Source organism: uncultured Albimonas sp. (assembly GCF_963977235.1).
Classification (GTDB): domain Bacteria; phylum Pseudomonadota; class Alphaproteobacteria; order Rhodobacterales; family Rhodobacteraceae; genus Albimonas.
Map to the genome: position 1 here is coordinate 1 of NZ_CAXBOD010000032.1, position 54,246 is coordinate 54,246.

Sequence of the window (54,246 nt, forward strand, 5' to 3'; positions counted from 1 at the left end):
TCGGGCGGGGCGTTGCGGCCGCGCAGCGGACGCGAGGGCCGCCCCGACCGTCCCGAAACGTCCCTGCACAGGGCGCGCGGGGCCAAACGGAAGGGGCGCGCCGGCCTCCCGACCGACGCGCCCCGGCGCTTCCTCCCGCCCCGCCGCCCGCTTCGGGACGACCGGGCCTTCCGTGCGCGCGCCGGCGCACGGGACTCCGAGGACGGCCCTACTCGGCCGCTTCGGGACGCCGACTGTCGCGGATCAGGGTCAGGATGTTCTTCGCGGCCTCGGGGATGTTGGTCCCCGGCCCGAAGATCGCCTTCACCCCCGCGCCCTTCAGGAACTCGTAGTCCTGCTGCGGAATCACGCCCCCGCAGATCACCAGGATGTCGCCCGCGCCCTTGGCTTTCAACGCCTCGATCAGCTTGGGCGCGAGCGTCCGGTGCCCCGCCGCCTGCGAGGACACGCCCACCACATGCACGTCGTTGTCGATCGCGTCGTCCGCGGCCTCCTCGGGCGTCTGGAACAGCGGCCCCACGTCGACGTCAAAGCCGATGTCGGCAAACGCCGTCGCGATCACCTTGGCGCCGCGGTCATGGCCATCCTGGCCCATCTTGACCACCAGCATCCGCGGGCGGCGGCCCTCCTCCTCGGCGAAGGCGGCGACGTCGTCCTGGATCGCCTTGAACCCCGCGTCGCCCTCGTAGGCGGCGCCGTAGACGCCCGACAGCGTCTTCACCTCGGCGCGATGCCGGCCAAACGTCTTCTCCATGGCGTCCGAGATCTCCCCGACCGTGGCGCGGGCCCGCGCCGCCTCGACCGCGGCGCCCAGCAGGTTGCCCTCGCCGGTCTCCGCCACCTTCGTCAGCGCCGCCAGCGCGGCGTCACAGGCCGCCTGGTCGCGGCTGCCGCGCACCGACTTCAGACGCGCCACCTGGCTCTTGAGCACCGCCTCGTTGTCGATGTCGAGAATGTCGAGATCGTCCTCCTTGGCGAGGCGGTACTTGTTCACTCCGATGATCACCTCGTCGCCGCGGTCGATGCCGGCCTGGCGCATCGCCGCCGATTCCTCGATCCGCAGCTTGGGCATGCCCGAGGCCACGGCCTTGGTCATGCCGCCCATCTCCTCGATCTCCTGGATCAGGGCCCAGGCCTTGTCCTTGAGCTCGGAGGTCAGGCTCTCGACGTAGTAGGAGCCCGCCAGCGGATCGACCACCTTGGTGACCCCGGTCTCCTCCTGCAGGATCAGCTGGGTGTTGCGGGCGATGCGCGCCGAGAACTCGGTCGGCAGCGCCACCGCCTCGTCGAGCGCGTTGGTGTGCAGCGACTGGGTGCCGCCCAGCGCCGCCGACATCGCCTCGTAGGCGGTGCGGATGACGTTGTTGTAGGGGTCCTGCTCGGCGAGGCTCACGCCCGAGGTCTGGCAGTGGGTGCGCAGCATCTTCGAGCCGGGCTTCTGCGCGCCGAAGTCCTCCATCACGCGGGCCCACAGCAGGCGGGCGGCGCGCAGCTTCGCGGCCTCCATGAAGAAGTTCATGCCGATGGCGAAGAAGAACGACAGGCGCCCCGCGAACTGGTCCACCGTCAGGCCCTTGGCCATGGCCGCGCGCACGTATTCCATGCCGTCGGCGATGGTGAAGGCCAGCTCCTGCACCAGGTTCGCGCCCGCCTCCTGCATGTGGTAGCCGGAGATCGAGATCGAGTTGAACTTCGGCATCTCGTTGGAGGTGTACTCGATGATGTCGGCAATGATCTTCATCGAGGGCTCGGGCGGATAGATGTAGGTGTTCCGCACCATGAACTCTTTGAGAATGTCGTTCTGAATGGTCCCCGAGAGCAGCTTGCGCTCGACCCCCTGCTCCTCGCCCGCCACGATGAAGCTCGCCAGGATCGGGATCACCGCCCCGTTCATGGTCATCGAGACCGAGACCTTCTCGAGCGGGATGCCGTCGAAGAGGATCTTCATGTCCTCGACCGAGTCGATGGCCACCCCCGCCTTGCCCACATCGCCGATCACCCGCGGGTGGTCGCTGTCGTAGCCGCGATGGGTGGCCAGATCGAAGGCGACCGAGACGCCCTGCTGCCCCGCCGCCAGCGCCTTGCGGTAGAAGTTGTTGGATTCTTCGGCGGTCGAGAAGCCCGCATACTGCCGGATCGTCCAGGGCCGCCCCGCGTACATCGTGGCCCTCGGCCCGCGCACGAACGGATACTGCCCGGGCACCGAGCCCAGGTGGTCGACCGAGGCCAGATCCGCCTCGGTATAGAGGGGCTTCACGTCGATCCCCTCGATCGTCTTCCAGACCAGGTCCTCGAGGCTCTTGCCCTTGAGTTCCTTCTCGGCCAGCGAGCGCCAGGCCTCCAGATCAGACTTGCTCATCCCGATGCTCCTTCCCGGCGCCCGCCGCGCCGTCCGTTGCCTTCCGCCGCGCCAGGCGCGGCCATCCCAACTCGCCGCGCCGAGGCGGCAAACTCGTTCCGCCGCGTCTGCGCGGCAAGACAGGCCCGCCGCGCCTGCGCGGCAAACCAGACCCGCCGCGCCTGCGCAGGCGTTCTTGCCTGCCGCGCATCGGCGACCCTCCGCGCCCGGGGCGCAGTCACACCGCCCCGGAACCGTCTGCCCGACCCGCCGGCGGCGGTCGCGCGACGCCGGCCCGCGGCCGCCGCTCCCGAGGCCGTGACCGGCGCGGCTGGCCGCGCCGGGGCGAACCCCCTATATCTCTCCTGACCCGGCCGCCTCGCAGCAGCCCTCCCGGACCGGAGCCGATGATCCTCAGACGACGTCTTCTCGCCGCCCTCGGGGCCCTTGCCCTGCTCCCGGCCGCACGCCTCGACGCCCAGACCGGCGAGGACCCGCTCGCCCCCTACCTGTGGACGGCGCGCCCGGTCGTGGTCTTCGCCAACAACGACCGCGACCCGCGCCTGCTCCGCCAGATCTCGGAATTCGAGCGTGTCGCCGCCGACCTCGAGGAACGCGACGTGGTGGTTATCGTCGACACCGAGCCCGGCCCCTCCCGGTACGAGACCACCGACCTGCGCCGCAAGTTCCGCCCCCACGATTTCAACGTCATCGTGGTCGGCAAGGACGGCGAGGTGAAGAAGCGCAGCCCCCAGCCGATGACCGGCGACAGCCTGGCGCGGCTGATCGACCGCCTGCCGATCCGCCAGCAGGAGCTCGGCCGCCGCTGAGGCCCCCGCCCGCAAGGCCGCGCCCCCGAGGGGGACGGTCGGGCGGGGCGAGAGGTCCGCGCAGCGGGCCGCGAGGGCCGCCCGACCGTCGCGATTCCGCCAGCCGTCTCGATCCGGCCAGCGGACCCGCGCCCGCCGCCCGCCGCGATCCCGCCCGCGGCGCCGCGCCCCGGGCCGCCCCCCGCGCGCAGCCGGGCCGGAGCGGCCGCAGCCGCCCCGTCCCGATCGCGCGTGGAAGCCCTGGCCCGGGTCATCGCCTCACTCGAACTCCATGATCACGTCGTCGACCGCCAGGCTGTCGCCGGCCTTGGCGTTGACCTTGGAGACCACGGCCCGCTTTTCGGCGCGCAGCACGTTCTCCATCTTCATCGCCTCGACCACGGCGAGCACCTGGCCCTCCTGGACCTCCTGCCCCTCCTCCACGTCGACCGAGACGATCAGGCCGGGCATCGGGCACAGCAGCATCTTCGAGGTGTCGGGCGGCGTCTTGACCGGCATCATCGCCGCCAGCACCGCCTGGCGCGGGGTCAGCACCTGCACCTTCAGATCGGCCCCGCGGTAGCGCACCCGCGCCCCGCCGAGCCCCAGGTTCACCTTCGCCGTCATCGGCTTGCCGTCGATCACCGCGCGCGCCAGCGTCTTGCCCGGGGTCCAGTCCGTCTCCACCCGGCTGGTCTCGCCGTCGATGGTCACGTCCCAGCCCCCGGCCACCTCGGCCACCACCGTGTCGAAGCTCTCGCCGCCGATCCGAACCACCCACTGCGGATCCACCCGCCGCGTGTGGTTGCGCATCGCGCCAGAGATCTGCGCCGCGCGCCCCTCGACGATCATGTTGAAGGCCGAGGCCGCCCCCGCCAGACGCTTGAGCGACTCAGGGCTCAGCGTCGCGCCCTCGAAGCCCTCGGGGTATTCCTCCTGGATGAAGGCGGTCGAGATGTCGCCCGAGACGAACCGCGGATGGTCCATCACCGCCGCGCAGAACGGCAGGTTGTGGCCGATCCCCTCGACCTCGAACCCGTCGAGCGCGTCGCGCATCACCTCGATCGCCTCCAGACGCGTCGGCGCCCAGGAGCACAGCTTGGCGATCATCGGGTCGTAGAACATCGAGATCTCGCCGCCCTCGAACACGCCCGTGTCGTTGCGCACGGCCATCGAGTTGGTGGCGACCTCCTCGGGCGGGTTATAGCGGGTCAGACGACCGATCGAGGGCAGGAAGTTGCGATAGGGATCCTCGGCGTAGAGCCGGCTCTCGATCGCCCAGCCGTTGATGCCGATGTCGGCCTGGGTCATCGAGAGCTTCTCGCCCCAGGCCACCTTGATCATCTGCTCGACGAGATCGATGCCGGTGATCAGTTCGGTGACGGGATGCTCCACCTGCAGGCGGGTGTTCATCTCGAGGAAGTAGAAGTTCCGATCCCCGTCGACGATGAACTCCACCGTGCCGGCCGAGCAGTAGTCGACCGCCTTGGCCAGCGCCACGGACTGCTCGCCCATGGCCTTGCGGGTCTCTTCATCGAGGAACGGCGAAGGCGCCTCCTCGATGACCTTCTGGTTGCGCCGCTGGATCGAGCATTCGCGCTCATTGAGATACAGGCAGTTGCCGTGCTTGTCGCCCAGCACCTGGATCTCGATGTGGCGGGGCTGGGTGACGAACTTCTCGATGAAGATCCGGTCGTCGCCGAAGCTCGACTTGGCCTCGTTCTTCGAGCTCTGGAACCCCTCGCGCGCCTCCTGGTCGGTCCAGGCGATGCGCATGCCCTTGCCGCCGCCGCCGGCGGAGGCCTTGATCATCACCGGATAGCCGATGTCGTTGGCAATCTTGACCGCCTCGTCGGCGTCCTCGATCAGGCCCATGTAGCCGGGGACGGTGTTCACCCCCGCCTCGGCGGCCAGCTTCTTGGAGGTGATCTTGTCGCCCATCGCCTCGATCGCGCCGGTGGGCGGGCCGATGAAGGCGACGCCGGCCTCGTCGAGCGCCTTGGCGAACTTCGGGTTCTCCGACAGGAAGCCATAGCCCGGATGCACCGCCTCGGCGCCGCTCTGCTTGATGGCGTCCAGGATCTTGTCCATCACGATATAGGACTCGGAGGCCGGCGCCGGTCCGATGTGGACCGCCTCGTCGGCCATGCGCACATGCAGCGCGGTCTTGTCGGCGTCCGAATAGACCGCCACGGTCTTGATGCCCATCTTGCGGGCCGTCTTGATCACCCGGCAGGCGATCTCGCCGCGGTTGGCGATCAGGATCTTCTTGAACATCGTCCCTCCCCGGTTGGGTTGGTCAGGCGGCGAAGGCCGGCCCGGAATGCACGACGGCCCGCCGCGCGGAGGCGCGGCGGGCCGAGGGGTGATGGATGCGGGCCGCGCGCGCGGCGCCCGTCAGGGCGTCGCGGCGGACCGGGATCGGGCGCGCGAGGCGGACGCGCAGGGCGTCCGGGGTCGCGCGCGAAGCGTCAGCGGCGCCGCTTCTTGCGGTTGTTGCCGTTGAGGTCGATGTCGTCGGAATCGGTGAGCGCGCCGGTCGCGGCGCCCGCCGCGCCGCCCACGATGGCGCCGGTCGCCCAGTCGCCGCCGGTGACGGCCGCGGCGCCTGCGCCCACGCCGGCGCCGATGGCGCCGCCCGACAGGGCCCGCTCGCCCGTCGACTGGCCGCAGCCTGCGGCCAGCAGCAGCGCGGCGAGGCCGGCGCCCAGGGCGATGCGCGGAGTGGTGAAACTGCTCGAGGACATGCCGTCCCTCCTTGTGCTCGGATCTTGGTCCGAAACTGCACACGAAGCTGGGCGGAAGTTCCGTCGGACGGGGGCGATTTCGGGGCCCACGTTCGCGTGATCGCGGCGGCGGAGCGCGAAGTCTGACAAAGATGAACCGGCGCGGAGCCAGGGCTCCCCGCCGGTCCGGTCGCCGCGCGGACCGCAGCCGCGCGGACTTCGCAAGGACGCGCGCGCCGCGAAAGGCGCGCGCAGCCCGTGGCCTCAGTCGAGGCGCAGGTCGTCGGCGTCGGTGAGGGCCCCGGTCGCGGCGCCCGCCGCGCCGCCCACGATGGCGCCGGTCGCTGCGCTGCCGCCGGTGACGGCGCCGGCCGCGGCGCCCACGCCCGCGCCGATCGCGCCGCCGGAGAGGGCGCGCTCGCCCGTCGAATTGCCGCAGGCGGCGAGGCCAAGGCCCATCGCCAGGACCGAGGCCGACAGAAGGCCGCGACGCAGGATGCTGTTAGAGTAGACCGACATTTCGCTTCTCCTCTCTCTCGCTGGTTGAGAGAAAGATGGGCGCGGCCTGTGGCGGAATCGGAGCGAAAACGGGCGACGTGTCGCCCCAGTCCTTCCACGATGCGGAAAGGCGTCCGAAGCGGCGGACAGGCCCGTGCGCGGGCCTCCGCGGCCGAGGTCAGTCCTTCTCGTGGGGCAGCACCGCCAGCACGCCCCAGGCGATGCCCACGAAGCCGAAGCTGGTTCCAAAGCCGATGGCGAGCAGGACGGTGGCCATCTCGCTCCGCTCGGCCCGCTCGATCAGGCTGCCCAGCCCCCCGATGTCGAGCCACAGCAGGATCAGCAGGCAGACCCAGCCCGCCACGATCCCGGTCGCGGCATGCAGGGCGACGAATTTCGCCAGCCTGCAGGGGTCGTGAGGCTTCTTCGGATCGGGCGTCATCGCGCGTCTCCCCCCGGGGCGCCGCCCCGGCCGACATCTGCATCGCTGTCGCGACAGATAGCGCACAGGCGCGGATCGGGAACGCGCGGCGACCACAGGCGTCCGGGGCCGGACTCATGGTGAACGAGTCCTTTCCCCGTGCGAAGTCGGCCGCCCGTGTTGCGAAGTCCTGACCCGGCGCGCTCATCCCGGCCGCCTCGCGATGCAGTCGATCTCGACCAGCGCGCCCACGGCCAGCGCCGTGACGCCCACGGTGGTGCGCGCCGGCAGGCGGTCGTCGGGGAAGACGCTCTTGTAGGCGGCGTTGAACGCCGCGTAGTCCCGCTCGAACTCCGTCAGGAAGCAGCGGCATTGCACGACGTGGGACAGATCCAGCCCGACGCCCGCCAGCACGATCGCGAGGTTCTCGATCACGCGCCGCGTCTGCGCCTCGATCCCCTCCGGCAGAGGGGCGTCGGGCGCTTGCGGGTCGGTCGGCATCTGCCCGGTCAGGATCACCCAGCCGTCGGCCTCGACGGCATGGCTGAAGGGGGCCACCGGCCGCGGCCCCCCGCCGATCATATGGAAGATGGGATGGTCCATCTGGGTCCCCGCCGGACTATTCCGCGCTCAGAGCGGAATGTTGTCGTGCTTCTTCCACGGGTTCTCGAGCTTCTTGTTGCGAAGCGCGGCGAAGGCGCGGGCCACCCGCTTGCGGGTCGACTGGGGCATGATCACCTCGTCGATGAAGCCCTTCTCGGCCGCCACGAACGGGTTGGCGAACCGGTCCTCGTAGTTCTTGGCCCGCGCGGCGATCTTCTCGGGGTCGCCGAGTTCGGAGCGATACAGGATCTCGGTCGCGCCCTTGGCGCCCATCACCGCGATCTCGGCCGTCGGCCAGGCGTAGTTGATGTCGCCGCGCAGGTGCTTGGAAGCCATGACGTCGTAGGCGCCGCCGTAGGCCTTGCGGGTGATCACCGTGACCTTGGGCACCGTCGCCTCGCCATAGGCGAACAGCAGCTTGGCGCCGTGCTTGATGACGCCGCCGTACTCCTGGCCCGTGCCCGGCAGGAAGCCCGGCACGTCCACGAAGGTCAGGATCGGGATGTTGAAGCAGTCGCAGAAACGCACGAAGCGCGCGGCTTTGCGCGAGCTGTCGATGTCGAGGCAGCCGGCCAGCACCATCGGCTGGTTGGCGACGACGCCCACCGTCTCGCCCTCCATGCGGATGAAGCCGGTGATCATGTTCTTGGCGAAGTCGGCCTGGATCTCGAAGAAATCGCCCTCGTCGGCGACCTTCTCGATCAGCTCCTTCATGTCGTAGGGCTTGTTGGGGTTGTCGGGGATCAGCGTGTCGAGGCTGGTCTCGATCCGGTCCACGGTGTCGAAGAAGGGCCGCACGGGCGGCTTCTCGCGGTTCGACAGCGGCAGGAAGTCCACCAGCCGGCGGGTCTGGATCAGGGCCTCGACGTCGTTGTCATAGGCGCCGTCGGCGACCGAGGACTTCGAGGTGTGGGTCTTGGCGCCGCCGAGCTCCTCGGCGGTGACCACCTCGTTGGTCACCGTCTTCACCACGTCGGGGCCGGTGACGAACATGTAGGAGCTGTCGCGCACCATGAAGATGAAGTCGGTCATCGCGGGCGAATAGACCGCGCCGCCCGCGCAGGGCCCCATGATCACCGAGATCTGGGGCACCACGCCCGAGGCCATGATGTTGCGCTGGAACACCTCGGCGTAGCCGGCCAGCGAGGCCACGCCCTCCTGGATCCGCGCGCCGCCCGAGTCGTTCAGCCCGATCACCGGCGCGCCGTTGCGCATCGCCATGTCCATGATCTTGCAGATCTTCTGGGCGTGGGTCTCGGACAGCGAGCCGCCGAACACCGTGAAGTCCTGGGAGAAGACATAGACCTGGCGGCCGTTGACCGTGCCCCAGCCGGTGACCACGCCGTCGCCGTAGGGGCGGTCCTGCTCCATCCCGAAGTCGGTGCAGCGGTGGGCCACGAACATGTCGAATTCTTCGAACGAGCCCTCGTCCAGGAACAGCTCGACGCGCTCGCGCGCGGTCAGCTTGCCCTTGGCATGCTGGCTGTCGATCCGCTTCTGTCCGCCGCCCAGGCGCGCGGTCTGGCGCCGAAGTTCAAGCTCCGCGAGGATATCGTTCATCGGGGTCCCTTCTCGGCCGAGTTCCGTCCCATTCCGGCCCGGCACCGTATCGCTGCGGCGGGGCCCGGGAAAAGCCTTGTCGCGCGGAGGTGCAAAGTTTAGGGAACTTCAGTTCTGCAAATTGCGAAGTTGCGAATACGCCGGAGGCCCGATTGACCCGCGCCCGAAAACTCTATGCCGGCGTCCGCCTGCGCGAGATCCGCCGCGAGCAGGGCCTGACCCAGGCCGTCTACGCCGAGGCGCTGGGGATCTCGCTCAGCTACCTCAACCAGATGGAGAACAACCACCGCCCGGTCTCGGCCGCGGTGGTGATCGCGTTGTCGGAGCGGTTCGGGGTGAACCTCTCGACCCTTTCGGTCGGCGAATCCCAGCGCCTGACCGCCGACATGCGCGAGGCGCTGGCCGATCCGGTCTTCGACGGCGCCCAGCCGCCGATGGCGGACCTCGAGCTCGCGGCCTCCAACGCGCCCTCGCTCGCGCGCGCCTTCCTGTCGCTGCACCGAGCCTTCCGCCAGCGGGGCGAGCGGCTGGCGAGCCTCGACGACGCGCTCGGCCGCGAGGACGGTATCGCCCCCCAGCCCTGGGAGGAGGTGCGCGACTTCTTCCACTATTGCGACAACTACATCGACGCCGTCGACCGCGCGGCCGAGAGCTTCGCGACCGCCACCGGCTTCGGACGCCCCGGCCCGGGGCGCGACCGCCTTCAGGCCGCCGCCGACTGGCTGGCGAATCGCCACGGGCTGACCCTGCGCATCGCCGACACGCCCGCCCTGCGGATGCTGGACGGCGACACGCTGACCCTGTCCTCGCGCACCTCGCCCGCCACGCGCGCCTTCCAGGCCGCCGTGCAGGTGGCGCTGACCTCCTACGGCGACCTGATCGAGGCGACGCTCGACCTTGCGGGCTTCGGCTCGGACGAGGCGCGCGAGATCTGCAAGATCGGTCTGGCCAACTATTTCGCCGGCGCCGCCGTCCTGCCCTACGCCGCCTTCCAGGAGGCCGCCGAGGAGCAGCGCCACGACATCGAGCTGCTGGCCGACCAGTTCGGCGCCTCGATCGAGCAGGTGGCCCACCGCCTGTCCACCCTCCAGCGCCGCGGCGCGCAGGGCGTGCCCTTCTGGTTCGTGCGCGTCGACCAGGCCGGCACGATCACCAAGCGCCACTCGGCCACCCGGCTGCAGTTCGCGCGCTATGGCTCGGCCTGTCCGCTGTGGAACGTGCACCAGGCCTTCGAGACGCCGGGCCGCCTGCTGCGCCAGCTCGCCGAGACCCCCGACGGGGTGCGCTACATCTCCCTTGCGCGCGACGTGACCAAGCCCGGCGGCGGCTTCCGGCGGCCGACGCGGCGCTATGCGATCGGGCTGGGCTGCGAGGTGCGCTTCGCCGACCGGCTGGTCTATGCCGACGACCTGGACCTGGCCGCGCCGGCCTCCTACGAGCCGATCGGGATCAGCTGCCGGATCTGCGAGCGGGCGGACTGCCACCAGCGCTCGGTTCCGCCGCTGAAGACGGCGATCGCGGTGGACCATTCGCGCCGCGACCTGCTGCCCTACAGCCTCGCCGCCCCCGGCGGACGCGGCGCGCGCGAGACGCCTGCCGACAAGCCCTGACGCGCGCCCTCCGCCGCGCCCTGGCCACAGGCGCCTCTTGCCACGAGGGCCAACGCCGACCCCGCGCCGCGCGCAAGCCCGCGCCACCGGCGCGCCCCCGACGCGGCGCTCCCCGCCCTCCACGCCGCAAGGCGCCCCCTCCCCACGCGCCGCCCGCCACAGGCCCCCTCTCAGCCCACGCCGCCGCCCGCCGCGCGCCGCGGGCGGAACCGGGGCGCGGGCGCCGCGCCCGACGCGGCGCCCGCGTCCGGGAAATCCATTGACCGCGGGCGCCGGGCGTCTACGATCAGCCGACCAGCGCGGGCCTCGCCCGGACCGCGCCGGACAACCAGAACCAGACGGGAGGATCGGGCGATGCCAGGCGTTCACAGGCGCAACCCGCATGCCCGTGCGGCCAACCGGCCCGCGCGCGGACCCGGCGCGCCACCGTCCGGCCTCAGCTGAGATCTCCGAACCGGGACCGGCCCCGCGCCGCGCCCCGCCCAGCGTATCCAGTCGCCGGCGCGGCAGGGAGGCCAAGGCCGCCGCCGCCGACTCAGCCAGGGAGACCCACATGCCCAAGGATTTCGGGATCGGCGCCAGTTCCAAACGGCGGGAGGACGTCCGCTTCCTCACCGGGGAGGGACGCTACACCGACGACATCAACCTGCCCGGCCAGGCCTATGCCGCGATCCTGCGCTCGCCGGCCGCGCATGCGCGGATCAAGGCGCTCGACACCGCCGCGGCCAAGGCCGCGCCCGGCGTGCTGGCGGTGATGACCGGCGCCGATGTCGAGGCTGTCGGCGGCCTGCCCTGCGGCTGGCTGATCCACTCGCGCGACGGCTCGCCGATGAAGGAGCCCAAGCACCCGATCCTCGCCCACGGCAAGGTCCGTCACGTCGGCGATCCCGTCGCCCTCGTGGTCGCCGAGACCTACGCCCAGGCCCGCGACGCCGCCGAGATGATCGAGATGGACCTCGAGGAACTTCCCGCCGTCATCGACATGCGCAAGGCGCTGGCGGGCGGCGCGGACGTGCATGACGACGCGCCGGGCAACCTCTGCTACGACTGGACCTTCGGCACCGAGCAGGCCGAGACCGACGCCGCCTTCGCCTCGGCCGCCCATGTCACCACGCTCGAGCTGATCAACAACCGTCTGGTCGCCAACCCGATGGAGCCGCGCGCCGCGATCGGCCAGTACGAGCGGCACTCGGGCATGCACACGCTCTACACCACCTCGCAGAACCCCCACGTGATCCGGCTCTTGATGGGCGCCTTCGTGCTCGGCATCCCCGAGCACAAGCTGCGGGTCGTCGCCCCCGACGTCGGCGGCGGTTTCGGGACCAAGATCTACCACTACGCCGAAGAGGCGCTGGTCACGCTGGCCGCCAAGCAGATCAACCGCCCCGTCAAGTGGACCTCCGAGCGGGCCGAGGCCTTCATCTCGGACGCGCAGGGCCGCGATCACGTCACCAAGATCGAGCTGGCGCTGGATGCCGAGGGCAAGTTCCTGGCGCTGCGCACCGACACGCTCGCCAACATGGGCGCGTATCTCTCGACCTTCGCCTCCTCGATCCCGACCTACCTGCACGGGACGCTGATGGCGGGGAACTACCTCACGCCCAAGATCACCGTGAACGTGCGCGCGGTGTTCACCAATACCGTGCCCGTCGATGCCTACCGCGGCGCCGGCCGGCCCGAGGCGACCTACCAGCTCGAGCGGGTCATCGACCAGGCCGCCCGCGAGCTGGGCATGGATCCCGTCGAGCTGCGCCGCAAGAACTTCATCCCCGCCGACCGCTTCCCCTACGCCACCCCTGTGGCGGTGGAATACGACACCGGCAACTACGCCGCGACCATGGACAAGCTCGAGGAGATCTCCGACCGCGCCGGCTTCGAGGCCCGCAAGGCCGAGAGCGCCAAGCGCGGCAAGCTCCGCGGCTTCGGCGTGGCGAGCTACATCGAGGCCTGCGGCCTCGCCCCCTCCCGCCTCGCCGGCCAGCTCGGCGCCCGCGCGGGCCTCTTCGAGAGCGCCCAGGTCCGGGTCAACGCGGCCGGCGGCGTGGTGGTCTGGACCGGCACGCACTCCCACGGTCAGGGGCACGAGACGACCTTCGCCCAGGTGGTCGCCGACATGCTGGGCCTGCCCGAGGACCAGATCGAGATCGTCCATGGCGACACCTCGAAGGGCTCGATGGGCATGGGCACCTACGGCTCGCGCTCGCTGTCGGTGGGCGGCTCGGCGATCTACAACGCCACCAACAAGGTGATCGAGAAGGCCCGCAAGATCGCCGCCCACCTGATGGAGGCCTCGGCCGAGGACGTGGCCTTCGAGAACGGCCAGTTCACCGTCAAGGGCACCGACCGCTCGGTGGCGTTCGGCGAAGTGGCGCTCGCCGCCTACGTGCCCCACAACTACCCGCTGGAGGAGCTCGAGCCGGGGCTGGAGGAGCAGGCCTTCTACGACCCCTCCAACTTCACCTATCCCGCCGGCGCCTACGCCTGCGAGGTCGAGGTCGACCCCGACACCGGCAAGACCGAGGTGCTGGGCTTCTGGGCCGCGGACGATTTCGGCAACGTGATCAACCCGATGATCGTCGAGGGCCAGGTCCAGGGCGGCGTCGCCCAGGGCATCGGCCAGGCGCTGATGGAGCACTGCGTCTTCGACGAGAACGGCCAGCTGCTGACCGGCACCTACATGGACTACGCCATGCCGCGGGCCCATGACCTGCCCTATATCGGCGTCGACCACTCCTGCCAGACGCCGTGCACCCACAACCCGCTGGGCGTGAAGGGCTGCGGCGAGGCGGGGGCGATCGGCTCTCCGCCGGCGCTGGTCAACGCGGTGCTCGATGCGCTGAATTCGGGCGGGCACAAGGTGGCCCATGTCGACATGCCGCTCAGCCCCGCCCGCGTGTGGGCCGCGATGCGCGCCGCGGGCGCCTGATCGCCGCGCCACGACCCGACCGGGCCCCCGCCCTTCCGCGGGGGCCCGTTGCGTTCCGGCCCGCGTCCCGCCTGTTCCCGTCCCCTCAGCCGCGCCGCCCTCACCGATGTATTCCCTCGACTTCGTGCGGCCGGCCTCGCTGGCCGAGGCCGTGGCCGCCCTGCAGGCCGACGACGCGCTGCCGCTGGGCGGCGGGCAGACGCTGATCCCCGCCCTGCGCCAGCGCCTGGCGATGCCGGGCCGGGTGGTGGCGCTGGCCGCCCTGCCCGAGCTGGTGGGGCTGCGCATCGAGGGCGGCGAGATCCGCATCCGCGGCGCCACCTGTCACGCCAGGATCGCGGCCGAGGCGCCGCTGCCCGCGCTGGCGCGGCTCGCTGCGCGCATCGGCGACCCGGCGGTGCGCAACCGCGGCACCATCGGCGGCAGTCTCGTCAACAACGACCCCGCCGCCTGCTGGCCCGCGGCCGCGCTGGCGCTCGGCGCCGTGATCCGGGCGCGCGGCGCGGGCGGAGCGCGCGAGATCCCGGCCGACGCCTGGTTCCGCGGCCTGTTCGAGACCGACCTGCGCGCCGGCGAGATCCTGACCGAGGTCCGCTTCCCCCTGCCGCTCGCCGCCGCCTACGCGCGGTTCCGCCAGCCGGCCTCGGGCTTTGCGCTGGCCGGCGTCTTCGTCGCCCGCTTCGCGACGGAGGTGCGGGTGGCGGTCACCGGCGCCTCGGCCGCGGGCGTCTACCGCTGGACCGAGGCCGAGCAGCTGCTCGCCGACGACTTCACCCCCGAGGCGCTGACCCCGCTGACCGTCTCGGCCGAGGGGATGATCACCGACGTCGCGGCGCCGGCGGCCTATCGCGCGCACCTGGTGCGGGTGATGGCCGGGCGCGCGGTGGCTCAGGCGGCGGGAGGATAAGGGCAAAAAAACGGGGCGCGCCGCCGGTCGAACGTGTCGCCGGCGAGCGCGCCCCAGAAATCTGTCGTGCGCGGACAGGCGTCACGACCGAGGGACACATTCATCCTTCAATCGAGACACGGCGGCGTTCTGTTCGAATTACGGCTAAATCAAGACGTTGAGTTAACGTCTTGTGAACATAGGTTACGCAGCGCGGCGCGCAGTCCGCCCTCCGCAGATCCCTCCTCGCGCAGCGCGAGATGCACCGGCAGCGGCATCGCCTTGCCGCGGAACGACGCCGGCAGGCGCACCGCGTCCTTCTCTGTGGTGACCATGCGCGCGCCCAGGGCCTCGGCCTCGGCCTCGAGCCGGCGCAGCGCCTTGGGCTCGAACGGCGCGTGGTCGGGGAAGGCGTGGGCGGCGACCAGATCGGCGCCCAGCCCCCGCAGGGTGGCGAAGAACTTCTCGGGACGGGCGATGCCGGCGAAGGCCAGCACCTTCTCGCCCCGCCAGTCGATGCCGATCTCGCGCGCCCGAACCTCGCCCTCATGGACGGGAAGGCGCGAGAGCTGCGGCCAGCGCTCGCGCATCCGGTCGCGGGCCGCAGGAGGGCCGATCAGCAGGGCCGCCTGGGCGCGGGCGAGGCCGGCGTCCACCGTCTCCCGCAGGGGGCCGGCGGGAATCGGCAGGCCATTGCCGAAGCCCGAGGCGGCGTCGACGACCACCAGGGAAAAATCCCGGGCGAGGCCGGGATTCTGGAAGCCGTCGTCCATCACCAGCGCCTGCGCGCCCGCGGCGACGGCGGCTTTCGCGGCCGCGGCGCGGTCGGCGCAGACCCAGACCGGCGCGAAGGCGGCGAGCAGCAGCGGCTCGTCCCCCGTCCGCGCGGCGGTGTCGCGGGCCATGTCCACACGATGCGGCGCCCCGCGCGAGGCCGAGCCGCCGTGGCCGCGGGTCAGCACATGCGCCTCGACGCGCAGCTCGCCCAGGATCTCGAGGATCGCGAGCACGGTCGGCGTCTTGCCCGCGCCCCCCGCGGTCAGGTTGCCCACGCAGATCACCGGGACCGGCGCGCGCCAGTCCGGCGCCCGCGCCACCCGCCGCGCGGTGGCGCGCGCATAGAGCCGGCCCAGCGGCGCCAGCAGCCGCGCCAGCCGGCCCGGCCGCTCGGGCGGGTTCGACCAGAAGGCGGGGGCGCGCATCATCGCGGAGGCTCCGGGGCGGGGTCCTTGTCGGCGCGACCAGCCCACGCCGAGACCGCGCCCCCCGCGCGCGGCGGCAGCAGGGGCAGCAGCGCGGCCAGCGTCGTCTGCGTCGCGCCGCGCCCGTCGCCGAGGGCCGTGCGGGCGGCCGCGACCATCCGCTCCCGCGCGGGAGCCTCGGTCAGAAGGTCGGCCACCGCCTCGCCCAGCGCCGGACCGTCGGCGACCTCCCGCGCTCCCCCCGCGGCGGCGAGGGCCGCGTAGTCGGCGCGGAAGTTCGCCACATGCGGCCCGTGCAGGATCGCGGCGCCCAGAGCTGCGGGCTCATGGGGGTTGTGCCCGCCCCGGTCGACCAGCGAGCCGCCGATGAAGGCCACAGGCGCGAGCCTCAGCCACGCCCCCATCTCGCCCAGCGTGTCTAGCACGTGGATCTCGTCCTGCGGGCCCAGCGCCTGGCCGCGGCCGCGTCGGGCGACCCGCAGGCCGCGCGACCACAGCTCCCGCGCGATCTCCTCGCCCCGTTCGGGGTGGCGGGGGACCAGAAGACAGACGAGGCCCGGCACGCGGGTCGCGGCAGTGCGCTGCGCCTCGGCGACGGCCATCTCCTCGCCCTCATGGGTGGAGGCCGCGAGCCACAGCGGCCGGCCGCGCAGCGCCGAGAGCGTCGCCGTGCGCAGGCTCGGCCGGTCGGGCGGCGCCGCGCCCGCCTTCAGCGAGCCAGAGGCCCGCGCGTTCGCGGCCCCCAGCCGGCGCAGCCGCGCGGCCCCGTCCTCGTCCTGCGCCAGCACCGCCGCGAAGCGGCGCAGAAGCTGGGCGATCATCCCCGGCGCCCGGCGCCAGCCGCGGGCCGACCGCTCGGACATCCGGGCGTTGACCAGCGCGGCCGGGGCGCCGGAGGCGGCCGCGGCCTCGAGCAGCGCGGGCCAGATCTCGCTCTCGACCCAGACGCAGAGGTCGGGGCGCCAGTGGGCCACAAAGCGTTTCGGCGCGCGGCCGAGGTCGAGGGGGGCGAACTGGTGGCGGCAGCCCTCGGGCAGGCGCGCGGCCATCAGCTCGGCCGAGGTCAGGGTCCCCGTGGTCACCAGCACCGAGACGTCGGGCCGGGCGGCGCGCAGCTCGGCGATCAGCCCCAGCACCGAGAGCGACTCGCCCACGCTCGCGGCATGGAACCAGGCCAGCGGACCCGGCGGGCGATCGAGCCCCGGCTCGCCCAGCTTCTCGCGCATCCGCGCGCGCGCCTCCTTGCCGCGGGCGGCGCGCCTTGCCAGCAGCCGGGGCGCCAGCGGCCCCGCGAGGCGGGCGAGGATCAGGTAGAGCGTCAGCGCGGGTGAGATGCGTGGGTCCTCGCGGTCAGCGCGGCGCGCCGGGCGCGGCGGGCTCGACGGGGTTGCGGCCCATGCGCCGGTCGGCGTCCTGGGTGATCCGGGTCAGCACGTCCTCGATATGCAGGCGGTGCGCCTCGATCCCTTCGGGCGAGCGGTCGGCGGGCGGCTCGATCACCGGGCCCCAGACCTTAACACCGCGCCCGAACGGCAGGGGGATGAAGAACGAATCCCAGCTGCCGGCGACAAAGCCCCGGGAGGTCGAGAAGGCGAAGGGCGCCACCGGCACGTCCATGGCCGCCGAAACAGAGGCCACCCCGGGCTGCGCGCGCATCCGCGGGCCACGCGGCCCGTCGGGGGTCAGGGCGACGGCGATGCGGTCGTATTCGCCCAGCAGCTCGATCGCCTCGGCCGCCGCCGCGGCGCCGCCCTTGCGCTTGAGCGGCTTGCGCGGATCGCGGGAGCTGCCGCGCATCGAGGCGATGCCGAAGCGTCCCACGCAGTCGGCGATGATGTCGCCGTCGCGGTTGGCCGAGATCATCGCGTGCACGCGCCCGCCGGGGGGCATCTCGGCCGGAATGATCAGCAGGCGGCCGTGCCAGATCGCGATCACGATCCGCTCCTGCTGGGCGCGGATGCGGTCGCGCAGCGCGGGGTCGGGGATCTCCCACGCGGTGGTGCGGTCGACCAGGCGGATGTACCAGGCGCCCAGCGCGGCGGCGAGCCGGCGCAGGCGCGGCGAGCGGCGGACCCGGCCCAGCATCGAGGGGCTCAGCCCAGCTCCTCGGTCGGGCTCGCCTCTCGCTCCTCGTCCCGCAGGCGGTGCAGGTGGGCGATGAAATAGCGGGTGTGGGCGTCGTCCACGGTGCGCTGCGCGGCGGCCTTCCAGGCGGTGAAGGCGGCGGCGTAGTTGGGATATATCCCCACCAGGTCGATCTTGGAGACGTCGCTGAACTGGTTCGAGGACGGGTTCACGAGCTCGCCCCCGAAGACGAGATGAAGTCGCTGGACCATGGACGGCCTCCGCTTGGTGCATCGCAGGATCGCGCGAGCGTTAGACCGCCGTGCGGCGCGGCGTCAATCGCCAACCGCCGGCAGGTGCGCGGGATCTGCGGATTCCGCGCCGCAAGCGGGACGGAACCGGGGGGCGTTCGGGCTGCGCGCGCTTGACGCGGGGGGCCGCGAGCGGATAAGCGCGCGCACCCCGAAGGCGCGCGCCGGCCCTGCGCGCCGGCTTGAGGAGGCGCCCATGTCCCGCCCGCATTTCACGCCCCTGGTCGAGCGCCTGCCGGCCACGATCCCCTTCATCAGCCCCGAGCAGCAGCAGCGCGCGCTGGGCCGTCCGTTCTCCGCGCGGCTCGGCGCCAACGAGAACGTCTTCGGCCCCTCGCCCCGCGCCCGCGCGGCGATGGCCGAGGCCCTGCCCGACTGCTGGATGTACGCCGACGCCGAGCATCGCGAGCTGCGCGAGGCGCTGGCCGCAAAGCACGGCGTGCCGTTCGAGAACATCGTCGTGGGCGAGGGCGTGGACGGTCTGCTGGGCCTGCTGGCCCGCGTCCTGGTCGCCGAGGGCACGCCGGTGGTGACCTCCAACGGCGCCTACCCGACCTTCAACTACCATGTCGCGAGTTTCGGCGGCCGGCTGGTCCGGGTCCCCTATCGCGACGACCACGAGGACCCCGACGGCCTGCTCGCCGCCGCGGCGCGCGAGGCCGCGCCGCTGGTCTATCTCGCCAACCCCGACAACCCGATGGGCACCTGGTGGCCGGCCTCGAAGATCGAGACGATGGTCGCGCAGATGCCCTCGGATTCCGTGCTGTGCCTCGACGAGGCCTACATCGAGTTCGCGCCCGAGGGCACCGCCCCCGACATCGACCCCGAGGATCCCCGCGTGGTGCGCATGCGCACCTTCTCCAAGGCCTACGGGATGGCGGGGATGCGGGTGGGCTACGCAATCGCCACGACCCGGATGATCCAGGCCTTCAACAAGGTGAAGAACCACTTCGGGATGAACCGCATCGGGCTGGTCGGCGCCGCGGCCTCGGTCGAGGATCAGGCATGGATCCCCCAGATCCGCGCCCAGGTCGCCGCCGCCCGCGACCGCATCGCCGAGATCGCGGCGAAGAACGGCCTCTCGGCGCTGCCCTCGGCCACCAACTTCGTGGCGGTGGACTGCGGGCGCGACGGGGAGTTCGCCAAGGCGGTGCTCTCGGCGCTGATCGAGCGCGGCGTCTTCGTGCGCATGCCCTTCGTCGAGCCCGAGAACCGCTGCATCCGCGTCTCGGCCGGCACGCCCGAGATGCTCGACGCCTTCGAGACCGCCCTGCCCCAGGCGCTGGCCGAGGCCGCCGCCGCGCGCGAGACCGCCCGCGCCTGACCCCCCGGGGGGGAGCGAGGCCTGCCGCAGGCGCCGGCCCCGGGCCTGACCCGGGGCCTCGCGCGGGCGGCCGCGGGGGGCGGCCTCAGTCGAAGGCGACCGCGTCGGTGTTGCCCCCGCAGACCAGCACGCCCACCGCCTCGCCGCGGTCGGGCCGGTAGGCGCCGGACAGCAGGGCCGCCAGCGCCGCGGCGCCGGCGGGCTCCGCCGCCACCCGGCACACCGACCACAGGCGCTTTTGCGCCGCGACGATCGCCGCGTCGGCGACCAGCGCCGAGCGCGCCACATAGCGCTGCGCCAGCGGGAAGCCGATCTCGCCCACCCGAAGGGGCGCGAGACTGTCGGCCGCGACCCCGCCCCCCGGCGCGTCCACCGGACGCCCGGCCGCGAGCGCCATGTGCAGCGTCGGCGCGGCTTCCGGCTCGACCGCCACCAGCCGGCGCAGGCCGCAGAGATAGGCCGCCATCCCCGAGATCAGCCCCCCGCCGCCGGTCGCCACCAGCACCGTGTCGGGCGCGGCCTGCGCCTCGAACTCGAGCGCCACGGTGCCCTGGCCGCACAGCGTCTCGTGGCTGTCGTAGGCGTGGACGGACAGGGCGCCGGTCGCCTCGGCATGGGCCTCGGCCGCGGCGCGGGCCTCGTCGTAGCGATCGCCCGTCACGCGGGCCTCGGCCCCCAGCGCCCGGATCGCGGCGATCTTGGAGGGGTTGGCGACCGAGGGCACGAAGATCGTCGCGCGAACCCCGGTGCGCGCGGCCGCGAAAGCCACCGCCACGCCGTGATTGCCCCCCGAGGCCGCGACCACGCCCGCCGCCGGCACGCGCCGACCGACCAGGTTGGCGAAGGCCCCGCGGGTCTTGAACGAGCCGCCGTGCTGCATGAGCTCGAGCTTCAGGAACAGCCGGAACCCGTTCAGGCCGAAATCCTGCGGGTCCACCTCGATCACCGGAGTGCGTCGCACGTGGGGCACGATCTGGCGGTAGGCGTCCTCGACGTCCTTGCGGCAGGTCAGCTTCAGCGCGGCGACGGGCATGGTCTTGCTCCCGGGTCTTGAGTCTCCGGCCTCCGCATGGCACAAGTTGCCAACTTAGCAAAGAGGCTAACACTTGCAGTCGAACGCTTTCGACGCGCCCCGGCGCGCACCTGCCACGCAGGAGAGCCCGACCCCGACGCGAGGGCCGGCCTCCCAGGCTGACGGCGAGGCGGACCCGCGAGGCGACCGCGCCACCTCGGACCTGGTCGAGGCGCTCAAGGCGCTGGCCTCGGACAAACGGCTGGCGGTGCTGGGGTGGCTGCGCGATCCCACGGCGCATTTCCCCCCGCAGCGCGACGGCGACCTGGTGCGCGACGGGGTCTGCGCGCTGTTCCTGGCCGAGAAGCTCGGCGTCTCGCAGCCCACGCTCCACCGCCACATGCAGCTGCTGATCGGCGCCGGCCTGGTGGTGGCCAAGCGCACCCGCCAGTGGACCTTCTACCGACGAGACGAGCGCCGGATCGCCGCGCTCGCGGCCCGCATCGGCCAGGCGGTCTGAGCGCTAGCGCCGCGCCAGCGCCCGCAGCCGCAGGAGCGCGCCCAGCGCCAGCAGCGCGCCGAGGAAGGCGGCCGTCACCGGTCCCGCCGCGCCGAACGCCCCCAAGAGCCAGCCGAACAGCGGCCCCGCCGCCGCGAAGGCGAGGTTCATCGGCAGCGCCAGCCGCGTGACCATGCGCGCATAGGCGCACGGGTCGAACAGCTCCAGCGGCAGGGTCGCGCGGCAGACCGACAGCAGGCCCGTGCCCGCCCCGTAGATCGAGGCGAAGATCACCGCCGCAACGACGCTCCCCCCGCCGAAGCCCAGCGTGGCGAAGGCCACCGGCATCCCCGCCGCGGCGAGGATCGCCAGGCTGAGCGCGGGCAGCGGCGCCCCCAGCGCGAAATCCACCCCGCGCGCGGCCACCTGCGCCACGCCCACCACCGCGGCCAGCATCACCGCCGTTCGGGTCTCGGCGCCCAGGGCGGCCAGCGTCTCGGGCAGCGCCACGCCCAGGCCCCAGGAGATCATCCCCGCCAGCGACATCGCCAGCGCCAGCCAGCCGAAGCGCGCCCGCTCCGCCGCCGCGACCGAGGGCGCGGGCGGCGCGGGAGGCGGCGCCTCGGCCTCGCCGGGCGGAGCGAGGGGCGCCGCGGGCAGCGCAGGCGCCACCGCCGGGCGGGGGCCGGGCACGCACCAGTGCAGCGGCGCGCAGACCAGCAGGTTGGCCAGCGCATAGACCGCCAGCGTCCCCCGCCAGCCCAGCATCGGCTCGAGCCACAGCATCATCGGGAAGGAGCAGGTCGAGGCCAGCCCCGAGACCAGCATCGCCGCCGAGATCGCCCGCCGCGCGCCGGGGCCCAGCCGCTCGGCCAGCAGCACGTTGGCGCCGTTGGACAGCGCCATCGCCCCGCCCGCCCCCATCACCAGCCAGGCGAGGAAATAGACGACCGGGTTCGGGCTCGCGGCCAGCAGCCCCAGCCCCGCGGCCAGCACCAGCGAGCCCAGCGCCAGCAGGGGGCGCGCGCCGCGCCGCTCGAACACCGGGCCCAGCCAGGGCGAGAGGCCGGCCATCGCCAGCAGGAAGGCCGACGAGGCGCCGAAGGCCAGCGCCAGCGGCATGCCCAGCTCCTCGGCCATCTGGCGGGCCAGCACCGCGGGGATCGAGTAGGTCGAGCCCCAGCCGATCAGCTGGGTCAGCGCCGCCATCCCCGCCAGCCGCGTGGCGCCCGGCGCGCGAGGGTCCCGGGCGGACTGCGGTCCGGGGCTCATCGCGACAGGCTCGCAGCGGGAGGGGCCGCGCGCAGGAGGCGCGCCGGGGAGGGGGACATCGCGGCTCAGTAGTCTCCGCTGCGCGACATCCGCCGCTCCAGCCAGCGCACGGCCTGCGAGACCAACAGGATCAGCGCCAGGTATTCGAGCACCAGCACGGTGTAGATCTCCAGCGGGCGATACTCGGTCACCACCAGCTCGTTGGCCCGCCGGGTCAGCTCCTGCATGCCGATCACCGAGACCAGCGCCGACATCTTGAGCATGTAGGCGAACTGGTTGGCCAGCGGCGGCAGGATCCGGCGGATCGCCTGGGGCAGGATCACGAAGCGCATCACCTGCAGGCGGTTCAGGCCCATGGACTGGGCGGCCTCGGTCTGGCCCTTGGGGATCGCCTGGATGCCGGCGCGGAAGATCTCGGCCTCGAAAGCGGAGTCCGAGAGCGCCAGCGCCAGGACGCCCGCCCAGAACACGTTGATGGCGATCCCCGCGACCACCGGCAGGCCGTAGTAGACCCACAGGATCAGCACCAGGATCGGGATCGCGCGGAACACCTCGACATAGGCGAGGTTGAACCGCCGGCCCCAGCGATTGCGCCCCACGCCCGGCAGCGCCACGAGAACCCCCACCAGCACCGAGATCGCCATCGCCGTCGCCGACAAGAGGATCGTGTCCCAGAGCCCGCCCAGCAGGAACATCAGGTTCGAGCGCCCGCCCGCCGTCCAGGGCGAGACCACGTACCACCCCCAGTTGGTCCCGCCCGGCGCCCCGCTGCCGCAGCCCGCCAGCGCCAGCAGCGCGCCAAGCGCGATCAGCGGCGCGGCCGGGACGGGCCGGAGCAGGCGGATGCCGGGCATGGGGAACCTCGCGTAGGGACCGGGCGCGCCCCGCGGGGCGGCCAAGGCGGGGGCGTCTGGCGCGGAGCCTAGCGACATCGCCAGGCACGCGGAACCCGCCCCGTGCGCCCCCGGGGGGGACGCGACGACGCGACCTGCACGGAGGGAGAGGGGGCAGGCGGAAGGCGCGGGCCCGCTCAGCGCGTCGCCAGCACCAGGGCCACAATGGCGAGGCTGACCACCAGCACGCCGGCAAGCTCTCGCCGGCCCGGCCGCTCGCCGAACATCAGCACCGAGGCGGCGAGCGTGAACACCACCTCCACCTGCCCCACCACCCGCACCGAGGCCGCGTCGCGCAAGGCGAAGGCGCAGAACCAGCCCAGCGAGCCGCCGACCCCGGCCAGTCCCACCAGCAGCCCCGGCCGCCAGGCGCGCAGCAGGCGGGTCATGTCTCCGCGCCGGCCGACCTCGAGCTGCACGGCGGTCAGCACGGCCTGCATCGCCGTCACCACGCACAGCGCCGTCAGCGCGCGCATGGCGGCGTCCCCCTCGGGCAGCGCCAGCGTCGCGCCGCGATAGGCCACCGCCGAGAGGCCGAACAGCCCCCCCGAGGCGATGCCGATCAGCGCCCGCCGGTCCAGCAGGGCGCGCAGGCGCAGCCCCTCGGGCGGGCTCGAGATCAGCAGCACGCCGAAGATCCCCAGCCCGATCGCCGCCCAGGCCGCCGGCGGCAGCCGGTCGCCCAGCAGCGCCGCACCGAACAGCGCCGTCTGCAGCGCCTCGGTCTTGGTGTAGGCCATGGCGGCGGCGAAGTTGCGATGCGCGAACAGCCCCACGATCAGCCGGGTCGCGGCCATCTGCGCCAGCCCGCCCCCGATGCAGAAGGCCAGGAACGCGAGGGTCGGGGCGGGCGGCGCCTCGCCCCGCGCCAGGCACAGCCCCGCGAGCCCCGCGGCCGCCAGCGGCGCCGCGAACACGAAGCGCGCCCCCGCCCCCCCGGCCGAGCCGAGGGCGCCGGCGAGGCGCTTCTGCAGCGCGAAGCGAAGGTTCTGAAGGAAGGCGGCGCCAACGGCGAGAAGGACCCAGGTCTCCATGATCGGGCCATCAGCGACGTCGCGAGGCGGAATGTCAAACCGGGAAACGGTCTGCATACCCGACATGCGGCGCCCGCAGCCCTGGCGGCCGCGGCCCGGTCACGAACTGCGCGACGGCGCCTTTGCGACTGACACGCCGGGCCGAAGTGCTATGGTCGCAGCCGCGCCCCGCCCGCAGCCCGCTCCTCCAGCAGGCCGGGCGCGACGCGAGGGACATTTGGCCGGGCGCCGCGGGGGTGTGCGCGACCGGCGCGGAACGGAGAGAGAGATGCGACGACTTCTCGGCCGGGGCCTTGCGGCCGCAGCAATGCTGACCTGTGCGCTGGGCGCCCTGCCCGCGGCGGCGCAGACCGCGCTTCAGGACGTCCTCAACGGCGGCACCCTCAGGGTGGGCACCACCGGCGACTGGAATCCGATGAGCGTGCGGGATCCCGCCTCGAACAGCTACAAGGGCTACGACGTCGACGTGATGGAGGCGCTGGCCGCCGACCTCGGCGTCGAGCTCGAATTCGTGCCCACCGACTGGAAGACCCTGGTCAACGGCGTGGTGGCGGGCAAGTACCACCTGACGGGCTCGGCCTCGATCAGCCCGGCGCGGATGAAAGTGGCGGGGTATTCGGACAGCTACCTCACCGTGGTGATCCTGCCCTTCACCACGCAGGACAAGGCGGACCGGTTCTCGGACTGGGACGACATCGACAAGCCGGGGGTGACGGTCGCCACGACGCTGGGCACCACCTTCGAGAAATACGTGAAGGCCTGGTTCCCCAACGCCGAGATCAAGGTGGTCGAGGCTCCGGCCCGCGGCTATCAGGAGGTGCTGGCCGGCCGCGCGGACGTGTTCGTGACCTCGAACATCGAGGGGGCGACGCTGATCGAGAAGTTCCCCAACGTGACCCGGGTCGAAGTCGGCGAGACGCGCGCGCCCTCGCCCATCGCGATGCTGCTGCCGCAGTCCGATCAGGTCTGGATCAACTACGTGAACAACTGGATCCAGATCAAGAAGCTGGAAGGTTTCTTCGACGAGACCGCGGTGAAATGGGGCCTCGCCCCGGCCGAATAAGCCGCGCCCCCAAGCGCAACAACCCAGACCCGCCCGACCGCCGGCGCCCCTCGCGCCGGCGGTTCGCGTTCGCGGGCCCCGGGCTCAGCGGCGGATCTTCTCGGGCATCAGCCCCTGGGGCGCGAAGCGCAGCACCAGCAGCAGGATCGCGCCCATGAAGATCATCCGCATGTGGGCCGCCCCCTCCTGCAGGTGGACGGCGATCGGGTTGCCCTCGGGCGCCCAGGCGGTCGCCGCGTCCATCAGCCAGCGGCCGACCGGCTCGGCCTCGATCCACACGAACCAGACCAGGAAGCCGCCGAGCACCGAGCCCCAGTTGTTGCCCGAGCCGCCCACGATCACCATCACCCACACGAGGAACGTGAAGCGCAGCGGCTGATACGAGCCCGGCGTGAACTGGCCGTCGTAGGTGACCATCATCGCCCCCGCGATCCCCACCACAGCCGAGCCGAGGATGAAGGTCTGCAGGCGGCGCTTGACCACGTCCTTGCCCATCGCCTCGGCCGCGACCTCGTTGTCCCGGATGGCGCGCATCATCCGCCCCCAGGGGGAGTTCAGCGCCCGCTCGGCCAGCCACAGCAGCACGCCCAGCACGGCGGCGAACAGCGCGGCGTAGCACAGCTTCACGAAGATGCCCGAGGCCTCGGCCGGGTCCAGCCCCCAGGCCTGCGCGCGCTGCACGAAGGCGGCCGAGGCCTGCAGGTCGACCTCGTAGGGCGCGGGCCGCGGCAGGCCGGTGACGTTCTTCACCCCGCGCGCCAGCCAGTCCTCGTTCTTCAGGATGGCGATGATGATCTCGGAAATGCCCAGCGTGGCGATGGCGAAATAGTCCGAGCGCAGGCCGAGGCTGACCTTGCCGATCAGCCAGGCCGCGCCGGCCGCCAGCACGCCCCCCAGCAGCCAGCCGGCCGCGGACGGCAGGCCCAGCCCGCCGAGATAGCCGGTGACGGCGGGGTCCACCGCCTCGATCGCGTCGGTGGCGGGATCGAACAGGAAGCGCACCAGCCCATAGGCCGCAGCAACCATCGCCACGGTCGCGAGCGCCCGCAGCCGGCCCCGGGCCAGCCGCGCCCGCACGAAGGCGATGGCCACGACCGAGGCGACCAGCGCCGCCCCGGTCCCCAGCAGGCGCAGGCCGCCGGCGGACCAGGCCTCGGGCGCCGGGGGCTGGGCGGCGAGCACCACCGCCAGCCCGCCCAGCGCCGCAAAGCCCATCAGGCCCACGTTCATCAGCCCCGCGTAGCCCCAGGCGATGTTCGCCCCCAGCGCCATCACCGCCGAGATCAGGCACATGTTCAGAATCGCCAGCGCGACGTTCCAGCTCTGCGCCACGCCCACCAGCGCCAGCAGCGCGGCCATTCCGGCATAAAGAAGCGGACCCCGCGCGGGGCCTTTCAGGACGCTCATATCACCTTCCCCCGGAAGATGCCGGTGGGCCGCGCCAGCAGCACCACCACCAGGATCACGAAGCTGACCGCGAACTTGTAGTCGGTCGAGAGAAGCTGCAGCAGGCCGTCGGGCACCGCGTCCTCGGGCAGCAGGTAGCCGGCGAACTTGCGGTAGGCGTAGGTCACCATCACCTCGGAGAAGGCGACGATGTAGGCGCCCACCACCGCGCCCAGCGGATTGCCGATGCCCCCCAGGATCGCAGAGGCGAAGATCGGCAGCAGCAGCTGGAAATAGGTGAACGGCTTGAACGACTTGTCGAGCCCGTAGAGCACGCCGGCCAGCGTCGCGAGCGCCGCGGCCAGGATCCAGGCGGTGCGCACCACCTTGGCCGGGTCGACGCCCGACAGCAGCGCCAGGTCCTCCTCGTCCGAATAGGCCCGCATCGCCTTGCCCATGCGGGTGCGCTGCAGGAACCAGAACAGGGCGGCCATGGCGATCACCGCGGCCACGATGGTCAGCGCCTGGGTCGAGCGGAAGGCGATCCCCTCGTCGAGGCCGGTCCAGTCCCTGAAGTCGCCGACCTTGAACAGGAACCGCTCGCCGTCGGCAAAGCGCTGGTCGTCGGGGCCGATGACGATGCGCACGATGCCGTTGAACAGGAACATCACGCCCACCGAGGCGATCATGAACACCACCGGCCTGGCCCGTTGCCTGCGGTAGAACGAGAACACCCACGCGTCGCAGAGCAGCGTCGCCCCCGCCGCCACCGCGATCCCGATGGGCAGCGCCAGCAGCGCGGTCGGCAGCGGCCCCAGCCCGATCCCCAGCGCCTGCAGCCCCCAGGTCGCCAGCACCACGACCATCGTCCCGAATGCCATCAGATCGCCATGGGCGAAATAGGTGAAGCGCAGCACCGCATAGATCAGCGTCACCCCCAGCGCGCCCAGCGCCAGCTGGCTGCCATAGGCCAACGCCGGCAGACCGACGAAGTTGGTGAACAGCGCCAGGGCGTTCAGGATCTCCATCGCCTCAGCCTTCCACGCGGCGGCAGCGGCCGTGGTACTGGGTGGGGGTCAGCGCGCCGCCCAGCAGCGCGTGCTTGGAGTGGACGGCCGCGCCGCCCTCGGCGACCGAGGTCAGGACCAGGTCGCCGCGGTCCATGATCTCGATGAAATGCCAGAAGGCCTCCATCTCGGCGACCGTCACGTCGCCCGAGCGGCCGGCGCCGTCGGTGAAGCGGCCGTCCTCGGCCTCCCACTCCAGGCGCAGCTCGTAGGTGGTCGAGCGACACCCCTCGGCGTCGCAGACCCGGTCGAAGTCGCAGCGCAGGCTTTCGGCCATGGCGGGGGCGGCCGAGAGCGCAAGCGCGGCGAGGGCGAGGGGACGGATCATCAGGCTCAACCTCCGAGGAACGAGCGGCGCACCTCGGGATTGGCCATCAGCGCCTCCCCGGTGTCGGTGAAATGGTTGCGGCCCTGGGCGAGCACATAGCCCCGGTCCGCGATGTTCAGGGCCTGGCGGGCGTTCTGCTCGACCATCAGGATGGCGATGCCGGCCGCCGCGATCTCGAGGATCTTGTCGAACAGCTCGTCCATCACGATGGGCGAGACGCCGGCCGTGGGCTCGTCGAGCATCAGCACCTCGGGCCGCGTCATCAGCGCGCGCCCGACGGCCACCTGCTGGCGCTGCCCGCCCGAGAGCTGGCCGGCGGGCTGGCGGCGCTTCTCGCGCAGGATCGGGAACAGGCCGTAGACCATCTCCATGGTCCCGGCGATGTCGTCCTCGCGCAGGAAGGCGCCCATCTCGAGGTTCTCCTCGACCGTCATGGTCGAGAAGACGTTGCGCACCTGCGGGACGAAGCCCATGCCCGCCTTCACCCGATCCTGCGGGGAGAGGGCGGTGATGTCCGTCCCGCGCAGACGCACCTGGCCCTGACGCAGGGGCAGCATCCCGAACAGGGCCTTCATCGCGGTGGACTTGCCCGCCCCGTTGGGGCCGACGATCACGGCGATCTCGCCCTTGTCGACGGCGATGGTGCAGTCGTGAAGGATGTCGGCGGCGCCGTAGCCGCCGGTCATGCCCTCGCCGATCAGGACGCTCATGCCCCGCCCCTCGCCCATTTCATCGCGCCGGGGGCCATGCCCTTGAACTTCGGCGCCTCGTCCAGCGCGGCCACCAGCAGGGCCGTGTCGTCGGGAAGCTGCCGCTTCACCGCGTGATAGAGCTTCGAGCGCGAGCGGGCCGAGCGCGCCATGAACAGGCCGGGGGCGAGGGCGTGGCGATCCTCGCCCAGCTCGACCTCCGCCTCCGGCGCCCCGTGCCAGACGAGGTAGAGGGTCTGCGCGCCGCTCATGCGCCGGCCTCCGGCGCGGCGGTGGGGCGGCGGGCGGGGCGGTTCTTCAGGCCGCGGCCCAGATAGGCCTCGATCACCCGCTCGTCGGCCTTCACCTGCGCCACCGACCCCTCGGTCAGCACGCGGCCCTCGGCCATCACGATCACCGGGTCGCAGAGGCGGCCGATGAAATCCATGTCGTGCTCGATCATGCAGAAGGTGTAGCCGCGCTCCCGGTTCAGGCGGGCGATCGCCTCGCCGATGGAGTTGAGCAGCGTGCGGTTCACCCCCGCCCCCACCTCGTCGAGGAACACGATCCGCGCCTCGGTCATCATCGTGCGGCCAAGCTCGAGCAGCTTCTTCTGGCCGCCCGAGAGGTTGCCCGCCAGTTCGTCGGCGACGTGGCCCAACTGGAGGAAATCGATCACCTCGTCGGCCTTCTCGCGCACCGCCGCCTCGCGCGCGCGGACGGCCGAGGGCTTGAACCAGGCGTTCCACAGCGTCTCGCCGTCCTGGGCGGGGGGCACGGCCATCAGGTTCTCGCGGACGGTCAGGGTGGCGAACTCATGCGCGATCTGGAAGGTGCGCAGCAGGCCCCGGTCGAACAGGTGATGGGGGGCGAGGCCGGTGATGTCCTCGCCGTCCAGCAGCACCCGCCCCTCGTCGGGGGCGTAGGCGCCGGCGATCACGTTGAACAGCGTGGTCTTGCCCGCGCCGTTGGGGCCGATCAGGCCGGTGATCGCGCCTTGCGCGATCTCGAGGCTCGCGCCGTCGACGGCGCGCAGGCCGCCGAAGCTCTTCACCAGGTTCTCGACGCGGATCACGCGCGGCTCCCCTCATATGCACCGGCCCGACGCGAACGCGCCGGGCCGGCCCTTTGCCATATCGCGAACGTCAGCGGAAGCCGATCGTCTCGTAGGCGCCGTCCTTGACCTCATATTCGCGGTAGGTGCCGGCGGCCTCGCCCGGGCCGATCAGCTCGACGTTGGTGGCGCCGACATAGTCGATCTCGCCGCCGTCCTTGAGGATCTGGATCGCCTTGGCGAGCTGGCCCGGCAGGATCTTCTCGCCGGGCGCGTTGGCCACGTCGATCACGCTGTCCTTGAACACGCCCGGATCGGTCGAGCCCGCGGCCTGCATCGCCAGCGCGATCAGCGCGGCGGCGTCGTAGGATTCGCGGCGGAACGAGCCGTCGGGATCCACGCCCGCGGCCTCGGCGGTGCTGACGAAGGCGTCGGCGCCCTCGCCCTCGGACCACGGCACCGAGCCGATGGTGCCGTCGAGATCCTCGCCGATCGCCTCGATCAGGGTCTCGGCGAACATGCCGTCGCCCAGCACGAACTTCTCGAACGCGCCCGAATCGACCGAGGCGCGGATCACGCCCACGCCGCCCTGGTCGGCGTAGCCGAAGACCGCGAGGTATTCCGCCCCGGTGGCCGACAGCGCCCCGACCTCGGCCGAATAGTCGGCCTTGCCGTCCTCATGCGCGGCCGAGAGCAGGACCTTGCCGCCCTGCTCCTCGAACGCGGCCTGGAAGGCGTCGGCGAGGCCCTTGCCATAATCGTTGTTGGTGTAGGTGACCGCGATCTCCTCGACGCCCTTGTCGGCGAGGATCTGCGCCAGCACCGCGCCCTGGCGCGCGTCGGAGGGGGCGGTGCGGAAGAACAGGCCGCCGTCCTCGATCGAGGTCAGCGCGGGCGAGGTGGCCGAGGGCGAGATCATCACCACCCCGTTGGGCACGGCCACGTTGTTGAGCGTGGCGATGGTCACGCCCGAGCAGTCGGCGCCCATGATCGCCTTGGCGCCCTCGGCGGTGACCAGACGCTCGGCGGCGGCCGAAGCCGCGGCCGCGTCGATGCAGGTCGAGTCCGCGCGGACCGGGACCAGCATGTCGCCCCCAAGGATGCCGCCGGCGTTGTTCACCTCGGTCATCGCCAGCTCGGCGCTGTCGGCCATGCCGGGGGTGAGGGACTCGATCGGGCCGGTGTAGCCCAGCAGGACGCCGATCTTGACGTCCTCGGCCTGGGCGGGGGCGGCCATCGCAAGGGCCGAGGCGCCCATCGCCAGCGCGGCGGCGAGGTGTGCAGGTTTCATCGATGCATCTCCCTGTCATCCGGTCCCGGCCGCGGCGCCGGCTTGGCTGAGGCGCCCCGCGCGGCGGGCGCCCCTGGCGGGGCCGGCCTGCGCGCGTGCGCCCCGCGCCGGTCATGCGCGGGCGGTGGAGCTTATCCGTGTCGGCTTGCGCCCGTGCTGTCAATCGCAACGCCCGGCGCAGGGCCCGGCGGCGCCCCCGCCCGCACCCGCCCGCCCCCGCCCGCCGGCGCAGCGTCGGCGCAGCGTCGGCCGAGGGGCTCGCGCGGGGGCGGCTCGGGAGGGAATCGCTCGGCCGCGGGACCGTCCGCGACCGGCCGCCGGCGCCGGTGGGAGATCGGGGGGCGGAAGAGCGCCCGCGAGGCGCGTGGCCTGGCCGCGAGGCTCTACCCAAAGCCGAGGAATCACGGCGGAACCGTGGCGGCTTGGCTTGCGCCCGGATCAAATCGTTCTAAACTTAGCGCTCACCGATACAGGATCAGGAGCCGCCATGACCCTTCCGACCCGCGCCATCGCGCAGGACACCCTGCGCGACGCGCCCGCCGGGATCGCCAAAGGCGCGACGCCGGCCATCACCGGTTCCTCCGAAGGCAATGTGGAGGTGATCCCGAACACCCGCTCGCTGGGCTTCCTGCTCCAGGACGTGGCGCGGCTGATGCGCTCCAGCTTCGGCCAGGCGGTGACCGACGCGGGGCTGGAGCTGACCACCGGCGAGGCCAGGGCCCTGGTCCACGCCGTCGCGGCCGCCGGCGCGCGCCAGACCGAGATCGCCGAGCGGATGGGCGTCGAGCCGATGACCCTGTGCGGCTATGTCGACCGCCTCGAAAGCCGGGGCCTGGTCGAGCGTCAGCCCCACCCCGCCGACAAGCGCGCCAAGCGGATCGTGCCCACCGACACGGCCGACGACGCCATCGGCACGATCATGCCCCTGACCCGCAAGGTGATCGCCGACGCGATGGACGGCGTCCCGCAGGAGGATATCGAGGCCTTCCGCCGGGTCCTCCAGCACATGCACGATCACCTCAGCCACGGTCGCCGCAACAGCTGATCGCGGCGTCGCGCGACCCCGAACCGAAAAGCGCGGCCCGCCACGGGCCGCGCTTTTCCGGTTCGGACCCAAGCCGGCCGCCGCCTTGCACCGCCAGGCGGTGTGCCTCCCGAAGGGGCCGGGCGCATCGGCATCCCGTCCCGGGGCGGCGTTCAGAGGCCCAGGCGGCGCAGGGTCTCCTCGATCATCTCCGCCTGCACGGCCCAGACCACGGCCCAGGGCAGCGTCATCAGCGCCCACCAGTTGCGGGCCAGCGACTCGGCGCCGTCGGCGCCCGCGAAGCCGAACGCGTCGGCGCCGGCGGCGGTCTTCGGGGGCAACGGGGCGGGACCGCGGGCCATGGGCTCGTCTCCTTCGATCGGGTCGTCAGCAACCCTTCACGAGAACAACTTGTGGCAAGTCTCGAGCGCGTCCACCAGCACGTCCACCTCCTCGCGCGTGTTGTAGAGGCCGAAGGACGCCCGGCAGGTGGCCGAGACCCCCATGTGCTCCATCAGCGGCTGGGCGCAGTGATGCCCCGCGCGCACCGCCACGCCCTTGCGGTCGACGACGGTCGAGATGTCGTGGGGATGGCCCGCCCCCTCGAGCGTGAACGAGAAGATCGCCCCCTTGCCCGGCGCCGTCCCCTGGATCTGCAGCCAGTTCAGCCCCGCCAGCCGCGCCTGCGCGTAGTCCCGCAGGTCGTGCTCATGGGCCGCGATCGCCTCCATCCCGAGGTCGGTCATGTACTCCAGCGCAGCGCCAAGCCCGATCATCTGGACGATGCCCGGCGTGCCCGCCTCGAACTTGTGGGGCGCGTCGTTGTAGGAGATCGCGTCGCGTCCGACGTCGCGGATCATGTCGCCGCCGCCCAGGAAGGGGCGCATCTCGGCATACCGCTCGGACCGCACGTAGAGCGCGCCCGAGGCCGAGGGGCCGTAGAGCTTGTGGCCGGTGATCGCGTAGAAGTCGCAGCCGATCTCGGCCACGTTCACCGGCATGTGCACGGCGGCCTGGCTGCCGTCGATCACGGTCGCCACGCCCTTCGCGCGGGCCGCCGCGCAGATCGCCTTCACGTCGACCACCGTGCCGGTGACGTTGGACATGTGGGTGATCGCGACCAGCTTCGTCTTCGGCCCGATCGCGTCGATCACCGCCTGCGCATCAAGGCTGCCGTCGGGCGCGCTCTCGACCCATTTCAGAACCACGCCCTGCCGCTCGCGCAGGAAGTGCCAGGGCACGATGTTGGCGTGATGCTCCATGACCGAGAGCACGATCTCGTCGCCCGCCTGCAGCCGCGGCGCGGCCCAGGCGTAGCTGACGAGGTTCAGCCCCATGGTCGAGCCGGTGGTGAACAGGATCTCCTCGGGCCGGCGCGCGCCGAGGAAGGCGCGGATCGTCTCGCGCACCGCCTCGTACTTGTCGGTGGCGAGGTTCGAGAGGAAATGCAGCCCCCGGTGGACGTTGGCGTATTCCTCGGAATAGGCGCGCGTCACCGCATCGATCACCTTCGAGGGCTTCTGGGCCGAGGCGCCGTTGTCGAGGTAGACCAGCGGTTTGCCGTGCACGGTGCGCGACAGGATCGGAAAGTCCTTGCGGACCGCGTGGACGTCGTAGGGGGCGTTGCTCATCGGGACGAACCTTTTTCGCGGCCGCCGCGCCGGCTCAGGCCGGCGGCGGCGCGAGGGAGAATGCGGAGGCGAGGATCATCGTCACGAAGCCAAGCGCGATGAATCCCGCGACGGTGGCGACCACCACGACGCCGATGCGCCGGAAGCCGTGCGCCTCGGCCACGAAGGCCGCGAACAGCCAGATCGACAGGCCCACCGAGATCGGCGCCAGCAGCGCGAAGGCCGAGGCGCCCTCCTCGGGCGAGGCCGAGGTGATCGCGTGGATGCCCAGCAGGTTGAGCGGCGCGAGGAAGGCGGTGACCAGCAGGTGCCAGGCCACGACCCGGGCCATGTCCGCGGGCTGCGCCTTGCCGCCGAAGCGCCGGCCCAGCCCGTAGGCGCCCGCGGTCAGCACGGCGAACATGAAGAAGTTCAGCGCCACCTCGGTCATCCGCGCGCCCAGCGCCGACATCGAGGCGCCGTTCTCGCCCAGAGCCATGTCGACGATCGCGCCGAACATCGCCTGCACCAGGGTGGCCAGCACCACCATCAGCGCGCAGTCGGCGATGCTCGGGGCCCGGTCGAGCATCGCGCGCGCCGAACGACGCGGCGACCGATAGGCCCCGAGAATGGTCTTTAGGAACTCCAGGATCATGCGCGCCCGCTCCCTGCGGCCGCGTCGCGCGCGCGCCGCCCCCGCGGCACGCCCCGCGGGGCCGTCTTCAGGCGGACAGATAGACCCCGAGGATGCTGAGCACCACCGTGCCCGTGCTGAGAACCAGGAAGATCCAGCCCACGCGCCGCATTCCGTGAACGGCCGCGAGCCCCGCCGCGATGAACCACAGGAACGGGACCAGCCCGATGTAGTAGGGCGGCATCGCGTAGACCGGGTCGGCCATCGCCGGCCAGACATGCTCGCCATGGCGCATGCCCACCGCGATCAGCGCCGCCAGCAGGCCGAACGGCGCCGAGACCAGCGCCCCCCAGAACACCGCCGCGCGCGTGTCCCGCCAGGAGCCGCGCCCCCCCGCGATCCGGCAGGCCGCGAAGGCCGCCGCCGCCAGCACGTACATCGCCGCGGTGCGCATCAGGAAGCCGACCAGCAGGATCCCGCCCATGTAGATCGGCATCATCGCCGCCGCGGCCGCCGTCGGCGCCAGCACCGCCTTGATCGTCCAGCACAGGAAGAACACCAGGTCCGACAGGATCAGGTAGAACAGAAGCCGCCCTTCGGAGGGATCCTCCGACACCAGCCGGCGCGTCGAGGCCTGCATGTCGAGCCAGGCTTCCAGCACCCGCCCGGACATGGTCGCCGGGCCGATGTCGTCCTCGGGGTCCGCGTCGTAATCGGGGGGAAGGCTCTGAACGAACGCCATGAGGAAAACTCCGGGACCCAACGCAATCGCGAGCGGCTGCACTCAGGAGTTGTCTAGCATGACATGAAGCGAAAGTGAACGGTGAATCTGCACGGAAGATGAACAGGGCCCGCGGCACTCGCCCGTCCTGACACCCGCGGACGGGCGTGTGGACGCCAGCGGGCGCAAGCCCGACGACGGGGCCTGCGGGCGCGAGCCCGGCGGGGAGCGGCCGCGCGCCTCTCATGCCGGCGGCGAGGCCGCGCCGGAGGCGGCCCAGATCGTGCCCACGACCCAGACCAGCACGATCGCGACGAAGGCGGGCCAGGCGCGGCGGAAGCCGTGGGCCTCGGCCAGCCCCGCGCACCAGAACCACAGGCCGGCCGCGCCAGCCAGCGCCCCGGGCGCCGAGAGCGCGAGGGCCCCGGCCCCGGCCACCGCCAGCATCGAGGTGATCGCCGCGGCCGCCAGCGAGGCCGGGGCCGCCGCCAGCGGCGCCCAGAACACCGCCAGCCGCGTCGCCTGCCAGCCCCCGGTTCCCCCGAACAGTCGCAGCAGCATCCGCGCCAGCGCCGCGACGCCATAGAGAAACAGGGGCAGGAAGAACAGGTTGGCGACCACCTGCATGGTGACCACCTCGCCGACCGAGAGCGCCGCCCCTCCGGCGCCCGAGGCCGCGGCGTCGCGCCCCCGGTCGGCCAGCACCGCGGGCAACGAGGTGATCAGCAGCAGCAGGCCCGTGCCCATGGCATAGGCCAGCAGGCGCGACTCGCTCACCCCCGCCTCGAGGTCCGCCCGGATCACCTCGCGGTGCCGGCCGGACCAGGCGGCGGCGATCCGGCCGACCAGCCCGCGCGGCGCGGGCCGGCCGTCCGGGGTCGTGGCGGCGGCCTGGGTCACGCCCCGTTCCTCATGCCCAATTCCTCATGCCGAATTCCTCATGCGTCATCCATCACCCACTGGGCGATGCGCTCGCGCATCTCCTCGGCGAGGTCGTCGGACTCGATCTCCTCCACCGCCTGGCCGAGGAAGGACATGACCAGCATGTTCTCCGCCTCCCGCTTGGGGATGCCGCGGGCGCGCAGGTAATAGAGCGCGTCCTCGTCCGCCGCCCCGCAGGTCGACCCGTGCGAGCAGACGACGTCGTCGGCGTAGATCTCGAGCTCGGGCTTGGCGAGGAAGTCGGCGTGCTCGTCCAGCAGCAGCCCCTGGCTGATCTGGTAGCCGTCGGTCTTCTGGGCGCCCGGCTTCACCAGGATCTTGCCCTGGAAGATGCCCTTGGCCTGGTCGCGCAGGACCTTCTTGAACACCTGCCGGCTCTCGCAGTTGAGCGCGTCATGGGTGACGAAGACCGTGTCGTCGTGCACGAAGTCGCGACCCTCGCCCAGGCAGGCGCCGGCCAGATGCACGGCGGCGTCGTCGCCGGTCAGCTCGGCCACCTGCTCGATCCGCGTCAGGCGTCCGCCGGCGGCGACCGAGAAGGTCTTGCACACGGACTCGGTCCCAAGGCGCGCGAACAGATGCCAGGCGCCGCGACGCTCGGCCTCCGGCCCGTGGGCGCGGACCTGGTGGAAGGCGGCGCGGTCGGCGATCTCGACCTCGAGGACCGAGTTCACCCGCGCCCCCGGACCGCCGGTCTCGAGCACGGTCAGCTCCGCGCCCTCCTCCAGCTTGACGACGTGGTGCAGCAGCGCGTCGGAGCTCTCGCTCTCCCGCGCGCCCTTGATCAGCACGGGGCGCGAGACCTTGCCGGTGGCCCGGATGGCGAGGCCCTGCCCCGCCACCGCGGTGTTGAAGGCGGCGAGCGGACGCGCGACCGGATCCTGGCCGCGGGCCTCGAGCACGCCGAAGACCTCCTTGGCCCAGTGGATGTCGGCGGCGAGCGCCTCCTCGAGCGTGCAGATCTCGGCGCCCTCGAGCGAGAGGTCGTCCGAGAGGTCGCGGCGCAGCATGCCGTCGACGAAGGTCACCACCAGCGCGCCGCGGTCGGCGAAGATCGCCGGGCCCGCGGGATGCAGCGGCGCCGAGGGCGCCTCGGGCGCGGTCAGGGCCGAGGGATCGGTCCACTTCCAGTATTCGTCGCGCCCGATCGGGGCGCCCATTTTGCGCAGACGCGCGGCGGCGGCGGCGCGGGCCTCGCGCGCCCAGCCGCCCTCGCCCTTCGGCGCGGGGTGGGCGGCCAGAAGCGCCTCGGCCGCCTCGATCTTGCGGGCGGGAACAGCGGCCATGGTCACGCGCCCTCCTTCAGGTCGGCGTAGCCGTTCTTCTCGACCTCGAGCGCCAGCTCCGGCCCGCCGGTCTTGATGATGCGGCCGTCGGACATGATGTGCACCACGTCCGGTTTGATGTGGTCGAGCAGGCGCTGGTAGTGGGTGATCACCAGGAAGCCGCGGCCGGCGTCGCGCAGCGCGTTCACGCCGTCGGCCACCAGCTTCATCGCGTCCACGTCGAGGCCCGAGTCGGTCTCGTCGAGGATGCACATCTTCGGCTCTAGCACCGCCATCTGCAGGATCTCGTTGCGCTTCTTCTCGCCGCCCGAGAAGCCCACGTTGACCGCGCGCTTGAGCATGTCGGGGGTGATCTGCAGCTGGGCGGCCTTCTCGCGGATGAACTTGAGGAACTCGGCGGCCGACATCTCGGCCTCGCCGCGGGCCTTGCGCTGGCTGTTCACCGCGGTGCGCAGGAAGGTCATGTTGCCCACGCCGGGGATCTCGACGGGGTACTGGAAGGCCAGGAACAGGCCGGCGGCGGCGCGCTCCTCGGGCTCCATGTCCAGCAGGTCCTGACCGTCGAGGCTGGCGGCGCCCTCGGTCACCTCATAGCCGTCGCGGCCCGAGAGGACGTAGGAGAGCGTCGACTTGCCCGAGCCGTTGGGGCCCATGATCGCGTGGACCTTGCCGGCCTCGACCGTCAGGTCGACGCCCTTGAGGATCTGCTTGTCCTCTTCCTCGAGCTTCACGTGAAGGTTCTTGATCTCCAGCATCGTGCGTTCCTTGTCTGCGGGCGCGGCAGGCGCGGCCCATGTGGCGGTCGGGGCCGCAGCCCTGTTGACGTGTGGGGGCGGCGGGCCGCCCGGAATGGAGGGGTCAAGCGGTCACTCGACGACGACCGCGGTGCCCGAGACCGACACCATCAGCATCGAGCCGTCCTTGCCGACGACCTCATAATCGATGTCGACGCCCACCACGGCGTTGGCGCCCAGCTTGGCGGCGCGGGCCTCCAGCTCCTGGAAGGCGACCTCGCGGGCGTCCTGGAGCTTGCTCTCGTAGGCCCCCGAGCGGCCGCCGACGATGTCGGTGATGCCGGCGAAAAAATCGCGCACGAAGTTGGCGCCCATGATCGCCTCGCCGACGACCACGCCGCGATAGGCGGTGATGCGATGGCCCTCGAGGGCGTTGGTGGTGGTGACGATCATGCGTCCGCTCTCCGTGTCGGTGGCGCCCCAGGGTCCGGCCATCTCAGCGCTCCTCGACCGGGGGGCAGGCCATGCGCACCCAGGCGAGCGTCAGGAACCCCCAGGCCGCGAGAAGGATCAGCGACAGGATCACCTCGGCGGTGATCTGCGCCCGCGCGCCCAGGTTCCAGGCCTCGGCCATCATCTCGACGATCTCCTCGTCCTCGAGCGACAGCGCGAAGATCACCAGATGCGCCGAGATCAGCCAGCGCACCTTCGAGGGCAGGCTCAACCGCCCCACGTGCCCCAGCCGGGGCGAGCGGGACCCGTGGTCCTGGCTCATCGCCATGTCCTCCTCCGCCGACGCGCGGCCGGGCCTCCGGTCGGCCCGGTCAGCCGACCGAGCCTTCGAGAGAGATCGCGACCAGGCTCTGGGCTTCCATGGCGAACTCCATGGGCAGGGCCTGCAGGACCTCCTTGCAGAAGCCGTTGACGACCAGCGCCACGGCCTCCTCCTCGTCCATGCCGCGGGCGCGGCAGTAGAACAGCTGGTCGTCGGCGATCTTCGAGGTGGTCGCTTCGTGCTCGACCTTGGAAGAATTGTTCTTCACCTCGATGTAGGGGACCGTGTGGGCCCCGCACTTGTCGCCGATCAGCAGGCTGTCGCACTGGGTGTAGTTGCGGCTGTCCTTGGCCTTGGGGTGGATCGAGACCAGCCCCCGGTAGGTGTTCTGCGCCTGCCCCGCCGAGATGCCCTTCGAGACGATCCGCGAGCGGGTGTTCTTCCCCAGGTGGATCATCTTGGTGCCGGTGTCGGCCTGCTGGTAGTTGTTGGCGATGGCGATCGAGTAGAACTCGCCCTGGCTCTCGTTCCCGCGCAGGATGCAGGAGGGGTATTTCCAGGTCACGGCCGAGCCGGTCTCGACCTGGGTCCACATCACCTTCGCCCGGTCCTCGCGGCAGTCGGCGCGCTTGGTGACGAAGTTGAAGATGCCGCCCTTGCCCTCGGAGTCGCCCGGGAACCAGTTCTGGACGGTGGAGTATTTCACCTCCGCGTCCTCCAGCGCCACGATCTCGACCACCGCCGCATGAAGCTGCGTGGTGTCGCGCTTGGGCGCCGTGCAGCCCTCCAGGTAGCTCACGTAGGAGCCCCTGTCGGCGATGATCAGCGTCCGCTCGAACTGGCCGGTGTTCTCGGCGTTGATGCGGAAATAGGTGCTGAGCTCCATCGGGCAGCGCACGCCAGGCGGCACGTAGACGAAGGACCCGTCGGAGAACACCGCCGAGTTCAGCGTCGCGTAGAAGTTGTCGCTGTAGGGCACGACGGTGCCGAGATACTTCTTCACCAGCTCCGGGTGCTCCTGCACCGCCTCGGAGATCGAGCAGAAGATCACGCCGGCCTTGGCGAGCTCCTCCTTGAAGGTGGTGCCGACCGACACGCTGTCGAAGACCGCGTCCACGGCGACCCGGCGCCCCTCGGCGGGGGCGGCCTCGGCCCCCTCGACGCCCGCGAGGATCATCTGCTCCTTGAGCGGGATGCCGAGCTTCTCGTAGGTGCGCAGCAGCTCGGGGTCGACCTCGTCCAGAGACTTCGGCTTGGTCGCGAAGCTCTTGGGCTGGGCGTAGTAATACTGGTCCTGGAAGTCCGGCTTGGGATAGGTGACCATCGCCCAGTCCGGCTCGTCCATCTTCAGCCAGCGCCGGTAGGCCTTCAGGCGCCAGTCCAGCATCCACTCCGGCTCGTTCTTGCGCTCGGAGATCAGGCGGACGATGTCCTCGTTCAGGCCCTTGGGGGCGTAGTCCATCTCGATGTCGGTGGACCAGCCGTGCTTGTATTCCCCGCCGAGCGAGCGGACGGCCTCGACGGTGTCCTGCTCGACGCCTTCCTTGACCCCATCCCTGAGGGTCGCATCATCCAGAGCGGCCATGTCGTCTCTCCTTCCTCGCCGGCGCGGCGCCTTTCGGGGAAAAGCGCGCGGGGGCAATGCGTTCGGTGCGTGTCTTCAGGCCGATTTCAGGCGAAACCGGCGGTATCTGTCTTCCCAGGCGGCCGCGAAGCCCGCGACCTCCGCCTCGGTGGTGGTCGGGCCCAGCGAGACCCGGATCGCGCTGCCGGCGATCTCGGGGCCGAGGCCCATCGCCTCCAGCGCCCGGCTCGGTCCCGCCTTGCCCGAGGAGCAGGCCGAGCCGGCCGAGACCGCGTAGCCCGCCAGGTCCATCTGCATCACCTGCGTCTCCCCGCGCCATCCGGCAAGGGCCACGCAGGCGGTGTTGGGCAGGCGCGGGGCGCCCTCGCCCACGATCGCAAGCTCGGGCGCCGCGTCGCGCAGGCGCGCTTCGAGCCCGTCGCGCAGGGCGGCGATGCGGTCCCAGACGCCGGCCTCCAGCTCGGCCAGCGCCGCCTCGGCCGCCGCGCCGAAGCCTGCGATCCCGACCACGTTCTCGGTGCCCGAGCGGCGTCCCAGCTCCTGACCGCCGCCGCGCAGCAGGGGGGCGATCTCGCGCCCCTCGCGCAGGATCAGCGCGCCGACGCCCTTGGGGCCGCCCAGCTTGTGGGCGGAGAGCAGCGCGATATCCCAGCCGTGCCAGAGGCTTGCCAGCGGGACCTTGCCCGCGGCCTGAACCATGTCGGCGACGACGCGCGCCGAGGTCTGCGGCGGCGCCGACTGGATCACCCCCGTCTCGCCCGAGGCGCCGGCCCAGGCCAGCGTCCCGCTCAGCGCGCAGGAGTGCGTCACCGGCTCGGCCCGGCCGCGACGGTCCACGGGGACGGTGCGGTCGGCCCATTTCAACACGCAGTCATGCTCGGTCGCCAGCGCCGTTACCGGGCCGTGGGACAGCACCGTCGCCGCCGCCTCGGTGGCGCCGGAGGTGAAGATCACCTCGCCCGGGCTCACGCCCGCCATCGCCGCCACCTGCGCCCGCGCCCGCTCGACCGCCGCCCGCGCCGCCCGGCCCTCGGCATGGACCGACGAGGGGTTCCCCGTCAGCTCCATCGCCGCGAGCATCGCCGCCTTAGCTTCGGGGCGAAGGGGCGCGGTCGCGTTCCAGTCGAGGTAGGCGCGGCGCGTCATGCGGAGCCGGTCCTCCCGCCCATCGCGTCCTCATCCATCAGCAGGCTGAAGTCGGGGACCGCCGGGCACGGGGCCATCTTGTCGGCTACCACGTCGGCCAGCGTCGTGCGGCTGAGGAAGACGTGGACGTGGGAGGAAAGCTGCTCCCACAGATTGTGCGTCAGGCACCGCGCGCGGGAGCCGCCGCAGCCGCCCCCCTCGTCGTCGCAGTCGCCCATGGCGTTCAGCCGCTCGTCCACCGCGGTCATCACGTCGGCGATGGTCACCTGCGCGGCGGGACGGGCCAGCCGATAGCCGCCGCCGGGGCCGCGCACGCTTTCCACCAGGCCCGCGCGGCGCAGACGGGAGAACAGCTGCTCGAGGTAGGCCAGCGAGATGTCCTGGCGCTCGGCGATCTCGGACAGCGAGATCAGGCGCGCGTCGCGCTCGGAGGCGCCCGCCGGGCCGGCCGCGTGCTGAAGGGCGATATCGGCCAGCGCGGTCACCGCGTAGCGTCCCTTGGTGCTGAGCTTCATAGGGTCCTCCGCTCGCCGGCTCGGGGTCGCGCCGGTCTTGCCAGTATCCGGCCAGGGACGCAGGATGCGGTCGCGCGGCCGGCCGGGTGCGGCGTCGAAACTCCCGCAGGAGAGTTGACGGCGCCGGGGCCTCCCCCTACTTGCAGACGGACCGGCGCGAGGCCGGTCATCTAGTTTGGAACCGTTCTAAGTAGCCCGACCAGAAGAGTCAAGCATCCCGCCCGCCGCACGGCGCGCGCGACTGCCCAGACGACGGGCCCTGGACTGAGAGCGCGCGCGGGGGACCCGAATGCCTGAAGTGATCTTTCCCGGACCGGACGGACGGCTGGAAGGACGCTATCACCCGCAGAAGGCCAAGGACGCGCCGATCGCCCTGATCCTTCATCCCAACCCCCAGTACGGGGGGACGATGAACAACAAGGTGGTCTACAACCTTCACTACGCGTTCCACCGGCTTGGCTTCTCGGTGCTGCGGTTCAACTTCCGCGGCGTGGGCCGCAGCCAGGGCGAGTTCGACCAGGGCATCGGAGAGCTTTCCGACGCCGCGGCCGCGCTGGACTACATGCAGGTGCTCAACCCCAACGCCCGGCAGAGCTGGGTGGCGGGCTTCTCCTTCGGCGCCTGGATCGGCATGCAGCTGCTGATGCGGCGGCCCGAGATCTCGGGCTTCGTCTCGGTGGCGCCGCCGGCGAACATGTACGACTTCTCGTTCCTGGCGCCCTGCCCCTCGTCGGGGCTGATCGTCAACGGCGACGCGGACCGCGTGGCGCCGCCGGCGGACGTGCTGAAGCTGGTCGACAAGCTCAAGACCCAGCGCGGGATCGAGATCACCCACGAGGTGATCCCCGCCGCCGGCCACTTCTTCGACCGCCAGCTCGAGGACATGACCGGACTGGTCGAGGGTTACGTGCGCGGCCGCACCCAGGTCGAGGTCGGCTGAGCGCGCCTGCCGACATTGGCCGGACGAAAACGGGCGCTCCCGCCGGGAGCGCCCGTTTTCGTTGCTGCGGCCTCGCTCAGGGCCGCGAGATTCGCCCCCCGGTCAGCGGCCGCGGAACCCCGGTGGTCCCGGGCGCGGACAGCGGCAGCCCGCGCAGCGCGCGCACCGCGAGATAGGCGAAGCACTGCGCCTCGAGCAGGTCGCCGTCGAGGCCCGCAGCCTCGGCGGGGATCACCTCGGCCTCCACCCGCTCGGCGATCATCGCGGCGAGCGTGGGGTTCAGCCGGCCGCCCCCGCACAGGATCCAGGTGGCGGCGGGCCGGGGGAGGTGGGCCTGCGCGCCGGCCGCGCAGATCGCCGACAGGGCGGTCAGCGTGGCGGCGCCGTCCTCGGTCGAAAGGCCCTGCATCGCCTCCAGCGCCTGCACGAACTCGTTCCGGTCGAGCGACTTGGGCGGGCGGCGGGCCACGAACGCCTCGATCGAGTTGCGCCGCAGCCGGTCGACGTGCACGCGCCCGGCCGCGGCCGCGGCGCCGTCGCGGTCGCAGCTCTGCCCGGTCCGGGCGCGCATCCAGTCGTCGACCAGCGCATTGGCGGGCCCGGTGTCGAAGCCGACCAGGGCGCCCGGCGCCTCGGGGCCCGCCGCCTCGGGATCAGCCCAGGAAACGTTGCCGACCCCGCCGAGGTTGAGAAAACACACCGGCCCTCGCCCCAGCGCGCGGGCCAGGGCGAAATGGTAGAACGGGGCCAGCGGCGCCCCCTGCCCGCCGGCCGTCACGTCGGCGCAGCGGAAGTCCCAGGCCACGGTCCGGTTCAGCGCCCGCGCCAGCGCCGCCCCGTCGCCCAGCTGCCAGGTCCAGCCGCCGGCGGGATCGTCCGGCCCGTGGGCGACGGTCTGGCCATGATAGCCCACGATCTCGGGCAGGGCCTCGGCCGCCTCCGCGCGCGCCAGCAGCCGGGCCGAGGCGGCGGCGTGGGCCGCGTCCACTTCGCGTCCCGCCTGCGCCAGCGTCGCCGCCGCGTCGCCGCCCGCCGCCGCGCGGCGGAACGGGCGCCAGTCAGCGTGGACGGCGCGCGCGGCGTCCATCTCCCCCGGCGCGTAGTCGAAAGCGCCGCCCGGCCCGAAGGCCTCGAGGCCAACCCCGTCGGTCTTCACCAGCGCCGCGTCGATCCCGTCGAACGAGGTCCCCGACATCAGCCCCAGCGCCCAGATCGCATCCACGCCCGCCGTCCTCCTCTCGCCTCGCCCCCGGTCCCGGGCGCCCTCGCGGGACCCGCCTCGCGAAGCGCCTGTTCCCGGGTGAGTCAGGAGCCCGCCGGAGGCTCCCCGCCCCCGTACTGCAGCCCCCCGCGCGCGCCTGGGCGCCGCGCAGCCAGGCCCGCCCGCAGGGCGCCTGCAGCCCGCGCCGCGCGCAACGCGCGCGGCCGCCGGCGCCGCGCGAGAGCCGCGCCGACGGCCCGCAGGAAGCCTCCCCCCTTCCCTTCCGTCCCCTCGCAAGGCATAGACCGCCGCTCCACACCCACCCAAGGACCGGACCGATGACCTACGCACCCAAGTCCGATTTCCTGCACGCCGTGGTCGAGCGCGACCTGGTGCAGGACTGCACGGATCTCGAGGGCCTCGACGAGGCGCTCCTGGCGGGGGCGGTTCCGGGCTATATCGGCTTCGACTGCACCGCCGACAGCCTGCATGTCGGTCACCTGACCGGGATCATGCTGCTGCGCTGGCTGCAGACCACCGGCCACAAGCCCATCGCGCTGATGGGCGGCGGCACGACGCGCATCGGCGACCCCTCGGGCAAGGACGACCAGCGCCAGCTGCTGACCGACGAGATCATCGCGGCCAACATGGACGGCATCCGCGCCATCTTCAGAAACTACCTCGCGTTCGAGGAGCAGGGCGGCAACGCCATCCAGCCCAACAACGCCGAGTGGCTGGACGAGCTGAACTACATCGACTTCCTGCGCGACTACGGCCGGCACTTCACCATCAACCGCATGCTGACCTTCGACAGCGTGCGGCTGCGGCTGGACCGCGAGCAGCCGCTGACCTTCCTCGAGTTCAACTACATGCTGCTCCAGGCCTACGACTTCCTCGAGCTGAGCCGGCGCACCGGCTGCCGGCTGCAGATGGGCGGCTCGGACCAGTGGGGGAACATCGTCAACGGCGTGGAGCTCACCCGCCGCGTCGACGGCCGCCAGGTGTTCGGCCTGACCGCCCCCCTGCTGACCAAGCCCGACGGGACCAAGATGGGCAAGACCGCCGGCGGCGCCGTCTGGCTCAACGAGGACCGGCTGGGCAATTTCGAGTTCTGGCAATACTGGCGCAACGTCGAGGACGTTCAGGTCGAGCAGCTCCTGAAACGCTTCACCGAGCTGCCGATCGACGAGTGCCGGCGCCTCGGCGCGCTGGCGGGCTCGGAGATCAACGAGGCCAAGGTGATCCTCGCCAACGAGGTGACGAAGCTCGCCCGCGGCGAAGCGGCCGCGCAGGCCGCCGAGGCGACCGCCCGCGAGGTGTTCGAGCGCGGCGGCGCCGGCGAGGACCTGCCCACCTTCGCGCTGACCGCCGACGAGGCCGCCGGGGGCGTCTCGATCGTGCAGCTCTTCGTCAAGGCGGGGCTGGCGAAGTCGGGCAAGGACGCCAAGCGCCTGATCGCCGAGGGCGGGGCGAAGCTGGGCGACGAGCCGGTCTCCGACGCGGGCCTGGTGCTGCAGGCCGAGGCGTTCGCGACCGGCCCCGTGAAGCTGTCGGCCGGGCGCAAGCGCCACGCGCTGGTCAAGCTCGACTGATCGCCGCGCCCGACCGCGGACCTCGAGGCCCCGGGCGCGCCCGGGGCCTTTTTCGTTCCCCGCCCGCTACTTGTCGTTGTCGAACAGGTCGGGATAGGGGTCCTCGGCCGCAGGGTCCGGGCGCGAGGGCTGCAGGATGCGGCGCAGGATGCCCGGGGTCAGGATCGACAGCGGGTTGGCGCTGATCCTGGGATCGGAGGCGTCGCCGACCACGGTGAAGTTCATCGCGAACAGGCCCTCGCCCTCGCCGCCGAACAGCTCGCCGATGACCGGGATGTTGTTGAGGATGCCGTTGACCGCGTAGGCCGGCGTCAGCACCCCCTGCAGGTCCAGCTGGTCCGAGCCGAGGTCGTAGTCCCCGTTCACCTTCAGCGCCAGCAGCGGCCCCGTCGCCAGCGCGTCAGTCACCGTGACGATGCCCCCGTTCAGGCGGAACGGCGCCTCGACCCGCGTGAACGAGTAGCCGCCCTCATAGCCCTCGCTCTTGCGCTCGATGACCCCGTCGCGGCGGGCGATGGTGACCACGCCGTCCAGCGCCTTGCGCCCCGCGACCCGAAGGTCCGAAAGCTCGGCCACCCCCTCGAGCACCGACTCGCCCGGCGGCAGGCGCCCGCGCACCCGCAGCGCGCCCCCCTGCACCGCGTCCGAGATCGAGAGGTCGTCCAGAAGCCGCCCCGCGTCGTCGCTGCGCAGGGACACCGAAATGCCCCCCTGCCGCCCCTCGCGATAGCGCAGGCGCGCCTCGGAGCCGCCGTTCACCGCGCCCGAGACCCGCACCGCGGTCACCCCGCGGCGGCGGCGGATCTCGCCCGTCGCCTCGTGCAGGGCGACGCCCTCGACCAGGGTGGCCACATCGAAGCTCAGCCTGCCGCTCATGTCGGGGATGCCGGAGAGCGGGTCGCCGTCCTCCGCGCCCGGATCGTCGGCCGCCTGCCCTTCGCGCACGCCGGCCATGCCGTCGCGCCGGGCGGTCAGCGCGGCGATGTCGAGCATGCTCCCGGTCACCGAGACCTGCATCGGCCCCTGCGCGTCGGCGCGCACGCTCACGGCCGCGTCCAGCACCCCCTCCAGCGCCAGCCGGTCGAGCGTGACGCTGCGCAGCGCGCCGCCCGCGCCCAGCGAGGCGCGGCCGCGCGCGGTCAGTCCCGCCGCCTTGACCTCGAACGCGTCCAGCGTGACCGAGCCGTCGTCGCCCGCCCGGCCCGAGACGCGCAGCCGCCCCGGCACGCCCGCCGCCTTCTTCCAGCCGACCTCGGCGATGCGCAGGTCCGCAGGCCCCAGGTCGGCGGTCACCGAGAAGCCCTCGCCGATCGCGCCGCCGATCAGCTCCACCTGCGCCGAGACACGGCCGCCCGGCATCTCGAGCGTCGGGCTCAGCCCGAACTCGGCGAAGTCCCTGGGGCCCAGCGTCAGCGAGGCCGAGACCTGCCGGCGCTGCGCCTCGGGCAGGCTGGCGTCGAACCGCTCGGTCCACGAGACCTGCGCGGGGCGCCCGTCGATCGAGGCGCCGCCCCACAGCCGGAAATCCTCGGGCGTCGCCTCGAGCCTGAGGTCGTTCGAGACGATGCGCGGGCCGTCGCCCGGGGCGGTCATCGCCAGCGACTCGATCCGCGCCGAGGCCGCGACTCCCACGTCGTCCACGTCGAGGTCCTTGAGCAGGCGGAACGACAGCCGCGCCTCGACCGAGGCGCGGCCCTCGATCGCGCCCAGGTCCATGTCCAGCTTGCGGGTCAGGCGCAGCGGCGGCTGGTCGATCAGCGCCATCAGGTCCACGAGCCGCCCCGCGCCGCGGATCACCGGGGCGGCGGGCTGGGGATCCTCGATCAGGTCGGGGATCACGAAGCGCGAGCCGGCGAGCGAGATCGGCTCGCCCCCCGGCGGGGTGGTCTGGGCGGCCTCGAAGCTCATCTCGAAACGGGTCAGGGTGGCGCGCCCCTCGCCCGCGGCCCCGGTCAGCCGCGGCATTCCTTCGAGGATCGAGCCCTCGAGGTCGGCGAACCCGAAGTCCATGGTGACCTCGGGCGTCTCCCCCGGCGCCATCCAGAAGGCGCCCGTCATGCCGGTCAGGCGCGCGGCCTCGACGTTCTCGTCGACCCACTCGCGCGCGCCGGGGGCGGCGAAGATCGGCCAGGCGCGCTTCAGGGCCGCCGCGCCGAACGGGTCGGCGCCAAAGCTCAGCGCCAGGCGGGGGCCGCCTTCCTCGAGGCTCGCCACGCCCTGCGCGTGCAGGCGGATCGGCCCCGCGTCGGGGAAATCGGCGGCCAGCTCCAGCGAAGACAGCTCCACGCGGCCCTCGGCGGGCAGCGCCTCGGCCTGCAGACGGCCGCCCGAGAAGGCGAGGGGGGCGACGAAGCCCGCGGCCTCGGTCGCCTCCAGCCGGTCGACGCGCAGGTCGAGGCTCCAGCCCGTCGGCCCCGCGCCCCAGGGTTCGGCCAGGCCCGAGAGGGACAGCGCCCCCGCCGGCCCCTTGACCGAGAGGCGCGAGACCACGATCTCGCCGCTGTCGCGGTTCCAGGAGGCCTCGGCCTGGGCCGCGTCGATCCGGTCGAAAGGCGCGGCGAGCCCTGGCGCGACCACCGCGCCGGGGCCCATCGACAGGCGCCCCGCCACGCGGCCGACCACGCCGGAGGTGTCGAGCGCGAGCTCGACCACGCCCGAGGCGCGGCTCTCGATTCCGGCGAGTCCGGCCAGCGCCGGGGTCACCGCGAGCTCGGAGACCGGCAGGTCCAGCACCGCGAGGCGAGCGGTGATCTCGTTGCCCACGCGCTCTCCGGTCAGGGTCACGTAGGGCGTGGGGGCGTCGGCGGGATCCTCGAAGACGCCGTCGGGACCCGAGTCGGTCGCGCCGTCGGGGGCGGCGCCTTGTGCGGCCTCGGGCGCGAGGTCGGAGGCTTCGGGGTAGTCTCGCGGCCCGTCCTGCGGGCCGACGCCCTGCAGCATGCGGTCCACGGGATCCTCGGGCGGGGCGGGCTCGCGCGTTTCGACCAGCCGGCCCGACAGCCGGCCGACCTCGCGCGCGCCCTGCAGCCCGACCACCAGCTGCGCGTCCTGCAGCCGCCAGGCCCGGTCCGAGGCCGCATCGCGCAGCGTCACGGTGGCGTCGCGGGCCGAGAGGCTGGCGAACCGCTGCAGCGGCCCCTCGCCCCGCGCCGCCTGGTCGAGCAGCGCGAGGAAACCCGAGAGGCCCGGCACGCCCGCGCCTCCCGCCGCAACCGCATCGCCCGCAGCGTCTGCCGCAACCGCATTGCCCGCGGCTTCCGCCGCTGGGCGCGGCGCCGCGGGATCGAGCACGATCCGCCCGTCGGGCTGCAGCGCCAGGGTCAGCGAGGCGCCGCGAAGCTCGACCGCCGTCGGCTCGAGCCGCCCCAGCAGCGCGTCGGCGAGGCGGAAGTCGACCACCAACGCGGGCGCGGCGGCGATCGGCGCCCCGTCGGCGCCGCGCATGGTGACATTGATCAGCCGCAGACCCGAGGGGCGCCCAGGCTCGCCCAGCGCGAACTCGAGATCGCCGATCTCGACGTCCAGTCCCTCGGCCCCGGCCTCGATGCGCGAGGCGACCAGAGCCGCCGCCTGCGGCCCCAGCGAGATCGGCCCCTGGCGCAGCCGCTGCTGGCCCAGCCCCACCGCCAGCACCACCAGCACCAGGGCCGCCAGCAGGAACGAGCCCGCGCGCCGCAGGCCCCAGCCGACGGGTCCGCTGCGCTCGCGCCGGCGGCGCTTTCGCCGGCGGTGCGACGGCGGCTCGCGCCCGTTGAGGTGCCTGCGATGCATTCGTGTCCCTGCGCCTCCACCCGCGCTTCGCCCCCTTGCGGGGAGGTCTCTCGTTTGCTGCGCCGGGCGCGTCGCGGACTTGACCCGGCCGACCGCGGTCTGTCTGGCTCCGCGGGTCCCGCCTCGCCCTCTGCCCACGCAGAGCCGCTGCGGCGCGCCGGGACCCAGATAGTGCCACCGCCCTCGAGGAGAAGCGATGATGACCGATGCCCCCGCCCCGCAAGGCCCGGCCGCAGGACCCGCGATCGGAGACGCCGCCCCTGACTTCACCCTGCCCCGGGACGGGGGCGGAGATGTGACGCTCGCGGGGCTGAAGGGCAAGCCGGTGGTGATCTACTTCTATCCCAAGGATGACACCTCGGGCTGCACCAAAGAGGCGATCGAGTTCACCGGCCTTGGCGCCGAGTTCGAGGCGGCGGGCGCAGTGGTGCTGGGGGTGTCGAAGGACTCGGTCGCGAGCCACGACAAGTTCAAGGCCAAGCATGAGCTCGGCGTGATCCTGCTCTCGGACGAGGACGGCGCGGTCTGCGAGGCTTACGGGGTCTGGGTGGAGAAGAGCATGTACGGCCGCAAGTACATGGGGATCGAGCGGGCGACCTGTCTCGTGGACGCGCAGGGCAAGGTCGCGCAGGTCTGGCGCAAGGCCAAGGCGACGGGCCACGCGAAGGCGGTGCTCGAGGCGGTGCGGGCGCTCTGAGGGGCGCCTCCCGCCGGGCGTCCCGGCCGGGCGGGAGCGCCTGCCTGCCGACCGGTCGCGACCGCGCGCCGCGGCGGCGGCCCGCCCGGTGGCAGGCCGATCCGCAGGCCGGGCCGGGAGGGCGCCGCGAGGCCGCCAGGCCCGCGCCCTCTCGCCGCAGCGAAGGCCGCGACGCTCAAACGATGAATCAACGATGTGTTAAGATCGGGGCGTCTAGGGTCCGACATCGCGACGAAAATCTGACGAATCTCGCGGACAGCCTCGTCAAGGGGCGGACGACCCTCCGGCAGACCGTCCGGAGGACATGACGCACACCGGTGCGAAACGTGTTGATCGTCGAGGCCCCCTTCGGGTAACGATGCATAAACACAACAACACGCGAAAATCTTCGTCGGCACAGAATCGACGCGGGACCGTACCGAGGGACAGCAATGACAGGCCAGCCGGGCCGCACGGACGACGTGCGTGAGCAAGGTGCGCTGCCGGAAAGGCGCCTGACGATCCGGACCGGAGACGACGTTCGACATCTGTCGATATCGCCTCGCACGCAGGTTCTCTGCGCGGTCGCCCTGACCGCGCTTCTGGGTTGGACAGGATACGCCACCGTCGCCAGCTTCGTGGCCGGGACCGAGCGCGACGCGCTCGCCGCCCGGGTCGCCCAGCTTCAGTCCGGCGCCACCAGCGTCGAGGCCGAGGTCGAGGCCCGCCACGCGCAGGAGCTGGGGGCGCTCGCCGCCGACTCCAATCTCCGCATCGCCGAGCTGTCGGAGGCCCGCGACGCCGCCCGCCGCTCGGCCGACGACGCGATGGGCAAGCTCGCGGTGATGACCCGCGAACTGGCCCGCCGCCAGTCCCGCCTGGTCGAGGCCGCCGAGTCGGAGGCCGAGCTTTCGGCCGCCCTCGACAGCCTGCGCGGCAAGCTCGCCGACGCGGTGACCGAGCGCGACAGCGCCCAGCGCCGGCAGACCGAACTCTCCCGCCGCATGGCCGAACTGTCCCGCGAGCACGGCGCCGACAACGAGGCCGAGGCCGAGTGGACCGCCTCGCTGGCCGAGGTCACCGCCGCGCTGGAGCAGACCGCCGAGGAGCGCGACGCCGCCACCCTGCTGCAGGCCGCCCTGCGCGAGCGTCTCGCCACGATGGAGGCCGACCGCTCCCGCGCCGAGGAAGCCCGCGGCCGCCTGTTCGCCCAGCTCGAGGACGCGGTGCAGGCCGGTCTCGGCGGGCTCGAGTCGATGTTCGAGAAGGTCGGCGTGAACCCCGACCGCGTGGTCGCCGAGATGCGCCGCGACTACTCCGGCGAGGGCGGGCCCTTCATCCCCGTCGACGAGACCCCGGCGCCCGAGCTGATCTCGACCGACGCCCAGCGCGTCGCCACCCTGCTCGGCGGGCTTGAGCGCGCCAGCCTGATGCAGGTGGCCGCCGCCAAGATGCCGGTCGCCAAGCCCGTGCACTCGGCCTTCCGCTTCACCTCGGGCTACGGCGTGCGGCGCGATCCCAAGAACGGCCGGATGCGGATGCATGCGGGCGTCGACTTCGCCTCGGACGTCGGCACGCCGATCTTTTCGGCCGGCGACGGGGTGGTGGTGTTCTCGGGCTGGCAGTCGGGCTACGGGCGGGTGGTGAAGATCCGCCACGCCTTCGGCTTCGAAACCGTCTACGCCCATCTCAACGCCGCGCGCGTCAAGGTCGGGGATCGGGTTGCGCGCGAAGACCGGATCGGCGATATGGGAAGGACCGGACGCGTGACGGGCTCGCATCTCCATTACGAGATCCGTCTGAACGGCAAGCCGGTCAACCCCATGAAGTACGTCGAGGCCGCGCGCAATGTTCTCTAAGTCGAAGATCAACGATCCGATCGACACCAAGGCGGACGAGGCTGCAAAGCCCGCGCCTGCGCCCGCCGCGCCGCCGCGTCCCGGCGCCGCCGCCCCCGCTCCGGCGCCCAAGCCCAAGGCGCCGCCGTCGATCCTCAGCTCCGACCTGACGATCACCGGCAACATCAAGACCACCGGCGACATCCAGGTCGAGGGCACGATCGAGGGCGACATCCGCGCCCACCTGCTGACCGTGGGCGAGACCGCCACCATCCGCGGCGAGATCGTCGCCGACGACGTGGTGGTCAACGGCCGCGTGGTTGGCCGCGTGCGCGGGGTGAAGGTGCGCCTGACCTCCTCGGCCAAGGTCGAGGGCGACATCATCCACAAGACCATCGCCATCGAGAGCGGCGCCCATTTCGAGGGCTCGGTCCAGCGCTCGGACGATCCGCTCTCCAACGGCGCCCAGCCCGGCCGGGCCGCGGCCTCGACGCCGGCGCCCGCGCCGTCCCCGTCGTCCAGCTCCGACTCGTCGCAGTCCTGACCCCGACGCCTCCGCGACTGCGGAGCGTGAGCCCAGACGACATGCGCCCCGCTCTCTCGCGGCGGCGCGTGTCGGCATTGGGCGGAGCGTGCGCCGTGCGGGCGCCCTCGGCCGGCCGCCGTCCGGACAGGAGACCTCTGCGCCGATGACGCTGGTCATGACGATCCTGGCCCGCGACGAGGGCGACATCCTCCGCGAGAACCTGCTGTTCCACCTGGAGTCGGGCGTCGACCACATCATCGTCACCGACAATCTCAGCGTCGACGCCACCCCCGACATCATCGACGAGTTCGCACGTCAGGGCGTGGTCACCCCCCTGCGCGAGGACGGCGACGATTTCCGCCAGGGCGAGTGGGTGACCCGCATGGCCCGCATGGCCGCCGCGCGCCACGGCGCCGACTGGGTGATCAACAGCGACGCCGACGAGTTCTGGATCCCGCGCGCGGGCGGGTCGCTGGCGCAAGCCCTGGGCGCCCTGCCCTTCTGGCGTTCCACCGCCCAGGCCTGGCACCACGACTTCGTCTGCATCGAGGACCCGGCCCTGCCGTTCCATGAGCGGATGCTGTGGCGCAAGCGGCGGACCACGATCCCCCACGACCGGCCCGCGCCGCCCAAGTATGCGCATCGCGGCTGGCGCTGGGTCACGGTGGTCGACGGCAATCACGAGGTCCGCCACGGCCGCCCTGGTCGGGTGGCCGGCGACGTGCTCGACATCCTGCACTTCACCATGCGCTCGCCGGAGCGCTACCGCCGCAAGATCCTGCGCGGAGGCGAGGCGTTCCTGCGCAACCCCGACCTGCCCGAGAGCGTCGGCTTCACCTGGCGGCGCCAGTACGAGGAGCTGCTGGCGACCAACGCCCTGCGCTTTGTCGAGGAAAGCCGCTACGACCTCGCCCGCGCCGAGGCGGCCGTCGCCACGGGCGAGCTGGTCCGCGACACCCGCGTGCGCGATCGTCTGCGCCGCCTGACGGGGCCCGGAACGCCGGACGCCGCGGTCGGGGCCTGACGGCCCGCCGCGGCGTGGGCGACATCTTCGGGGTCAACGTCGGTTCCGGCCGCCTCGCGCGCGTCCCCCGGGGGGGGTGAGCGCAAGGGGATCGGGGGCGGCGCGCGGGTCCCGCATGCGACGGGAGCGGCGGCCGGAACCGATTTCAGGCCGCGCCGCGCGCGGCGCGTTCGGCCTTGAGCTCTTCGGCCAGGTCCGTCTGCCAGGCCGCGAGATCGGCCGGCGCGGCGGCGGGCGCGCGACGCGGGCGCGCCAGCAGGGCGGCGGGGATCGCCACCGTCAGCACGATCGCCGACAGCCAGGCCGCCGCGAAGGCTGCGAGCAGACCGTGGCCGGCGACGGCGATGCCGACCCCGATCGCCGCGCCCCCGATGTAGCCGAGCGCCAGCGGCGCCAGCATGCCCCCGGACAGTCCTGGCAAATCGACCGCAGCGCCGGCGGCGAGAACGAAGGCGCCGGCGTCGTGGCGGGGAGTGGTCATCGCGGTGGTCATCTCGGTGGTCCCTGGCTCTGTCTGTCCGGCTCGGGGCGGGTCGGCCCCGCCGGCCCCCTCGGCGTCTGGGAGATATTTACGAAAACCCACGCCGCCGCGCGACATCGCTGAGGGACAGCCGGAGGTCCCGGTTGGCTTGCGGGCCTATCCGAAGGGATAGTTCCCCCCTCCGCGGCGCGCCCCGTCAGCCGCAGAGCCCCGCGCCCCCAGCATCCGCCGGAAGCGCCGCCATGCCGACCAAGGGGCGTCCCCGCCTGCCGGAGGGCGCCGCGCCGGCCCGGCGCGCCGGGGCGGGTGGGCGGGAGGCGCGCCGGGCCGGCGCGGCGCCCGGGAAGCGAAACGGCGGG

General features: G+C 72.3%; 51 protein-coding genes. 14 read left to right on the plus strand and 37 right to left on the minus strand.

Annotation, left to right across the window (positions count from 1 at the left end; all coding sequences use genetic code 11):
* Nucleotides 1-208: 208 nt before the first annotated feature.
* A complete protein-coding gene (gene scpA, locus AAC134_RS14635) occupies nt 209-2,359 on the minus strand; it encodes a methylmalonyl-CoA mutase (protein WP_339949846.1) in 2,151 nt (716 codons plus the stop codon).
* Nucleotides 2,360-2,745: 386 nt separating this feature from the next.
* Between scpA and AAC134_RS14640 the strand changes: the two genes are divergently transcribed.
* Complete coding sequence (locus tag AAC134_RS14640) at nt 2,746-3,168, plus strand: DUF4174 domain-containing protein (protein WP_339949847.1); 423 nt, start codon at nt 2,746-2,748, stop codon at nt 3,166-3,168.
* 258 nt (nt 3,169-3,426) lie between these two features.
* Here the strand turns inward: AAC134_RS14640 and AAC134_RS14645 are convergent, their stop codons facing one another.
* From AAC134_RS14645 to AAC134_RS14670, 6 genes are all read right to left on the minus strand, one after another.
* Nucleotides 3,427-5,424: an acetyl/propionyl/methylcrotonyl-CoA carboxylase subunit alpha gene (locus AAC134_RS14645; RefSeq protein ID WP_339949848.1), complete on the minus strand. Its 1,998-nt coding sequence runs from the start codon at nt 5,422-5,424 to the stop codon at nt 3,427-3,429.
* A 194-nt stretch (nt 5,425-5,618) separates the two neighbouring features.
* Nucleotides 5,619-5,894 (minus strand): hypothetical protein, encoded by a 276-nt coding sequence (locus tag AAC134_RS14650; protein ID WP_339949849.1) that lies wholly within the window; start codon nt 5,892-5,894, stop codon nt 5,619-5,621.
* A 243-nt stretch (nt 5,895-6,137) separates the two neighbouring features.
* A complete protein-coding gene (locus AAC134_RS14655) occupies nt 6,138-6,392 on the minus strand; it encodes a YMGG-like glycine zipper-containing protein (protein WP_339949850.1) in 255 nt (84 codons plus the stop codon).
* A 157-nt stretch (nt 6,393-6,549) separates the two neighbouring features.
* Nucleotides 6,550-6,813: a hypothetical protein gene (locus AAC134_RS14660; protein ID WP_339949851.1), complete on the minus strand. Its 264-nt coding sequence runs from the start codon at nt 6,811-6,813 to the stop codon at nt 6,550-6,552.
* Nucleotides 6,814-6,996: 183 nt separating this feature from the next.
* Nucleotides 6,997-7,395 (minus strand): RidA family protein, encoded by a 399-nt coding sequence (locus tag AAC134_RS14665; RefSeq protein WP_339949852.1) that lies wholly within the window; start codon nt 7,393-7,395, stop codon nt 6,997-6,999.
* 27 nt (nt 7,396-7,422) lie between these two features.
* Nucleotides 7,423-8,955 carry an acyl-CoA carboxylase subunit beta gene (locus tag AAC134_RS14670; protein WP_339949853.1) on the minus strand — a complete coding sequence of 511 codons (1,533 nt, stop codon included), beginning with the start codon at nt 8,953-8,955 and terminating at the stop codon, nt 7,423-7,425.
* A 152-nt stretch (nt 8,956-9,107) separates the two neighbouring features.
* Here AAC134_RS14670 and AAC134_RS14675 point away from each other — a divergent pair, with 152 nt between their 5' ends.
* From AAC134_RS14675 to AAC134_RS14685, 3 genes are all read left to right on the plus strand, one after another.
* Nucleotides 9,108-10,565: a short-chain fatty acyl-CoA regulator family protein gene (locus AAC134_RS14675; RefSeq protein WP_339949854.1), complete on the plus strand. Its 1,458-nt coding sequence runs from the start codon at nt 9,108-9,110 to the stop codon at nt 10,563-10,565.
* Nucleotides 10,566-11,118: 553 nt separating this feature from the next.
* Nucleotides 11,119-13,491: a xanthine dehydrogenase family protein molybdopterin-binding subunit gene (locus AAC134_RS14680; RefSeq protein WP_339949855.1), complete on the plus strand. Its 2,373-nt coding sequence runs from the start codon at nt 11,119-11,121 to the stop codon at nt 13,489-13,491.
* Nucleotides 13,492-13,597: 106 nt separating this feature from the next.
* Nucleotides 13,598-14,398: an FAD binding domain-containing protein gene (locus AAC134_RS14685; RefSeq protein WP_339949856.1), complete on the plus strand. Its 801-nt coding sequence runs from the start codon at nt 13,598-13,600 to the stop codon at nt 14,396-14,398.
* A 149-nt stretch (nt 14,399-14,547) separates the two neighbouring features.
* Here the strand turns inward: AAC134_RS14685 and lpxK are convergent, their stop codons facing one another.
* From lpxK to AAC134_RS14705, 4 genes are all read right to left on the minus strand, one after another.
* Nucleotides 14,548-15,579 (minus strand): tetraacyldisaccharide 4'-kinase, encoded by a 1,032-nt coding sequence (lpxK, locus tag AAC134_RS14690; protein ID WP_339949895.1) that lies wholly within the window; start codon nt 15,577-15,579, stop codon nt 14,548-14,550.
* Entirely contained in the window at nt 15,579-16,805 is a 1,227-nt protein-coding gene (locus AAC134_RS14695) for a 3-deoxy-D-manno-octulosonic acid transferase (protein WP_339949857.1), read from the minus strand. The genes lpxK and AAC134_RS14695 overlap by 1 nt, the downstream gene beginning before the upstream one ends.
* 124 nt (nt 16,806-16,929) lie before the next feature.
* On the minus strand, nt 16,930-17,664 hold the full coding sequence (locus tag AAC134_RS14700; RefSeq protein ID WP_339949858.1) for a DUF374 domain-containing protein: 735 nt from the start codon (nt 17,662-17,664) through the stop codon (nt 16,930-16,932).
* Between the two features lie 8 nt (nt 17,665-17,672).
* Nucleotides 17,673-17,915 (minus strand): DUF4170 domain-containing protein, encoded by a 243-nt coding sequence (locus AAC134_RS14705; protein WP_339949859.1) that lies wholly within the window; start codon nt 17,913-17,915, stop codon nt 17,673-17,675.
* 235 nt (nt 17,916-18,150) lie between these two features.
* Here AAC134_RS14705 and AAC134_RS14710 point away from each other — a divergent pair, with 235 nt between their 5' ends.
* On the plus strand, nt 18,151-19,278 hold the full coding sequence (locus tag AAC134_RS14710) for a pyridoxal phosphate-dependent aminotransferase (protein WP_339949860.1): 1,128 nt from the start codon (nt 18,151-18,153) through the stop codon (nt 19,276-19,278).
* Between the two features lie 85 nt (nt 19,279-19,363).
* Here the strand turns inward: AAC134_RS14710 and AAC134_RS14715 are convergent, their stop codons facing one another.
* On the minus strand, nt 19,364-20,311 hold the full coding sequence (locus tag AAC134_RS14715) for a threonine/serine dehydratase (protein ID WP_339949861.1): 948 nt from the start codon (nt 20,309-20,311) through the stop codon (nt 19,364-19,366).
* Between the two features lie 73 nt (nt 20,312-20,384).
* On the opposite strand from AAC134_RS14715, the gene AAC134_RS14720 reads away from it, so the two are divergent.
* Nucleotides 20,385-20,810, plus strand: a complete 426-nt coding sequence (locus AAC134_RS14720) for a winged helix-turn-helix domain-containing protein (protein ID WP_339949862.1) — start codon at nt 20,385-20,387, stop codon at nt 20,808-20,810.
* Between the two features lie 3 nt (nt 20,811-20,813).
* On the opposite strand, the gene AAC134_RS14725 is transcribed toward AAC134_RS14720, so the two are convergent.
* The 3 genes from AAC134_RS14725 to AAC134_RS14735 all read right to left on the minus strand — a co-directional run bounded on the left by AAC134_RS14725 (nt 20,814) and on the right by AAC134_RS14735 (nt 23,988).
* Nucleotides 20,814-22,061 (minus strand): MFS transporter, encoded by a 1,248-nt coding sequence (locus tag AAC134_RS14725; RefSeq protein WP_339949863.1) that lies wholly within the window; start codon nt 22,059-22,061, stop codon nt 20,814-20,816.
* Between the two features lie 65 nt (nt 22,062-22,126).
* Entirely contained in the window at nt 22,127-22,915 is a 789-nt protein-coding gene (locus AAC134_RS14730) for an amino acid ABC transporter permease (protein WP_339949864.1), read from the minus strand.
* Between the two features lie 176 nt (nt 22,916-23,091).
* Nucleotides 23,092-23,988: an EamA/RhaT family transporter gene (locus tag AAC134_RS14735; protein WP_339949865.1), complete on the minus strand. Its 897-nt coding sequence runs from the start codon at nt 23,986-23,988 to the stop codon at nt 23,092-23,094.
* A 268-nt stretch (nt 23,989-24,256) separates the two neighbouring features.
* Between AAC134_RS14735 and AAC134_RS14740 the strand changes: the two genes are divergently transcribed.
* The gene (locus AAC134_RS14740; RefSeq protein WP_339949866.1) at nt 24,257-25,051 is read left to right on the plus strand and encodes a transporter substrate-binding domain-containing protein; all 795 of its coding nucleotides are present in this window, start codon (nt 24,257-24,259) and stop codon (nt 25,049-25,051) included.
* A gap of 84 nt (nt 25,052-25,135) precedes the next feature.
* Here the strand turns inward: AAC134_RS14740 and AAC134_RS14745 are convergent, their stop codons facing one another.
* The 7 genes from AAC134_RS14745 to AAC134_RS14775 form a co-directional block, all read right to left on the minus strand.
* Nucleotides 25,136-26,458, minus strand: a complete 1,323-nt coding sequence (locus tag AAC134_RS14745) for a branched-chain amino acid ABC transporter permease (protein ID WP_339949867.1) — start codon at nt 26,456-26,458, stop codon at nt 25,136-25,138.
* Nucleotides 26,455-27,465 carry a branched-chain amino acid ABC transporter permease gene (locus AAC134_RS14750; protein WP_339949868.1) on the minus strand — a complete coding sequence of 337 codons (1,011 nt, stop codon included), beginning with the start codon at nt 27,463-27,465 and terminating at the stop codon, nt 26,455-26,457. Before AAC134_RS14750 ends, AAC134_RS14745 begins: the two co-directional genes overlap by 4 nt.
* Nucleotides 27,466-27,469: 4 nt before the next feature.
* Nucleotides 27,470-27,832, minus strand: coding sequence for a hypothetical protein (locus AAC134_RS14755; RefSeq protein ID WP_339949869.1), 363 nt, complete (start codon nt 27,830-27,832; stop codon nt 27,470-27,472).
* A 5-nt stretch (nt 27,833-27,837) separates the two neighbouring features.
* Nucleotides 27,838-28,542 (minus strand): ABC transporter ATP-binding protein, encoded by a 705-nt coding sequence (locus tag AAC134_RS14760; RefSeq protein WP_339949870.1) that lies wholly within the window; start codon nt 28,540-28,542, stop codon nt 27,838-27,840.
* Nucleotides 28,539-28,793, minus strand: coding sequence for a hypothetical protein (locus AAC134_RS14765; protein ID WP_339949871.1), 255 nt, complete (start codon nt 28,791-28,793; stop codon nt 28,539-28,541). The genes AAC134_RS14760 and AAC134_RS14765 overlap by 4 nt, the downstream gene beginning before the upstream one ends.
* Nucleotides 28,790-29,596, minus strand: a complete 807-nt coding sequence (locus AAC134_RS14770; RefSeq protein ID WP_339949872.1) for an ABC transporter ATP-binding protein — start codon at nt 29,594-29,596, stop codon at nt 28,790-28,792. Before AAC134_RS14770 ends, AAC134_RS14765 begins: the two co-directional genes overlap by 4 nt.
* A 70-nt stretch (nt 29,597-29,666) precedes the next feature.
* The gene (locus tag AAC134_RS14775; RefSeq protein ID WP_339949873.1) at nt 29,667-30,866 is read right to left on the minus strand and encodes an ABC transporter substrate-binding protein; all 1,200 of its coding nucleotides are present in this window, start codon (nt 30,864-30,866) and stop codon (nt 29,667-29,669) included.
* 487 nt (nt 30,867-31,353) lie between these two features.
* Here AAC134_RS14775 and AAC134_RS14780 point away from each other — a divergent pair, with 487 nt between their 5' ends.
* Nucleotides 31,354-31,911 (plus strand): MarR family winged helix-turn-helix transcriptional regulator, encoded by a 558-nt coding sequence (locus AAC134_RS14780; RefSeq protein ID WP_339949874.1) that lies wholly within the window; start codon nt 31,354-31,356, stop codon nt 31,909-31,911.
* A gap of 152 nt (nt 31,912-32,063) precedes the next feature.
* On the opposite strand, the gene AAC134_RS14785 is transcribed toward AAC134_RS14780, so the two are convergent.
* The 12 genes from AAC134_RS14785 to AAC134_RS14840 all read right to left on the minus strand — a co-directional run bounded on the left by AAC134_RS14785 (nt 32,064) and on the right by AAC134_RS14840 (nt 41,838).
* A complete protein-coding gene (locus tag AAC134_RS14785) occupies nt 32,064-32,252 on the minus strand; it encodes a hypothetical protein (protein WP_339949875.1) in 189 nt (62 codons plus the stop codon).
* A 36-nt stretch (nt 32,253-32,288) separates the two neighbouring features.
* Complete coding sequence (locus tag AAC134_RS14790) at nt 32,289-33,521, minus strand: cysteine desulfurase (RefSeq protein ID WP_339949876.1); 1,233 nt, start codon at nt 33,519-33,521, stop codon at nt 32,289-32,291.
* A gap of 34 nt (nt 33,522-33,555) precedes the next feature.
* On the minus strand, nt 33,556-34,155 hold the full coding sequence (locus tag AAC134_RS14795) for a YIP1 family protein (RefSeq protein WP_339949877.1): 600 nt from the start codon (nt 34,153-34,155) through the stop codon (nt 33,556-33,558).
* 67 nt (nt 34,156-34,222) lie between these two features.
* The gene (locus AAC134_RS14800) at nt 34,223-34,876 is read right to left on the minus strand and encodes a YIP1 family protein (protein WP_339949878.1); all 654 of its coding nucleotides are present in this window, start codon (nt 34,874-34,876) and stop codon (nt 34,223-34,225) included.
* 222 nt (nt 34,877-35,098) lie between these two features.
* The gene (locus AAC134_RS14805) at nt 35,099-35,755 is read right to left on the minus strand and encodes a hypothetical protein (RefSeq protein WP_339949879.1); all 657 of its coding nucleotides are present in this window, start codon (nt 35,753-35,755) and stop codon (nt 35,099-35,101) included.
* Between the two features lie 38 nt (nt 35,756-35,793).
* A complete protein-coding gene (locus AAC134_RS14810) occupies nt 35,794-37,083 on the minus strand; it encodes a SufD family Fe-S cluster assembly protein (protein ID WP_339949880.1) in 1,290 nt (429 codons plus the stop codon).
* 2 nt (nt 37,084-37,085) lie between these two features.
* Nucleotides 37,086-37,838: a Fe-S cluster assembly ATPase SufC gene (gene sufC, locus AAC134_RS14815; protein WP_339949881.1), complete on the minus strand. Its 753-nt coding sequence runs from the start codon at nt 37,836-37,838 to the stop codon at nt 37,086-37,088.
* 111 nt (nt 37,839-37,949) lie between these two features.
* Nucleotides 37,950-38,270: a heavy metal-binding domain-containing protein gene (locus tag AAC134_RS14820; protein WP_339949896.1), complete on the minus strand. Its 321-nt coding sequence runs from the start codon at nt 38,268-38,270 to the stop codon at nt 37,950-37,952.
* A 43-nt stretch (nt 38,271-38,313) separates the two neighbouring features.
* The gene (locus AAC134_RS14825; protein WP_339949882.1) at nt 38,314-38,592 is read right to left on the minus strand and encodes a hypothetical protein; all 279 of its coding nucleotides are present in this window, start codon (nt 38,590-38,592) and stop codon (nt 38,314-38,316) included.
* Between the two features lie 49 nt (nt 38,593-38,641).
* Entirely contained in the window at nt 38,642-40,177 is a 1,536-nt protein-coding gene (gene sufB, locus AAC134_RS14830) for a Fe-S cluster assembly protein SufB (RefSeq protein WP_339949883.1), read from the minus strand.
* Between the two features lie 75 nt (nt 40,178-40,252).
* The gene (locus AAC134_RS14835) at nt 40,253-41,323 is read right to left on the minus strand and encodes an aminotransferase class V-fold PLP-dependent enzyme (protein ID WP_339949884.1); all 1,071 of its coding nucleotides are present in this window, start codon (nt 41,321-41,323) and stop codon (nt 40,253-40,255) included.
* Entirely contained in the window at nt 41,320-41,838 is a 519-nt protein-coding gene (locus AAC134_RS14840) for an Rrf2 family transcriptional regulator (RefSeq protein WP_339949885.1), read from the minus strand. Before AAC134_RS14840 ends, AAC134_RS14835 begins: the two co-directional genes overlap by 4 nt.
* A gap of 289 nt (nt 41,839-42,127) precedes the next feature.
* Between AAC134_RS14840 and AAC134_RS14845 the strand changes: the two genes are divergently transcribed.
* A complete protein-coding gene (locus AAC134_RS14845; RefSeq protein WP_339949886.1) occupies nt 42,128-42,778 on the plus strand; it encodes an alpha/beta hydrolase in 651 nt (216 codons plus the stop codon).
* Nucleotides 42,779-42,854: 76 nt separating this feature from the next.
* Here AAC134_RS14845 and AAC134_RS14850 read toward each other — a convergent pair whose 3' ends face one another.
* Nucleotides 42,855-44,000 carry an anhydro-N-acetylmuramic acid kinase gene (locus tag AAC134_RS14850; protein WP_339949887.1) on the minus strand — a complete coding sequence of 382 codons (1,146 nt, stop codon included), beginning with the start codon at nt 43,998-44,000 and terminating at the stop codon, nt 42,855-42,857.
* Between the two features lie 317 nt (nt 44,001-44,317).
* On the opposite strand from AAC134_RS14850, the gene tyrS reads away from it, so the two are divergent.
* Nucleotides 44,318-45,571 carry a tyrosine--tRNA ligase gene (tyrS, locus tag AAC134_RS14855; RefSeq protein ID WP_339949888.1) on the plus strand — a complete coding sequence of 418 codons (1,254 nt, stop codon included), beginning with the start codon at nt 44,318-44,320 and terminating at the stop codon, nt 45,569-45,571.
* A gap of 66 nt (nt 45,572-45,637) precedes the next feature.
* Here tyrS and AAC134_RS14860 read toward each other — a convergent pair whose 3' ends face one another.
* On the minus strand, nt 45,638-49,342 hold the full coding sequence (locus tag AAC134_RS14860) for an AsmA-like C-terminal region-containing protein (RefSeq protein ID WP_339949889.1): 3,705 nt from the start codon (nt 49,340-49,342) through the stop codon (nt 45,638-45,640).
* 199 nt (nt 49,343-49,541) lie between these two features.
* Here AAC134_RS14860 and AAC134_RS14865 point away from each other — a divergent pair, with 199 nt between their 5' ends.
* From AAC134_RS14865 to AAC134_RS14880, 4 genes are all read left to right on the plus strand, one after another.
* Nucleotides 49,542-50,039 carry a peroxiredoxin gene (locus AAC134_RS14865; RefSeq protein ID WP_339949890.1) on the plus strand — a complete coding sequence of 166 codons (498 nt, stop codon included), beginning with the start codon at nt 49,542-49,544 and terminating at the stop codon, nt 50,037-50,039.
* A gap of 431 nt (nt 50,040-50,470) precedes the next feature.
* Complete coding sequence (locus AAC134_RS14870) at nt 50,471-51,877, plus strand: DUF5930 domain-containing protein (RefSeq protein ID WP_339949891.1); 1,407 nt, start codon at nt 50,471-50,473, stop codon at nt 51,875-51,877.
* Nucleotides 51,867-52,400 (plus strand): polymer-forming cytoskeletal protein, encoded by a 534-nt coding sequence (locus tag AAC134_RS14875; protein WP_339949892.1) that lies wholly within the window; start codon nt 51,867-51,869, stop codon nt 52,398-52,400. The genes AAC134_RS14870 and AAC134_RS14875 overlap by 11 nt, the downstream gene beginning before the upstream one ends.
* A gap of 145 nt (nt 52,401-52,545) precedes the next feature.
* Nucleotides 52,546-53,406, plus strand: a complete 861-nt coding sequence (locus AAC134_RS14880; protein ID WP_339949893.1) for a glycosyltransferase family 2 protein — start codon at nt 52,546-52,548, stop codon at nt 53,404-53,406.
* 145 nt (nt 53,407-53,551) lie between these two features.
* On the opposite strand, the gene AAC134_RS14885 is transcribed toward AAC134_RS14880, so the two are convergent.
* Nucleotides 53,552-53,899: a hypothetical protein gene (locus AAC134_RS14885; RefSeq protein WP_339949894.1), complete on the minus strand. Its 348-nt coding sequence runs from the start codon at nt 53,897-53,899 to the stop codon at nt 53,552-53,554.
* Nucleotides 53,900-54,246: the final 347 nt, after the last annotated feature.

Bases quoted from the DNA above. Each gene is read 5' to 3' on its own strand.
- AAC134_RS14725 (WP_339949863.1), bottom strand. From the start codon at position 22,061: ATGAGCCCCGGACCGCAGTCCGCCCGGGACCCTCGCGCGCCGGGCGCC.
- sufC (WP_339949881.1), bottom strand. From the start codon at position 37,838: ATGCTGGAGATCAAGAACCTTCACGTGAAGCTCGAGGAAGAGGACAAG.
- AAC134_RS14800 (WP_339949878.1), bottom strand. From the start codon at position 34,876: ATGGCGTTCGTTCAGAGCCTTCCCCCCGATTACGACGCGGACCCCGAG.
- AAC134_RS14650 (WP_339949849.1), bottom strand. From the start codon at position 5,894: ATGTCCTCGAGCAGTTTCACCACTCCGCGCATCGCCCTGGGCGCCGGC.
- AAC134_RS14790 (WP_339949876.1), bottom strand. From the start codon at position 33,521: ATGAGCAACGCCCCCTACGACGTCCACGCGGTCCGCAAGGACTTTCCG.
- AAC134_RS14780 (WP_339949874.1), top strand. From the start codon at position 31,354: ATGACCCTTCCGACCCGCGCCATCGCGCAGGACACCCTGCGCGACGCG.
- AAC134_RS14755 (WP_339949869.1), bottom strand. From the start codon at position 27,832: ATGATCCGTCCCCTCGCCCTCGCCGCGCTTGCGCTCTCGGCCGCCCCC.
- AAC134_RS14825 (WP_339949882.1), bottom strand. From the start codon at position 38,592: ATGAGCCAGGACCACGGGTCCCGCTCGCCCCGGCTGGGGCACGTGGGG.
- AAC134_RS14750 (WP_339949868.1), bottom strand. From the start codon at position 27,465: ATGGAGATCCTGAACGCCCTGGCGCTGTTCACCAACTTCGTCGGTCTG.
- AAC134_RS14645 (WP_339949848.1), bottom strand. From the start codon at position 5,424: ATGTTCAAGAAGATCCTGATCGCCAACCGCGGCGAGATCGCCTGCCGG.
- AAC134_RS14710 (WP_339949860.1), top strand. From the start codon at position 18,151: ATGTCCCGCCCGCATTTCACGCCCCTGGTCGAGCGCCTGCCGGCCACG.
- AAC134_RS14640 (WP_339949847.1), top strand. From the start codon at position 2,746: ATGATCCTCAGACGACGTCTTCTCGCCGCCCTCGGGGCCCTTGCCCTG.
- AAC134_RS14765 (WP_339949871.1), bottom strand. From the start codon at position 28,793: ATGAGCGGCGCGCAGACCCTCTACCTCGTCTGGCACGGGGCGCCGGAG.
- scpA (WP_339949846.1), bottom strand. From the start codon at position 2,359: ATGAGCAAGTCTGATCTGGAGGCCTGGCGCTCGCTGGCCGAGAAGGAA.
- AAC134_RS14700 (WP_339949858.1), bottom strand. From the start codon at position 17,664: ATGCTGGGCCGGGTCCGCCGCTCGCCGCGCCTGCGCCGGCTCGCCGCC.
- AAC134_RS14835 (WP_339949884.1), bottom strand. From the start codon at position 41,323: ATGACGCGCCGCGCCTACCTCGACTGGAACGCGACCGCGCCCCTTCGC.
- AAC134_RS14665 (WP_339949852.1), bottom strand. From the start codon at position 7,395: ATGGACCATCCCATCTTCCATATGATCGGCGGGGGGCCGCGGCCGGTG.
- AAC134_RS14680 (WP_339949855.1), top strand. From the start codon at position 11,119: ATGCCCAAGGATTTCGGGATCGGCGCCAGTTCCAAACGGCGGGAGGAC.
- AAC134_RS14880 (WP_339949893.1), top strand. From the start codon at position 52,546: ATGACGCTGGTCATGACGATCCTGGCCCGCGACGAGGGCGACATCCTC.
- AAC134_RS14885 (WP_339949894.1), bottom strand. From the start codon at position 53,899: ATGACCACCGCGATGACCACTCCCCGCCACGACGCCGGCGCCTTCGTT.
- AAC134_RS14740 (WP_339949866.1), top strand. From the start codon at position 24,257: ATGCGACGACTTCTCGGCCGGGGCCTTGCGGCCGCAGCAATGCTGACC.
- AAC134_RS14785 (WP_339949875.1), bottom strand. From the start codon at position 32,252: ATGGCCCGCGGTCCCGCCCCGTTGCCCCCGAAGACCGCCGCCGGCGCC.
- AAC134_RS14865 (WP_339949890.1), top strand. From the start codon at position 49,542: ATGACCGATGCCCCCGCCCCGCAAGGCCCGGCCGCAGGACCCGCGATC.
- AAC134_RS14685 (WP_339949856.1), top strand. From the start codon at position 13,598: ATGTATTCCCTCGACTTCGTGCGGCCGGCCTCGCTGGCCGAGGCCGTG.
- AAC134_RS14795 (WP_339949877.1), bottom strand. From the start codon at position 34,155: ATGATCCTGGAGTTCCTAAAGACCATTCTCGGGGCCTATCGGTCGCCG.
- AAC134_RS14670 (WP_339949853.1), bottom strand. From the start codon at position 8,955: ATGAACGATATCCTCGCGGAGCTTGAACTTCGGCGCCAGACCGCGCGC.
- AAC134_RS14810 (WP_339949880.1), bottom strand. From the start codon at position 37,083: ATGGCCGCTGTTCCCGCCCGCAAGATCGAGGCGGCCGAGGCGCTTCTG.
- AAC134_RS14820 (WP_339949896.1), bottom strand. From the start codon at position 38,270: ATGATCGTCACCACCACCAACGCCCTCGAGGGCCATCGCATCACCGCC.
- AAC134_RS14655 (WP_339949850.1), bottom strand. From the start codon at position 6,392: ATGTCGGTCTACTCTAACAGCATCCTGCGTCGCGGCCTTCTGTCGGCC.
- AAC134_RS14745 (WP_339949867.1), bottom strand. From the start codon at position 26,458: ATGAGCGTCCTGAAAGGCCCCGCGCGGGGTCCGCTTCTTTATGCCGGA.
- AAC134_RS14840 (WP_339949885.1), bottom strand. From the start codon at position 41,838: ATGAAGCTCAGCACCAAGGGACGCTACGCGGTGACCGCGCTGGCCGAT.
- AAC134_RS14715 (WP_339949861.1), bottom strand. From the start codon at position 20,311: ATGCCCGTCGCCGCGCTGAAGCTGACCTGCCGCAAGGACGTCGAGGAC.
- tyrS (WP_339949888.1), top strand. From the start codon at position 44,318: ATGACCTACGCACCCAAGTCCGATTTCCTGCACGCCGTGGTCGAGCGC.
- AAC134_RS14735 (WP_339949865.1), bottom strand. From the start codon at position 23,988: ATGGAGACCTGGGTCCTTCTCGCCGTTGGCGCCGCCTTCCTTCAGAAC.
- sufB (WP_339949883.1), bottom strand. From the start codon at position 40,177: ATGGCCGCTCTGGATGATGCGACCCTCAGGGATGGGGTCAAGGAAGGC.
- AAC134_RS14660 (WP_339949851.1), bottom strand. From the start codon at position 6,813: ATGACGCCCGATCCGAAGAAGCCTCACGACCCCTGCAGGCTGGCGAAA.
- AAC134_RS14775 (WP_339949873.1), bottom strand. From the start codon at position 30,866: ATGAAACCTGCACACCTCGCCGCCGCGCTGGCGATGGGCGCCTCGGCC.
- AAC134_RS14705 (WP_339949859.1), bottom strand. From the start codon at position 17,915: ATGGTCCAGCGACTTCATCTCGTCTTCGGGGGCGAGCTCGTGAACCCG.
- AAC134_RS14760 (WP_339949870.1), bottom strand. From the start codon at position 28,542: ATGAGCGTCCTGATCGGCGAGGGCATGACCGGCGGCTACGGCGCCGCC.
- AAC134_RS14860 (WP_339949889.1), bottom strand. From the start codon at position 49,342: ATGCATCGCAGGCACCTCAACGGGCGCGAGCCGCCGTCGCACCGCCGG.
- AAC134_RS14695 (WP_339949857.1), bottom strand. From the start codon at position 16,805: ATGCGCGAGAAGCTGGGCGAGCCGGGGCTCGATCGCCCGCCGGGTCCG.
- AAC134_RS14870 (WP_339949891.1), top strand. From the start codon at position 50,471: ATGACAGGCCAGCCGGGCCGCACGGACGACGTGCGTGAGCAAGGTGCG.
- lpxK (WP_339949895.1), bottom strand. From the start codon at position 15,579: ATGCGCGCCCCCGCCTTCTGGTCGAACCCGCCCGAGCGGCCGGGCCGG.
- AAC134_RS14875 (WP_339949892.1), top strand. From the start codon at position 51,867: ATGTTCTCTAAGTCGAAGATCAACGATCCGATCGACACCAAGGCGGAC.
- AAC134_RS14845 (WP_339949886.1), top strand. From the start codon at position 42,128: ATGCCTGAAGTGATCTTTCCCGGACCGGACGGACGGCTGGAAGGACGC.
- AAC134_RS14730 (WP_339949864.1), bottom strand. From the start codon at position 22,915: ATGCCCGGCATCCGCCTGCTCCGGCCCGTCCCGGCCGCGCCGCTGATC.